General features: G+C 36.9%; 57 protein-coding genes and 1 riboswitch (2 of these 58 only partly in view). Of the genes, 8 read left to right on the plus strand and 49 right to left on the minus strand.

The genetic code is table 11. The annotated features are described in order from the left end of the window. Both JG537_RS06365 and JG537_RS06370 read right to left on the minus strand, forming a co-directional pair. On the minus strand, positions 1-563 hold the 5' portion of the coding sequence (locus tag JG537_RS06365; protein WP_199544403.1) for a helix-hairpin-helix domain-containing protein. The gene continues 103 nt to the left of window position 1, outside the view; 563 of the gene's 666 nt are visible here — the first part of the coding sequence; its start codon is at positions 561-563; the stop codon falls past the left edge of the window. A gap of 96 nt (positions 564-659) precedes the next feature. Then, complete coding sequence (locus JG537_RS06370) at positions 660-1,406, minus strand: lysophospholipid acyltransferase family protein (protein WP_074559556.1); 747 nt, start codon at positions 1,404-1,406, stop codon at positions 660-662. A gap of 116 nt (positions 1,407-1,522) precedes the next feature. Between JG537_RS06370 and JG537_RS06375 the strand changes: the two genes are divergently transcribed. Then, positions 1,523-2,284 carry a tRNA1(Val) (adenine(37)-N6)-methyltransferase gene (locus JG537_RS06375; protein ID WP_199544405.1) on the plus strand — a complete coding sequence of 254 codons (762 nt, stop codon included), beginning with the start codon at positions 1,523-1,525 and terminating at the stop codon, positions 2,282-2,284. After that, positions 2,259-2,546 carry a GIY-YIG nuclease family protein gene (locus tag JG537_RS06380; protein WP_199544407.1) on the plus strand — a complete coding sequence of 96 codons (288 nt, stop codon included), beginning with the start codon at positions 2,259-2,261 and terminating at the stop codon, positions 2,544-2,546. The genes JG537_RS06375 and JG537_RS06380 overlap by 26 nt, the downstream gene beginning before the upstream one ends. An 82-nt stretch (positions 2,547-2,628) precedes the next feature. On the opposite strand, the gene cshA is transcribed toward JG537_RS06380, so the two are convergent. The 5 genes from cshA to JG537_RS06405 form a co-directional block, all read right to left on the minus strand. Continuing rightward, a complete protein-coding gene (gene cshA, locus JG537_RS06385; protein ID WP_199544409.1) occupies positions 2,629-4,203 on the minus strand; it encodes a degradosome RNA helicase CshA in 1,575 nt (524 codons plus the stop codon). A gap of 350 nt (positions 4,204-4,553) precedes the next feature. Next, entirely contained in the window at positions 4,554-6,098 is a 1,545-nt protein-coding gene (locus JG537_RS06390) for a peptide chain release factor 3 (protein ID WP_199544411.1), read from the minus strand. 152 nt (positions 6,099-6,250) lie between these two features. Further along, positions 6,251-7,399 (minus strand): polymerase, encoded by a 1,149-nt coding sequence (locus tag JG537_RS09765; protein ID WP_246454333.1) that lies wholly within the window; start codon positions 7,397-7,399, stop codon positions 6,251-6,253. Positions 7,400-7,409: 10 nt separating this feature from the next. Continuing rightward, a complete protein-coding gene (locus JG537_RS06400; RefSeq protein WP_199544413.1) occupies positions 7,410-8,774 on the minus strand; it encodes a UDP-N-acetylmuramoyl-tripeptide--D-alanyl-D-alanine ligase in 1,365 nt (454 codons plus the stop codon). 67 nt (positions 8,775-8,841) lie between these two features. Next, complete coding sequence (locus JG537_RS06405) at positions 8,842-9,789, minus strand: bile acid:sodium symporter family protein (protein ID WP_199544415.1); 948 nt, start codon at positions 9,787-9,789, stop codon at positions 8,842-8,844. A 179-nt stretch (positions 9,790-9,968) separates the two neighbouring features. Beyond that, a riboswitch (THF riboswitch) is annotated at positions 9,969-10,059 on the plus strand. Between the two features lie 43 nt (positions 10,060-10,102). Between JG537_RS06405 and JG537_RS06410 the strand changes: the two genes are divergently transcribed. Continuing rightward, positions 10,103-10,660, plus strand: coding sequence for a folate family ECF transporter S component (locus tag JG537_RS06410; protein ID WP_132869376.1), 558 nt, complete (start codon positions 10,103-10,105; stop codon positions 10,658-10,660). Positions 10,661-10,737: 77 nt separating this feature from the next. Here JG537_RS06410 and JG537_RS06415 read toward each other — a convergent pair whose 3' ends face one another. From JG537_RS06415 to JG537_RS06455, 9 genes are all read right to left on the minus strand, one after another. Next, positions 10,738-11,784: a D-alanine--D-alanine ligase gene (locus JG537_RS06415; RefSeq protein WP_132869375.1), complete on the minus strand. Its 1,047-nt coding sequence runs from the start codon at positions 11,782-11,784 to the stop codon at positions 10,738-10,740. A 222-nt stretch (positions 11,785-12,006) separates the two neighbouring features. Next, positions 12,007-12,372, minus strand: a complete 366-nt coding sequence (locus JG537_RS06420) for a nuclear transport factor 2 family protein (protein ID WP_199544416.1) — start codon at positions 12,370-12,372, stop codon at positions 12,007-12,009. Between the two features lie 104 nt (positions 12,373-12,476). Continuing rightward, positions 12,477-13,073 (minus strand): recombination mediator RecR, encoded by a 597-nt coding sequence (gene recR / locus JG537_RS06425; protein WP_132869374.1) that lies wholly within the window; start codon positions 13,071-13,073, stop codon positions 12,477-12,479. Between the two features lie 60 nt (positions 13,074-13,133). After that, a complete protein-coding gene (pbp2b, locus tag JG537_RS06430) occupies positions 13,134-15,215 on the minus strand; it encodes a penicillin-binding protein PBP2B (RefSeq protein WP_199544419.1) in 2,082 nt (693 codons plus the stop codon). A 173-nt stretch (positions 15,216-15,388) separates the two neighbouring features. After that, positions 15,389-15,937 (minus strand): hypothetical protein, encoded by a 549-nt coding sequence (locus tag JG537_RS06435; protein ID WP_132869991.1) that lies wholly within the window; start codon positions 15,935-15,937, stop codon positions 15,389-15,391. A 183-nt stretch (positions 15,938-16,120) separates the two neighbouring features. Then, on the minus strand, positions 16,121-16,642 hold the full coding sequence (locus tag JG537_RS06440) for a transcription repressor NadR (RefSeq protein ID WP_132869992.1): 522 nt from the start codon (positions 16,640-16,642) through the stop codon (positions 16,121-16,123). A gap of 199 nt (positions 16,643-16,841) precedes the next feature. Beyond that, on the minus strand, positions 16,842-17,534 hold the full coding sequence (locus JG537_RS06445) for a phosphoglycerate mutase (protein WP_020916409.1): 693 nt from the start codon (positions 17,532-17,534) through the stop codon (positions 16,842-16,844). A 378-nt stretch (positions 17,535-17,912) separates the two neighbouring features. Beyond that, complete coding sequence (locus JG537_RS06450) at positions 17,913-19,796, minus strand: heavy metal translocating P-type ATPase (protein ID WP_199544421.1); 1,884 nt, start codon at positions 19,794-19,796, stop codon at positions 17,913-17,915. 2 nt (positions 19,797-19,798) lie between these two features. Then, positions 19,799-20,113, minus strand: coding sequence for an ArsR/SmtB family transcription factor (locus JG537_RS06455; RefSeq protein ID WP_199544557.1), 315 nt, complete (start codon positions 20,111-20,113; stop codon positions 19,799-19,801). A gap of 320 nt (positions 20,114-20,433) precedes the next feature. Between JG537_RS06455 and JG537_RS06460 the strand changes: the two genes are divergently transcribed. Next, positions 20,434-21,369 (plus strand): dihydroorotate oxidase, encoded by a 936-nt coding sequence (locus JG537_RS06460; protein ID WP_132869879.1) that lies wholly within the window; start codon positions 20,434-20,436, stop codon positions 21,367-21,369. Positions 21,370-21,532: 163 nt separating this feature from the next. On the opposite strand, the gene JG537_RS06465 is transcribed toward JG537_RS06460, so the two are convergent. From JG537_RS06465 to argF, 23 genes are all read right to left on the minus strand, one after another. Then, entirely contained in the window at positions 21,533-23,017 is a 1,485-nt protein-coding gene (locus JG537_RS06465) for a peptide MFS transporter (RefSeq protein ID WP_199544423.1), read from the minus strand. Between the two features lie 327 nt (positions 23,018-23,344). Next, positions 23,345-23,542: a hypothetical protein gene (locus tag JG537_RS06470; RefSeq protein ID WP_132869124.1), complete on the minus strand. Its 198-nt coding sequence runs from the start codon at positions 23,540-23,542 to the stop codon at positions 23,345-23,347. A gap of 253 nt (positions 23,543-23,795) precedes the next feature. Further along, positions 23,796-24,071, minus strand: coding sequence for an HU family DNA-binding protein (locus tag JG537_RS06475; protein WP_009853724.1), 276 nt, complete (start codon positions 24,069-24,071; stop codon positions 23,796-23,798). A gap of 94 nt (positions 24,072-24,165) precedes the next feature. Next, positions 24,166-24,768 carry a YpmS family protein gene (locus JG537_RS06480; RefSeq protein ID WP_132869125.1) on the minus strand — a complete coding sequence of 201 codons (603 nt, stop codon included), beginning with the start codon at positions 24,766-24,768 and terminating at the stop codon, positions 24,166-24,168. Further along, positions 24,737-25,585, minus strand: a complete 849-nt coding sequence (locus JG537_RS06485; protein ID WP_132869126.1) for an SGNH/GDSL hydrolase family protein — start codon at positions 25,583-25,585, stop codon at positions 24,737-24,739. The genes JG537_RS06480 and JG537_RS06485 overlap by 32 nt, the downstream gene beginning before the upstream one ends. Continuing rightward, on the minus strand, positions 25,578-26,414 hold the full coding sequence (locus tag JG537_RS06490) for a DegV family protein (protein WP_132869127.1): 837 nt from the start codon (positions 26,412-26,414) through the stop codon (positions 25,578-25,580). The genes JG537_RS06485 and JG537_RS06490 overlap by 8 nt, the downstream gene beginning before the upstream one ends. A 135-nt stretch (positions 26,415-26,549) precedes the next feature. Beyond that, entirely contained in the window at positions 26,550-28,208 is a 1,659-nt protein-coding gene (gene recN / locus JG537_RS06495) for a DNA repair protein RecN (protein ID WP_132869128.1), read from the minus strand. A 13-nt stretch (positions 28,209-28,221) separates the two neighbouring features. Continuing rightward, positions 28,222-28,692, minus strand: a complete 471-nt coding sequence (locus JG537_RS06500; protein ID WP_132869129.1) for an arginine repressor — start codon at positions 28,690-28,692, stop codon at positions 28,222-28,224. Beyond that, the gene (locus tag JG537_RS06505) at positions 28,679-29,503 is read right to left on the minus strand and encodes a TlyA family RNA methyltransferase (RefSeq protein WP_132869130.1); all 825 of its coding nucleotides are present in this window, start codon (positions 29,501-29,503) and stop codon (positions 28,679-28,681) included. The genes JG537_RS06500 and JG537_RS06505 overlap by 14 nt, the downstream gene beginning before the upstream one ends. Then, positions 29,496-30,365 (minus strand): polyprenyl synthetase family protein, encoded by an 870-nt coding sequence (locus JG537_RS06510; protein ID WP_132869131.1) that lies wholly within the window; start codon positions 30,363-30,365, stop codon positions 29,496-29,498. The genes JG537_RS06505 and JG537_RS06510 overlap by 8 nt, the downstream gene beginning before the upstream one ends. Continuing rightward, positions 30,365-30,580: an exodeoxyribonuclease VII small subunit gene (locus JG537_RS06515; RefSeq protein WP_132869132.1), complete on the minus strand. Its 216-nt coding sequence runs from the start codon at positions 30,578-30,580 to the stop codon at positions 30,365-30,367. Before JG537_RS06515 ends, JG537_RS06510 begins: the two co-directional genes overlap by 1 nt. Next, positions 30,570-31,898 (minus strand): exodeoxyribonuclease VII large subunit, encoded by a 1,329-nt coding sequence (gene xseA, locus JG537_RS06520; RefSeq protein WP_132869133.1) that lies wholly within the window; start codon positions 31,896-31,898, stop codon positions 30,570-30,572. The genes JG537_RS06515 and xseA overlap by 11 nt, the downstream gene beginning before the upstream one ends. Before the next feature lie 208 nt (positions 31,899-32,106). After that, on the minus strand, positions 32,107-32,679 hold the full coding sequence (locus JG537_RS06525; RefSeq protein ID WP_132869134.1) for a L,D-transpeptidase: 573 nt from the start codon (positions 32,677-32,679) through the stop codon (positions 32,107-32,109). Positions 32,680-32,742: 63 nt separating this feature from the next. Continuing rightward, on the minus strand, positions 32,743-34,281 hold the full coding sequence (locus tag JG537_RS06530; RefSeq protein WP_199544425.1) for a GBS Bsp-like repeat-containing protein: 1,539 nt from the start codon (positions 34,279-34,281) through the stop codon (positions 32,743-32,745). 313 nt (positions 34,282-34,594) lie between these two features. Further along, complete coding sequence (locus JG537_RS06535; protein ID WP_132869642.1) at positions 34,595-35,428, minus strand: NAD(P)H-hydrate dehydratase; 834 nt, start codon at positions 35,426-35,428, stop codon at positions 34,595-34,597. After that, the gene (locus JG537_RS06540) at positions 35,425-36,279 is read right to left on the minus strand and encodes a bifunctional methylenetetrahydrofolate dehydrogenase/methenyltetrahydrofolate cyclohydrolase (RefSeq protein WP_074964852.1); all 855 of its coding nucleotides are present in this window, start codon (positions 36,277-36,279) and stop codon (positions 35,425-35,427) included. Before JG537_RS06540 ends, JG537_RS06535 begins: the two co-directional genes overlap by 4 nt. A gap of 140 nt (positions 36,280-36,419) precedes the next feature. Beyond that, complete coding sequence (locus tag JG537_RS06545; protein ID WP_074563280.1) at positions 36,420-36,566, minus strand: FeoB-associated Cys-rich membrane protein; 147 nt, start codon at positions 36,564-36,566, stop codon at positions 36,420-36,422. Positions 36,567-36,571: 5 nt separating this feature from the next. Further along, positions 36,572-38,710: a ferrous iron transport protein B gene (gene feoB, locus JG537_RS06550; protein WP_132869643.1), complete on the minus strand. Its 2,139-nt coding sequence runs from the start codon at positions 38,708-38,710 to the stop codon at positions 36,572-36,574. Beyond that, the gene (locus JG537_RS06555) at positions 38,707-39,183 is read right to left on the minus strand and encodes a FeoA family protein (RefSeq protein WP_132869644.1); all 477 of its coding nucleotides are present in this window, start codon (positions 39,181-39,183) and stop codon (positions 38,707-38,709) included. The genes feoB and JG537_RS06555 overlap by 4 nt, the downstream gene beginning before the upstream one ends. A 363-nt stretch (positions 39,184-39,546) precedes the next feature. Continuing rightward, entirely contained in the window at positions 39,547-40,281 is a 735-nt protein-coding gene (locus tag JG537_RS06560) for an amino acid ABC transporter ATP-binding protein (RefSeq protein ID WP_132870000.1), read from the minus strand. After that, positions 40,281-40,967, minus strand: a complete 687-nt coding sequence (locus JG537_RS06565; RefSeq protein WP_132869999.1) for an amino acid ABC transporter permease — start codon at positions 40,965-40,967, stop codon at positions 40,281-40,283. The genes JG537_RS06560 and JG537_RS06565 overlap by 1 nt, the downstream gene beginning before the upstream one ends. A 238-nt stretch (positions 40,968-41,205) precedes the next feature. Next, positions 41,206-41,436, minus strand: a complete 231-nt coding sequence (locus JG537_RS06570) for a DUF1797 family protein (protein ID WP_004230761.1) — start codon at positions 41,434-41,436, stop codon at positions 41,206-41,208. Positions 41,437-41,553: 117 nt separating this feature from the next. After that, entirely contained in the window at positions 41,554-42,534 is a 981-nt protein-coding gene (gene argF, locus JG537_RS06575) for an ornithine carbamoyltransferase (protein WP_199544427.1), read from the minus strand. 203 nt (positions 42,535-42,737) lie between these two features. On the opposite strand from argF, the gene JG537_RS06580 reads away from it, so the two are divergent. The 4 genes from JG537_RS06580 (at position 42,738) to JG537_RS06595 (ending at position 46,582) form a co-directional block, all read left to right on the plus strand. Continuing rightward, entirely contained in the window at positions 42,738-43,145 is a 408-nt protein-coding gene (locus JG537_RS06580) for a hypothetical protein (protein WP_246454335.1), read from the plus strand. A 126-nt stretch (positions 43,146-43,271) separates the two neighbouring features. Continuing rightward, a complete protein-coding gene (locus tag JG537_RS06585) occupies positions 43,272-45,563 on the plus strand; it encodes an ATP-dependent Clp protease ATP-binding subunit (protein WP_199544429.1) in 2,292 nt (763 codons plus the stop codon). Positions 45,564-45,761: 198 nt separating this feature from the next. Next, a complete protein-coding gene (locus tag JG537_RS06590) occupies positions 45,762-46,208 on the plus strand; it encodes an NUDIX hydrolase (RefSeq protein WP_199544432.1) in 447 nt (148 codons plus the stop codon). A gap of 71 nt (positions 46,209-46,279) precedes the next feature. Next, positions 46,280-46,582, plus strand: coding sequence for a DUF1827 family protein (locus JG537_RS06595; RefSeq protein ID WP_132869679.1), 303 nt, complete (start codon positions 46,280-46,282; stop codon positions 46,580-46,582). An 87-nt stretch (positions 46,583-46,669) separates the two neighbouring features. On the opposite strand, the gene ileS is transcribed toward JG537_RS06595, so the two are convergent. The 10 genes from ileS to JG537_RS06645 form a co-directional block, all read right to left on the minus strand. Continuing rightward, positions 46,670-49,468, minus strand: coding sequence for an isoleucine--tRNA ligase (ileS, locus tag JG537_RS06600; protein ID WP_199544434.1), 2,799 nt, complete (start codon positions 49,466-49,468; stop codon positions 46,670-46,672). Between the two features lie 324 nt (positions 49,469-49,792). Then, positions 49,793-50,548, minus strand: coding sequence for a DivIVA domain-containing protein (locus tag JG537_RS06605; RefSeq protein WP_199544435.1), 756 nt, complete (start codon positions 50,546-50,548; stop codon positions 49,793-49,795). A gap of 10 nt (positions 50,549-50,558) precedes the next feature. Next, the gene (locus tag JG537_RS06610; protein ID WP_199544438.1) at positions 50,559-51,344 is read right to left on the minus strand and encodes a YlmH family RNA-binding protein; all 786 of its coding nucleotides are present in this window, start codon (positions 51,342-51,344) and stop codon (positions 50,559-50,561) included. Further along, a complete protein-coding gene (locus JG537_RS06615) occupies positions 51,341-51,598 on the minus strand; it encodes a YggT family protein (RefSeq protein WP_132869290.1) in 258 nt (85 codons plus the stop codon). Before JG537_RS06615 ends, JG537_RS06610 begins: the two co-directional genes overlap by 4 nt. A 3-nt stretch (positions 51,599-51,601) precedes the next feature. Then, a complete protein-coding gene (locus tag JG537_RS06620) occupies positions 51,602-52,210 on the minus strand; it encodes a cell division protein SepF (protein ID WP_132869289.1) in 609 nt (202 codons plus the stop codon). A 12-nt stretch (positions 52,211-52,222) separates the two neighbouring features. Beyond that, positions 52,223-52,897 (minus strand): YggS family pyridoxal phosphate-dependent enzyme, encoded by a 675-nt coding sequence (locus tag JG537_RS06625; protein WP_199544440.1) that lies wholly within the window; start codon positions 52,895-52,897, stop codon positions 52,223-52,225. Then, positions 52,897-54,222, minus strand: a complete 1,326-nt coding sequence (ftsZ, locus tag JG537_RS06630; protein ID WP_132869287.1) for a cell division protein FtsZ — start codon at positions 54,220-54,222, stop codon at positions 52,897-52,899. Before ftsZ ends, JG537_RS06625 begins: the two co-directional genes overlap by 1 nt. A gap of 20 nt (positions 54,223-54,242) precedes the next feature. After that, positions 54,243-55,610 (minus strand): cell division protein FtsA, encoded by a 1,368-nt coding sequence (gene ftsA / locus JG537_RS06635; protein WP_199544442.1) that lies wholly within the window; start codon positions 55,608-55,610, stop codon positions 54,243-54,245. Positions 55,611-55,745: 135 nt separating this feature from the next. Continuing rightward, positions 55,746-56,951 (minus strand): cell division protein FtsQ/DivIB, encoded by a 1,206-nt coding sequence (locus JG537_RS06640; RefSeq protein WP_199544444.1) that lies wholly within the window; start codon positions 56,949-56,951, stop codon positions 55,746-55,748. Further along, positions 56,952-57,671, minus strand: partial view of a UDP-N-acetylglucosamine--N-acetylmuramyl-(pentapeptide) pyrophosphoryl-undecaprenol N-acetylglucosamine transferase gene (locus JG537_RS06645; protein WP_199544446.1) — the 3' portion only. 357 nt of this gene lie beyond the right edge of the window; the window shows 720 of its 1,077 coding nt (coding positions 358-1,077); its start codon lies beyond the right edge, outside the window; it ends in the stop codon at positions 56,952-56,954.

Below are 57,671 nucleotides of genomic sequence, written 5' to 3' on the forward strand. Positions count from 1 at the left end.
CGGTAATCGATAATATCTTGGGCACGTTTGGCACCAATTCCTGAAATAGTTTGAAGCTGTTCTAACGTTGCTGTATTAAGATTAACCTGATCTGATCTCGTATCATGATCTGTACCATTATTTGCTTGTGAAGGAGTCGTTACTTGTGCAACATTTTCACCAACTTTTGCAACATAGACAACCGCTTCATCAACTAATTTTTCAGCCAGATTTACTGATTTTTTATCCGCATCTTCTGTGAAACCACCTGCTTTTTTGACTAAATCGGTTACACGGCTACCGTTTGAAAGCTCATAAACACCTTCATTTTTTACCGCACCTTTAATGTCGACAAAAATCCTTCCAGATGCCACTTGTGAACTAGCAGCGTTTTCCTTTGAAAAACTTGCTGTAGTACTTGCTGAAAAAGTCGTGCTTAAAGCAGGCAATTCACTCTGTGCTTCTGCTTTAGGTCTTGTCACATTTGACCAAACAAAAAAGCCTAGCAACATGACAAACACTGTTCCTAAAACCGTAGCTAGTGTTTTATTTTCTAAAAGTCTTTCTTTTAGCTCTTCAATCATTTTACTTCCTCGCTTTTAGTATTTAAAAAGAGCTCATACGAGCCTCATATCTATTTATTCGAAAAAAAGCCCGGCTAAATGCCGAGCTTTTGATTATTATTTCATTTTACGGTGCTTATCTGGATCCCAAACAAAGCTTGCAATGTAACTAAAGAGTAATGTCAAAAGTACAACAACAATGGCTACTAAGCCAAGCGGAACACGATAAATATAAGTTAATGGATTTGGTTTTTTATCGATATGATAAGTCGCGTTTTCAGCATCCAAACGATCAAATTCAGTTTGAATACGGTTGGCAACTTCTTCAATACCTTCGTCATTCATACGTTTGATATCAGAAATATCAATCGGATTACCAAAGTTCATATCAACACGTTCACCAGTCAAAAGACCTTTTAATTGCATTGGTCCTGCATAAACCACTGGCATGATTTTAACTTTAGCCATTTTTGCAATGACGGCTACCCCACCTTTAACGTCTGTTGAATGACGACTACCACTTGGAAACATAACAAGTGAGCGATTGCTTTTCTTCAACATATTAATTGGGTATTTGATAGCTTTTTGACCAGGATTTTCACGGTCAATTGGAAAGGCACCACACATGCGAATCCACCAACCAAAAATACGGTTTGTAAACAATTCCTTCTTAGCCATGAAAATGAATTGTTTTGGTCGAGCTGCGAAAGCCATATAAACAGGATCCCACCACGTACGGTGCGGTGCAACCAAAATATAGTTTTCATCTTTACTCAAAATTTTGTCTTCATTGTGATAATGGGCATTACCGTTGATAATCCAAAGTAGGAAAACCACTAACCCGCGTAAATAAGTATAAAACACAGATTTACTCCTTTTTTTCTCATTACCTTACATTGTACCATGCTTAAGCGGTTTTAGAAAGTAAAAAATCAACGGCTTGCTAGTGAGAATAAGTAAAATTTGCTATAATAAATGTCATGACTAAATCAATTTTAAAAGAAGGCGAGCGTATTGATCAGCTCTTTTCGACAGACGTAAAAATTATTCAAAACAGAGATGTTTTTAGCTATTCTATCGACAGTGTCCTCTTGTCACGTTTCCCAAAAATTCCATCTCGTGGCTTGATTGTTGACCTTTGTTCTGGAAATGGTGCCGTAGGTCTTTTTGCAAGCACTCGTACCAAAGCACCAATTTTAGAAATTGAAATTCAAGAGCGACTTGCTGATATGGCAGAGCGTTCTATCCAGCTCAACCAGCTTAAAGACCAAGTCCAGATGATTAACGATGATTTAAAAAATCTGCTTAATCATGTCCCTCGAACTAGTGTTGACCTCATCCTTTGTAACCCGCCTTATTTCAAGGTTTCAGAGACTTCTAAGAAAAATGTGTCTGAACATTACCTTCTGGCTCGACATGAAATTACAACTAACCTTGAAGAAATCTGTGACATTGCACGACACGCTCTTAAATCAAATGGTCGTATCGCCATGGTTCACCGACCAGACCGTTTCTTAGATATCATTGATACCATGAGAAAATACAATCTTGCCCCAAAACGCATCCAATTTGTTTATCCAAAAATGGGAAAAGATGCCAATATGTTACTTATTGAAGCCATCAAAGATGGTTCAACTGACGGTCTAAAAATCCTTCCACCACTCTTTGTTCACAAAGAAAATGGCGAGTATACCGACGATATTTTTGAAATCTATTATGGAAAAAACGGAAAGAAAGACTAAAAAAGCTTATATGTATGTGGTTGAATGTTCTGACGGAACGCTTTATACAGGCTACACCACAGATATCCAGCACCGCATCAAAACTCATAATGCTGGTAAGGGAGCTAAATACACAAGAAGTCGCCTTCCAGTTAAACTCATCTATCAAGAAACCTTTGATAGCAAAGAAGCTGCCATGTCTGCAGAAAGTTATTTTAAACAAAAAACACGAAAGCAAAAATTAGAGTACATTGCCACACATACTGAATCTGACCAATCATAAAAGCACTTCAATCGAAGTGTTTTTAATTATAGTAAAAATCATAACAAAAGAAAGCCACTCTTGTGACTTTCCTTGTAAATACTTATCTTTCACCTTTATTTCGGATAACAAATCCAGGTTTCTTTTCACTTGATGTGCGGTGTGGGCGTTTGTTATCTTTATTTTGGAAATCACGTTTGTTTTTAGATGATGTGCGTTTGAAATCGCGGAATCCATTATCACGGTCATCACGTTTGCGATCACGACCGCCACGACGGTTATCACGTCCACGTCCATTGCCACGTCCACCTTTACGGTTATTGAATCCACCACCTGATGGTTTGAATGGTAATGGTTTTTCACGCGCAATTTCAACTTTTGGAAGAGTTTCAGGATCTTTAACAGTCAAGCTCAAGATGTATAAAGCCAACTCTTCTGGTGTGAATTCTGCAGCCAATTTAACCGCATCCCCTTTGAATTTATCAAAGTTATTACGGATAGTTTCATCCGCAAAATCACGTTCAATTTTCTTAAGGGCAACTTTTTTCTTCGCTTTAAATGCTTCATCAGCTGTAGCAGGTTTCAAACCTTTCATACGTTTCTTAGTCAATTTTTCAATGATTGACAAGTAACCCATTTCGTTTGGTGCAACAAAAGTAATCGATTGACCATGTTTACCTGCACGTCCAGTACGTCCAATACGGTGTACGTAGCTTTCTGGATCTTGTGGAATATCATAGTTATAAACGTGTGTCACCCCTGAAATATCAAGACCACGCGCTGCAACGTCAGTCGCAACCAAAATATCGATATTATCATTTTTGAAATCGCGTAGGACACGAAGACGTTTACCTTGATCAAGGTCACCGTGAATACCTTCTGCACGATAGCCACGCAATTTCAAACCACGTGTCAATTCATCCACACGACGTTTTGTACGTCCAAAAACAATTGACAATTCAGGTTGATCAACGTCCATAAGACGCGTCATTGTATCAAATTTATCTTGTTCTTTAACACGAATATAGTATTGATCGACAAGATCAGTAGTCAATTCTTTAGCAGCTACTTTTACGTGTTCAGGATTTTGCATAAATTTAACACCAATACGTTTGATAGCTTCAGGCATAGTAGCTGAGAAAAGAAGCGTTTGACGTGCTTCAGGTACACGACTGATAATAGCTTCGATATCTTCTAAGAATCCCATGTTAAGCATTTCATCTGCTTCATCAAGAATCAATGTTTCAACGTGTTCAAGTTTTAAAGCTTTACGTTTAATCAAATCAAGCAAACGACCTGGTGTCCCAACAACAATATGAGCACCTGAACGAATAGCTTTGATTTGTTTTTCAATGCTTGAACCGCCGTAAACTGAACGGACTTTAACACCTTTTTCACGACCAAAACGGAATAATTCTTCTTGACCTTGAACCGCTAATTCACGTGTTGGAGCGATAACCAAGGCTTGAACAAGATTACGACTTGTATCAATTTTATCCAAGGTTGGTAAACCAAAGGCAGCTGTTTTCCCTGTACCAGTTTGCGCTTGTCCGATAACATCCTTACCTTCCAATGCCAAAGGAATTGTTAATTCTTGGATTGGAGATGGCTCAACAAAGCCTGCTTTTTCAACAGCAGCAAGGATTGCTTCCGATAAGTTAAGTTCTGTAAATTTCAAATTTTTCTCTTTTCTAAAAGGCAGTGCGAAGCTGCCTTATTAAACTTTAGTTTCGTTGTTTAACAACTTAACTAGTGTAACACATTCTAAGTCAAAAAGATAGGAAACAGTTTCATTTATTATCATTAACACGTTTTCATAGTGTCAATTATTTGAATATTCTTTAAAAAAACTATTTGACTTTTTTTGAAGGATTTTTAAGTTTTCTTTAAGGCATAATAGCTATAATAGCAACATCCTAAAACTTTTCTTTTTCATAATCTCAAAAAAACAGCTCTGATTCGTCAGAGCTGTTTTTTTACACCCGTAACAATTATAAAAGGTCTGAGCAATGCTCAGACCTTTTATAATTACATTTTTTCTTCCAAATCAACATCTGGATATTTATCCGCAAACCAACGAAGTGCAAAGTCGTTTTCGAAAAGGAAAACGGGTTGGTCGAAACGGTCTTTAGCCAAGATATTACGGCTTGAAGACATGCGTTCATCAAGATCTTCTGGTTTAATCCAACGAACAGTCTTTTTACCCATTGGCGTCATGACAACTTCAGCGTTGTATTCATTTTCCATACGGTGTTTGAAAACTTCAAACTGCAATTGACCTACCGCACCAAGCATGTATTCGCCTGTTTGGTAGTTTTTGTACAATTGGATAGCCCCTTCTTGTACCAATTGTTCAATACCTTTATGAAATGATTTTTGTTTCATGACGTTTTTAGCGGCAACTTTCATGAACAATTCTGGCGTAAAGGTTGGCAGTGGTTCGAATTCAAATTTATTTTTACCAACTGTCAAAGTATCACCAACTTGGTATGTACCTGTATCGTAAACCCCGATAATATCACCAGCAACGGCGTTTTCAACATTTTCACGTGATTCAGCCATGAATTGTGTCACATTTGACAATTTCACTGATTTTTTCGTACGAGCCAAATTCACGCTCATACCACGTTCAAATTCACCTGAAACGATACGTACGAAAGCAATACGGTCACGGTGACGTGGGTCCATATTAGCCTGGATTTTAAAGACAAATCCTGAGAAGTCTTTGCCGTAAGGATCGATTTCATTACCTTCTGTTGTTTTGTGCCCATGAGGCTCTGGTGCGAATTGTAAGAAAGTATCTAGGAAAGTTTGCACACCAAAGTTTGTAAGGGCTGAACCGAAGAACACTGGTGTCAAATCACCAGACAAGATAGTTTCTTCTGAGAATTCATTTCCTGCTTCTTCTAGCAACTCAACATCTTCCAAAACTTGTTGGTAAAATGGGTTGTTAGCAAATAACTTGTCACCATCTTCAAGTGCTGCAAAACGTTCATCACCTTTGTAAAGTTCCAAACGTTTGTTGTACAAGTCGTAAAGCCCTTCAAATGATTTCCCCATACCAATTGGCCAGTTCATTGGGTAACTTGCAATACCAAGCACTTCTTCCAATTCTTCCAAAAGATCAAGCGGTTCACGACCATCACGGTCCAATTTATTGATGAAAGTGAAGACAGGAATATTACGGTGTTTTACAACTTCAAAGAGTTTTTTCGTTTGTGCTTCGATACCTTTGGCTGAATCGACAACCATGACTGCAGCGTCAACGGCCATAAGGGTACGATAAGTATCTTCAGAGAAGTCTTCGTGCCCCGGTGTATCAAGGATATTAACACGTTTACCAGCGTAATCAAATTGCATCACTGATGATGTAACAGAGATACCACGTTGTTTTTCGATATCCATCCAGTCAGATTTAGCAAAGTTCCCTGTTTTTTTACCTTTTACAGTACCGGCTTCACGAATTTCTCCACCAAAATAAAGTAATTGCTCTGTAATTGTCGTTTTACCAGCATCCGGGTGACTGATGATGGCAAAGGTACGACGTTTTTTAATGTCATCTTGAATTGTCATTTTATTTCCTTATTATAATTAAATTTCTTTGATAACGACTTTGTCCGTTTTTTTTATGAATGGCTACATTAAGCCACTCCTTTTGTGACGATACAAAAATAGAGTCATGGGACTCCATAACTCTATTATTATAACGAAAATTAGACGCTATTTCAATATTTCTCCTCTAGCTTATCACCAGAAACCGCAAAATAATTTAACAATAAGATACTACAGATTTCAATACTTGCTCCATAGTGTTCCATAGTATTAATAAAGAACGTCAATAAGAATAGTAAACTATGGAAAAGTGTGAATTTTTTTCCTTTTAACTGAATCATCAAAAGTAACGGATACATGCAAAAAAGAATAATACCTTGACGTAAAAGCGAATCAACGTAGAAACTATCATCGTACATCATACTTCCATTGATTTCTGTAAAAATTGGAATGTTTCTTGGCAACCAGTTCAAGCCAAATTGTTCAAGATAAGCATGACCAATACTAGTACGTCCAGTAAATAAATGATTTAATGTTACAAAGACAGGATTATCTGGAGTATAATATCTCGGCAAAGCAAGCCCAAGTCCAAACATTCCGATTACAATTGGCATGATAAGATATCCAGAAACTTTAACCTTTGATAGGATTGGTTTTAAGAAATAACACAAGATAATACCAAGTGCAATGAAAAATGATGTCCTTGAATCCGTCACCGAAAAGACAAGCAAAGCTGCTAACAACATGATTATCCCACCATCAAAGCGATAAGGCTTTCTAAGCAGTGAAAAATCATAAATTAGAGTAATGAAAAACATTCCAAGTGAATTTGGGTGCATAAATCCATATGAGTGTCGAATCAAATCCTTGCTTGAGCGATACATTGTCATATCAGAAATAATATGGCTATTATAAGCAAACAGTACTAAGATTGCTACAAGTATCTTAAAATAAAATAGTGCTGCCACTAAATTATCATCTTCCCTATCAACACTAACCGATAACAAAAAGAAGACAATCATACTTAAATCATCTATTGAGGTATCCAGATAGCCTATTGTCGGTAAAAGTAGCATAAAAGCTAGCGCAAAAATTCCAGCTAAGACTTTTTCGATTGATAAGCCTGTCCTACGCAAATTCCACAAATAGATAGCCCAACCACCTGTAATAGCTAAACTCGGTAAGAAAAGCGAGATAGCTGGTGGCAATGGATAACGTTTCAAAAACCAAGCTAGAAAAAGGACACAAAATTCTAAAAAATACAGTGCTCGATAAATGAGAAGCGAGTCTCCAGTTTCAGTCCTAAATACTTTCTTTACCATCTCCACCTCACTAGTTTTCCAATGCTTCTACAACTTTAGCGAGATGCATTGAATTACTTCCCTTCAGCAAGATTTGGTCAGCTGGTTGCAAGACTTTTTGAATCGTATCAAGCATGTCATCAAATTGATCTTCATCAGCTGTTTTCTTAAAGTAATAAACTTTACCGAGTGGGAACATTTGACTAGCAAGCTGTGCCAATTCTGCAATGTCTTCTCCGTAGAAAATAAGTGTGTCTAAAGTTTCAGGTGACAAGCTCATAATCATACGTTTGTGGAGTTCAACAGACTGTTCACCTAGTTCTTTCATATCAGCAAGAACAGCAATTTTCTTACCACCTTCATTGGCAGGAATTTTAGAAAATGTCTCCAAAATCAAACGCATGGCTGTTGGATTAGCGTTATATACATCTGATAGAATGTCAGCACCGTTAGCTGCTTTTTTCCATTCTGTGCGATTACGTGTTAACTCAATATTTTCTAGAGCTTCAACGATATCATCATCAGAAATTGCTAATAACTTACCGACATAAGCTGCTACCATAGCATTTGTAGCATTGTATTTTCCTGGTACAGGAAGGGTAATTGGACGATTAATAACATTTGTCGTAAACGTCAAAGAGTTTTTGCTTTCTTGTAAATCCTGGACAGAGATTTCTGCACCATCACCAAAACGAATAACCATTTGGCTTTCTGGCAAGTATGGATCAACAATTGGATCAGCCGGTGCAATCAAAATACCATCCGAATCCATTCCATCAACAATCTGAAGTTTACCTTCCGCGATTTTTTCGCGACTTCCGAAGAATTCTAAATGAGCTTCACCAATCAAAGTTACAACACCGATATGTGGTTTAGCAAGTTTTGACAAGAGATGAATATCTCCCATATGATCTTGTCCCATTTCAAGAACAATCTTTTCAGTGTCATCTGGCATATGAAGTGCTGTGTAAGGCAAACCAATTTCATTGTTATAGTTGCCTTGAGTTTTATATGTCTTGTATTCTGTTGATAAAACAGCAGCAATCATATCTTTCGTTGTTGTCTTACCATTTGAACCAGTGACTGCGATAACATCAACGCGTTGTTTTTCAAGATAGTAGCTAGCAAGAGCTTGAAAAGCTTCTAAGCAATCATCAACTAAAATATAAGGGTGACCTTCTACTTCGCGTTCTGAAAAAGTTGCAACTGCACCATTTTCAAAAGCTGTTTCAATAAAATCGTGCCCATCACGCGCCCCTTTTAAAGGCAAAAACAAATCGCCTTTTTCAATCTTACGACTGTCAAATTCAATTTGTCTCAGAGGAACGTCATCAAAATCCGAAATAGTGTTCTTTGCGCCAACCACCTTGGCGACTTCGTGTAAGTTAAGTTTCATTTTTTATTATCTCCATTATAAAAAGAGCCTTTTGGCTCTTCCTATTATATCACAAAATAAAGTGCTCTCAAGCATTTTCCTTACGGACCTTAGAATGATTCTTCCACCATGAAGACAAAATTGATCCAGAAATATTATGCCAAATTGAAAAAATCGTTGAGGGAATAGCTGCTTGTGGAACAAAATACTTCATTGCTAAAGTTGCCCCTAAGCTTGAGTCCTGCATTCCTACCTCAAATGTAATAGCTTTTTGTTGAGGTTCTTCCAAATGAAGAAGCTTTGAAAAGACAAAACCAAGCCCATAACCACAAAGATTGTGTAACATAACAACAGGAATAACTAAAGCTGTTGCTGTTGTAAAAATATTAGCATGATTTGCTGAGACAACCGCACCAATAATCAAAAGAATCGCTAGTTGTGAGATTAAAGGCATCAACTGAATAATGGCATTGATTTTTTTACCTAAAAGTGTATGAACCAACACCCCTAAAATGATTGGCACTACAACAATTCTTAAAGTTGAAAGAAAAAGACTTGCTGCTGGTACAGCAATAAATTGCCCTGCTAAAATCGATAACAATAAAGGAAGCATAATTGGCGCAAGAAGTGTTGAAAGGATTTCAATAGAAACATCCAAAGCAACATCTCCTCCAGCCAAAAAAGCCATCACACTAGAAGACGTTCCACTTGGACAAGATCCAACTAAAATGACCCCCGCTGCTGTTGCTCCTGTTAAATGAAAAATATGACATAAAAGCCAAGCTAAACTTGGCATAATAATATAATGTGCCACTGTACCTAGAATGACAGGAATTGGACGTTTAGAAATACGGATAAAATCTTCAGTCTGAAGTGTCAGCCCCATCCCAAAAAGAATAATTCCCAACAAATATGATGTATTAGGGATAACCCAGGTACTAGTCTGAGGTAAGAGATAATTAAAGAAAGCCCAAATAATAACAACCAAGGTAAACCATTTACTAAGTTGTTTTGAAAAATCAGTTAGTTTTTCCATCATTTTCTCCTTAACTAAAAAGCTTTTTATCAGCAAAGCCTTTGATTTTTACAGCTTCATTATACGACTAATTTCAGAATTTTCAATCTTTTTACGTAATCATTTTCATTTATTTTCCAGGTCATATTCAAAAGAATCTTTTTTGTGATACAATAAACCTGTAAGGAGATAAAACCTTACACAGAGTAGATGATTCGCGTTAAGTGTGTGTGAATGGGATGTCGTCACACAACGAAGCAATTTGCGCGGTGAATCGTTGCATCCGCTGTTATTTTTTAACAGCTCCAGTTTTATGTTTTAAAAAGGAGCAAACATGAAAAACATTTTTCAAACACCCAAACTCACCCCTAAGCGCTTAGTTAGTCTTGCTATGTTAATTGCGCTTGCTTTCATTGTCGGGAAATTCTCAATTCCCATCATTCCACAACAATTAGTGGTTAGTTTAACCTTTATTGTCAATACTATTATTGGAATGATTGCTTGTCCTATCTGGGGAGCTATCAGCCTTGCTATTCTTGATGTTGTCGATAACTTATCAAGTGGTGCTGGTAACTTTATCATTTGGTGGACTATCATGGAAGCTGTTCAGGGCTTTTTCTATGGTCTTTTCTTCTACGGAAAAGAAATCAGCTGGTCAAGTAAACACGATTGGCTTCACGTCACATTTGCCACACTCGTAACTATGCTGATTGGAACCTTTATCTTCACACCACTGCTTGTTCAAATATACTTTGGTGTGCCATTCTGGGCACAGTATCTTGCAGGACGTTGGCTCAAAATTTTTGAAATTCCACTACGTATTATCATTACTATGCTTGTCGTACCAAAACTACAGAAAATTCCAGAATTGCGCAAGCTTGCAAATCTATAAACAAAAAATCTCAGAGAGTTATCCCATCTCTGAGGTTATTTTTGTACAGTAAAAAAGCACCTAACGGTGCTTCTTTTTTAGATCAAGTGGCTTTCGCGTTTTTCAAACATTTCTTTAGCCAACTCAACTAATTTTTCAATCAAATCAGAATAAGCAAGTCCCATGTTTTCCCATAGAAGTGGATACATTGACCATTGTGTGAAACCAGGCATTGTATTCAATTCGTTAAGGTAAACATTACCTTCTTCAGTCAAGAAGAAATCGCAGCGTGACAATCCGCATCCGCCGATAGCACGAAAAGCTGTTGTTGCATAACCACGCATTTCTTCCATAATGTCGCTATCGATATGTGCTGGAATATCCATAGTAATTTTATTATCGATGTATTTAGCATCGTAATCATAGAAAGCAACGTCTTTAACAACTTCACCAGGCAATGTTGTTTTCACATCAGCATTTCCTAAAATACCAACTTCGATTTCACGCGCATTGACACCAGTTTCAATAAGAATACGGCTATCATATTTAAGGGCAAAATCAATAGCAGTGCGAAGAGCTGCTTCGTCTTCAGCTTTTGAAATACCTACTGAAGAACCCATGTTAGCTGGTTTAACAAAGACTGGATAAGTCAATTTTTCATTTACTTCAGCAACCGCTTTTTCAAGATCAGCCCCTTCAACATAAGTCACGTAAGCAACAAGTGGTACACCTGCAGACTCAAGAACGTGTTTTGTTGAAATTTTATCCATGGCAACACTTGATGACAAGATGTTAGTTCCAACGTAAGGCATTTTAAGAATTTCAAGGAAGCCTTGGATTGAACCGTCTTCTCCCATTGGTCCATGAAGAACAGGGAAAACAACTGCTCCTTCTTCATAAATATCACTTGGTTTAATTTTTTGACTTTCAACAACTGTGTCGTTAGTCATCAATTTTTCATCATCAGCTGGTTTACTTGAAAATTCTTGTGTTTTGATAAAATCACCAGATTTTGTGATGAAGTAAGTTTTCACAAAGAATTTGTCATAATTAATCGCACGCATGACACTTTCAGCTGATAATACAGATACTTCACGCTCCGCAGAACGTCCACCATAAAGTAAAACAAGCGTTTCTTTTGCCATAAACTTTAATTACCTGAACAGAAAAAAGGTACCAAGTCTTAATACACTTAATAACATTTTTCATCGAACCAAGAAGCTTTACAAAACAAGCCAAATCTTAGTTCAAGTTCAATTCCTTTTCTATTACAATTTCCTAATTATCATACCACAAAAGAAGCCGTCTTTCAAACTCCTACAGCCATAAGATGGAAGATAATATAACAAAGAAAAGAAAGAAATTTTTTAGTCATCATAAGGAAAATAGTGTTCAGTTTTTGATTGAAACTCTGAAAGTTTGATAATCTTTTTATCTTCATCAAAATCTGCTATGGTTACACCATCAAAATTATCTATACCTCCTTCATAACAACATTTAAAATACCACTCAACTACTATTGATTTATCATTTTCAATAATACGTTTTATTGTCCACTCCAAAACTTTTCCTTTATTATTCCAATTTTCAAACCAAGTTATAATCTGTGATAACCCATGATACTCTGGTCCATAACTTTCAGAATACACCGCTTGTTCTGCAAAAACATCTTTAAGTACCTCAGCATCATTATCTAGCCAAGACTGAAAATATGCCATTATAATCTCTTTCATAAAGTACGCTCCAATTGTATTGATTGTTTTACTTTATTGTATAACGACTATCCAATAAGTTCAATGACAAGCAAAAAGCAGCCTTCCGCTGCTTTTCTTACATTCTACAATTCTGTTCGGTTTTCAATAGCACGAAGTAGGGTAACTTCGTCAGCATATTCGATATCAGAACCAACGGCAAGCCCACGCGCTAAGCGTGTCACTTTGATTCCAGCTGGTTTTAGAACACGTGAGATGTACATTGATGTCGCTTCACCATCTGCTGTTGCATTGGTTGCAATAATCACTTCGTTGACTTCACTATCCATTAAACGTGTAATCAATGATTTCAAATTAATATCATCTGGTCCGACACCATTCATTGGTGAAATCAAACCATGTAAAACATGATACAAACCATGATATTCTTGAATTTTTTCCATGGCTGAAACATCTTTGGAATCTTCGACAACTAAAATAACAGAACGATCGCGAGTCTGATCTGTACAAATGCTGCACGGATCTTCATCTGTTAAATTACCACAAACAGAACAATATGTTAATTCACGTTTAGCAGCCAATAAATTCTTGGCAAATTCATTTACCTCTTCGTCTGACATTCCAATAGTATAGAAAGCTAAACGGGTAGCTGTTTTAATCCCAATTCCTGGTAATTTTGTAAAACTATCAATTAACTTTGCAATTGGTGTTGGGTAGAGCATAGCCTCTCCTTTCCTCTGATAAAGCCGCGAGTCGACTTTTTGCCGACTCGAACTTTGTTATTATTTATTAGCGTAAGTTGACATATACAAGTTAATAATGTCACGTGCAATTAATTGGTTAGGGTGATTATCGTCACTTGTTAAGTGCGGAATAATAACCGCAACTGCAATTTTTGAATCATTATTTTTTGAGTAATCATAAGCAAGAACACTCAAATTGACAGTTGTCACAGCATTGCCATTGTCATCAGGGGCATATGTTTCGGCAGTCCCTGTCTTACCGGCAATCGTAACATTTCCTCTCATATGAGTACCAGTTGCATAACCACTTGTACTATTAACTACTTGGTAGAAACCTTGTTGAAGCAGAGCCATATCGCTACTTGAAATGTTCACCTTGTTCAAAACATTTGTCTCAATTGTCTTAGATAAAGTTCCAAGCCCTGTCGTTCCATCATTATCGTAAATACTATCAACGATATGCGGTGCTACACGATTACCACCATTTGCCACAGTAGCTGCGTATTGAGCCAGTTGCATTGGTGTATAAGAATCGTACTGACCGAACGCTTCTGTTAAGACATTACCTGGACTATAATCATCTGATAGGTAACCAGTAGTTGTTTCTGGAAGATCGATGCCAGTGCTTGTACCCATACCATATTCAGCATAGGTTGCACGAAGTTGTTCCATAGCTTCTTTTGTACCACTTGTTGCAAGTGCCATACCTGAATAATATTCTTGGCCCATCATCTTAAGAGCAACTTGAACCATATAGGTATTTGAAGAGTACTCAAGGGCTTGAACAGCTGTGATGTTTGTCGCACCATTTCCTGTGAACCATGATTTAATAGATGGTGAACCAGCAAGGTTAATTGATTGGTCAGCAATCACTTGGTTACCAGAAATAGCGTTATTTTCCCATCCAGAACTAATAGTCGCCGCTTTGACAACTGACCCTGGAACAAAGTTATCGTTAATCGTACCAAGAGCATCTAGCGTCGTTGTTGATGAACCAGTGTCATGCGACAAACCAGCCATCGCTAAAATAGCTCCTGTTTGAGGATTCAATGCAACAGCATAGGCACCTTCTGAATAAGTAGCAAAGCCTGCTGCAATAGATGCTCCATAATACTGATTTAAGATATTTTCAACACCAGTTTGAAAATCTGAATTAACGGTCAACTTCAAGTTCTTACCAGCTTTACCTTCGCTAGTAACGTTATCTGAAATGACATTACCATTTTTATCAGTTGTGATTTCACGAACAGTATGTGTACCTTGTAAATCATCTTCGTAGGCTTTTTCAAGATAAGATGTTCCAACTCGGTCATTCATTGAATAACCTTTAGCAAGATACTCTTCTGCTTCTTCAGCTGGTAAACCAGATTGTTTTGATGATACCGTACCGATAAGGGTTGAAAGCGAACCTGTTGATGTTTGACGATCCCAGTCAGTAGCAATAGAAATCCCTGATAATTTTGAACGATTTGCAGTGATGTATGCAATTTGTTCATCTGTTAAATCACCAGTTGTTAAATTAACCGTACTAAAAGTTGAGGCAGCATTCATTTGACTAAAAATATAAACCAACTTCAACTCATCTTCAGAATAATTAATCTCATCATCTGTTACTGCTTTAACAGCGTTAGCATAAACTTTAGATTCGGTTAAATTATTCCCATAATTATCATATTTTTGATTATCAGGAAGACTCTTAACAACTTTAGCATAAGTGTCTGAATCAGCCAAATAATAATCTTTTTTCTGACGTGTTGTCACATTAGTTTCTGTAAAATCAACCAGTGTTGATAGGGTTCTTGCTAAGTTCTTCATTTCCTCAGCAGTGATTGTATTACTACGTGTAAAGGCAACAACCTGCTTAACATTATTAGAGACTAATAAATTTCCTGCAGCATCAAAAATTTGCCCACGGGGACTTGATGACGTCACTTTATAGGTCGTTGATGAATTTAACTTATCATCATAAAAAGATTTATTTAAAATTTGCATCTGCGCTAATCTTAAAATAATAATTGAAAATAAGACAACGATAACCGCAAAAATCAAGTAAATTCGTTTTGTGATACTGGTTGTTTTTTTGGCAATTTTAATCTTGCTCAATCTCTTCTTAACTGACATTCTTTCCTCACAATTAAAAGCTTCGTTTTATATTTTATCACAATTTACTTAAAAGAGAGTGACACAAAATGTAAAACTTTCACTTTTTTACATAGTATTTTTTCAAGAAAATTTGCAAGAAAAATTGAGTCATTTTAAGCAAAAAAAAGGAGGAAGTTTATTCCTCCACCATATTATTTTGCGTCAACTGAAAAATCAACGCCAACTTTATCACGCAAGAATTTCCAAAGGAAATAAGCAATGTAAAAATCAATGCATCCATGAACAAGAGAGCCTAAGCCAATCAAGCCTACCAAAGACCAAATATAGGCTGTTCCTGTGTGAGCTCCTGCCGTTAAAACAAGAACAACGATAAACTCTGCTAAACCATGCAAGATATTTAAGAAAACAGCTAATCCAAATGTCAAAGCTGGTTTTTCAAGCAAAGCTGGACGTTTTTTAATCATCACAGCACCTACAACCGCAAAGAGTAAATGCGATACTGCGCGCAATACAATAACAATTGGAAAACCTGCTAACAAGAAACCTAGACTTGTTCCCAAAGCAACTAAAACAGCTACTTGCGGTGAGATAAACATAGCCATAAAGACCGGCACGTGACTAGCCAAGGTAAACGAAGCTGGACCGATGACAACCTTAACTGGCATAACCATTGGAATTAAAATCCCAAAGGCAACTAAAATAGCTGTAAATGCAAGAGACTTAGTTTGATGACGTCTCATATGACAACTCCTTTTATATTTGTATATGATAATACCTGAATGATCCCCAATTATCACTCAGGAATTGACGATAGTTTTAATCAATTAACTAACAGGCAATACACACGTTTTTTTGAAAGTAGCTAACTAATCTTGCTTATTATAAAGAAAAAAAGAACAGGTGTCAAGACACCTGTAGCTATTTTAGTTTGATTTTAAAAGCAAACCTTTATCAGATAAGATAGACTTGATGTCCTCAAATTCATCTTTTGAATGACATGATAGAGTGTGAGTATGAATCCCATCAGTTAAAGATGAGAGAAGCGTTGCATTTGAATGCTCAACCTTATCCATAAAATTATCAATATCTTCTTTGCTTTTGATATTAAGCGGTGCTGTTAACATCCCATAAACTGGGTGTTCAACTTCCACATCAACCATAATGCCACCTTTAGAAACAACACAATCCAACTCTTCTTTCGTTCTATCCGGACCATGTTGACAAGCAATTTTTCCAATAAATTGATGCGAATAAAGTGCTTGTGACAAAACGTAACCTTTTGGTGTAGAAATAACATCATGATTAGCTGCTCTCAAAAGAGCTACATCTCCAACAATAATTTGACGACTTACACCAAGTTGGCTTGCTAAAGTACTAGCTGAAATGGGAACTTGTGTCTGACTCAAAATATCAATAATTTTTTGACGACGCTCTGCTGCTTTCATAAAAGCCCCCTTTACAAAATATATTACTTACTACTAATCATACCATAAAAACAAGAAAATATAGAAGAGTTATCCCTTAAATTTCCTAGTCACTCTAACTCCTAGCCAAAAAAGGTAACAAATTCAAAAAAAGCACCCTAGGAGTTAGCCTAGAATGCTTTTATATCAAGGGTTTTAAGCCTTATAATCTTATATCAGATTATTTACCCAAGAAGTATTCGTCAGTAACGTTCAATTTTTCGTCAAATTCGAATACAAGTGGTGGGAAGTTAGGGATTTCAACATCCATAATTTCGTCATCTGACAATTGTTTGATGTGTTTTACAAGAGCGCGGATTGAGTTACCGTGTGCACCTACAAAGACGTTTTTACCATCTTTAAGAGCTGGAGCAATTTTATCTTCCCAGAATGGAAGTGCGCGTTCCAAAGTAACTTTCAAGTTTTCTGCATCTGGAACAACTTTGTCATCAAGGTTAGCGTAACGACGGTCAGTGTGTGCTGAGTATTGATCGTCTTTAGCCATAGCTGGTGGCAATACATCGTATGAACGACGCCAGATGTGAACTTGTTCGTCACCCCATTTTTCAGCAGCTTCAGCTTTGTTTTGACCAGTCAAACCACCGTAGTGACGTTCGTTCAAGCGCCATGATTTTTCAACTGGAACCCAAAGTTGGTCAGAAGCTTCAAGAGCAAGGTTAGTTGTTTTGATAGCACGTTTAAGAACTGAAGTGAAAGCAACATCGAATTCGATTCCTGCTTCTTTGATCAATTTACCAGCTTCAGTAGCTTGTTTAGTACCTTCTTCTGTAAGGTCAACGTCAGCCCAACCAGTGAAAAGGTTAGCTTTGTTCCATTCAGATTGCCCGTGACGTGCAAACACTAATTTTACCATTAGATAAAGTCTCCTTTTAAGTAATACAAGGGCTATTAACACACAGCGAAAAATAGATAGTAATCTTACTAATTGACAAACAACCAGAGAAGTTAGACTATTTTTGGCTCAGCATTTTAGCCAACTTAATTTATTACGACCAGATAAAGTCGCTTACCCTTACTATTCTACCCAAAAAGCTCTAAAAAAGCTAGTATAATTGCTAATTTTCTGTAAAAGAGTCTGACATCCTTGAACAGTCACTAACAGAACTTTGAAAAGCAATAAAAAATGGCATGGCAACCATTTGAAACTCAAAATCGTGCCATACCACCCCACTCTCTAAAAGAAAATGGTAGCTTTCTATATGATTAAGGCTATTATAGTTCAAAAAAATTTCTATGTCAATTTCATTGTTCGCATAGCATTTAGTGTTGCAAGAACTGTTACACCAACATCAGCAAAGATGGCAAGCCACATATTAGCTAAACCAAGAGTGGCCAAAATCAAAACTAAAACTTTAACTCCGATTGAAAAGATAATATTTTCTCTAGCGATAGTAATTGTCTTGCGGGCAATTTTAATTGCTTGAGCAATTTTTGATAATTGGTCGTTCATGACAACAACATCTGCTGCTTCAATCGCAACATCACTACCAAGACCACCCATGGCAATACCAACATCAGCTCGAGCTAAAACCGGTGCATCGTTAATTCCATCCCCGACGAATCCAACTGTTAATCTAGGATTCTTTTGTGCTAGGTAGTTTTCTAACTCTGTAACTTTATCTCCTGGAAGAAGCTCTGCTTTATAATCTGTCATTGCTAGCTCATCAGCAATTTTTTGAGCTACTTCGTGACGGTCACCTGTTAGCATAACTAGTTGTTTAACACCAGCTTTTCGAAGTTCTTGCAAAGCTTGCTTAGTATCAGATTTGATGCAATCTGAAATCACAATATGTCCGGCATAATTTCCATCAATAGCTACATGAACAATAGTTCCAACTTTATGACATGGTTTCCAATCAGCTCCCAAACTTTCCATAAATTTAGTATTACCGACAGCAACATCATGCCCATTAACTTTTGCGCTGATACCATAGCCAGATTTTTCAGTCACATCAGTAATTGAACAATCATCTGCTTCTTTTTCGTAAGCTTCACGAAGAGATTGAGCAATTGGGTGGCTCGAAAAACGTTCCACATGACTTGCCAAATGCAGCAAATGTTCTTCTTTAACATCAGTAGAGTGAAGAGCAGTTACTTCAAAAACACCTTCTGTCAAAGTTCCTGTTTTATCAAAAAACAATGTTTCTAGAGAAGCCAAACTTTCAAGATAATTTGACCCTTTAATCAAAACACCCGCTTTCGAACTTGCTCCTAAACCTCCAAAGAAGCTAAGCGGAATCGAAATCACTAATGCACAAGGGCATGAAATAACAAGGAAAGTAAGCGCACGACTCAGCCATTCTGGGAAATTAGCAAGAAAATCTCCAGATACCAGCGGTGGTATAAAGGCTAAAATCAAAGCTGCAATTACTACTGTTGGTGTGTAGACTTCTGCGAATTTTGTCATGAAACGTTCGCTCTTAGATTTGTTTGCCGTTGAATTTTCCAGTAAATCCAAAATTTTACTTAAGGTTGAATTTTCAACAGAATGCAGGACCTTAACACGAATTACTCCTGTCATGTTAATCATCCCTGACAAAACTTGATCTCCTACCTGAACACTTTGAGGCAAACTTTCACCTGTCAAAGCTGCTGTATCCACTGAAGATTCTCCAGAAATCAAAACCCCATCAACAGCAACCTTTTCACCAGGTTTAATGACAATCACTTGCCCTTCTTTCAAATTTTTAGGATCAACATCAATAGTTTGACCCTCTTCTTCTAAATGAACAAGGTCTGGTCGCAAATCTAGCAATTCTGAAATGGATTTTTCACTATTACCTTCTGCAATGTGTTCAAAAAATTCACCTACTTGATAGAAAATCATCACAAACACAGCCTCGGCAAACTCAGCTTCACCAGTCATAAAACTAAGGGCAAATGCCCCAAGTGTCGCTAATGACATCAGAAAATGTTCGCTAAAGACTTTTCCCTGACTTATTTTTAGCAAGGCTTTTTTCAAAACATCATAACCAGCCATTAAAAATGGAATAGCGTATAACAAAGCTTGAACTACCAAACCAATGTGATTTAGCTTAACCACAGCAAAAACAATAATAAACGTCAGCGTTGCTAACAAAATTCTAAAAAGCTTCTTTTTATGTTTACCTGACACGTTTAATCCTCCTGATAATGCTCTACAACAGACTCCAAAACTTGGCTAATATGCTTATCAGCAAGAGCATAAATCTGATTTTTTCCTTCACGTCGAACAGAAACAATTTTTAAGTTCTTTAACATCGTCAACTGATGTGAAACAGCTGACGGTGTCATCTCTAAAATTGCCGCCAATTCACTAGACTTTAATTCGCCCTTACTTAAACAGCAAATGATTTGTAAACGTGTTGTGTTTCCAAGAGCTTTAAAAAAGCTAGTAACATCATTTAACAAATCTCCCTTTAGCAATTTTTGTGATTCATTAATCTCAATCATCTTAATTATCTCCAATATCTTTTGTAAAACATTTGAACAATTACTCAAACGTTCTACTGTAATCACTGTATCACTTTCACGCATACATTTCAAGAATTAGCTAATACATTCGGTTTTTAGGTCAATTTTTCATATTTTGCTGTCAAAATATAGAAAAGTATTCAAAAAAAGCATAGAAATAGCACTAAAAACTTTCTGTTTATCTCATGAAATAAAAAAACGTTCGGAAAACACTTGATTTCACCTTAGCATAATAGTAAAATGTAACTAGCAATATCAGAAAATTCATTATTGCGTGATAATATATTTTGGAGGACTTTATGGTTTCAACCGCAACTAAAATTGGAACTTTCGATTTTGATAACTGCTTAATGAACGCTGCTGGCGTTTACTGCATGACACGAGAAGAATTAGCTGAGATTGAAGATTCTGCTGCAGGTTCATTTGTTACAAAAACAGGAACATTAACTGCACGCGATGGTAACCCTGAACCACGCTATGCTGATACAGCACTTGGTTCAATTAATTCTATGGGACTCCCTAACAACGGTTTCCAATACTATCTTGACTACGTTACTGAACTCCAAAATACACCCAATAGCAAGAATCACTTTTTGTCACTTGTAGGTATGTCTGAAGAAGAAACACACACTATCTTAAAAACTGTTCAAGCTTCTGACTACCAAGGACTTGTTGAGCTAAACCTTTCTTGTCCAAATGTTCCGGGGAAACCACAAATTGCCTACGACTTTGAAACAACTGAAAGAATTTTAAAAGATATCTTTACTTACTTTACAAAACCTCTCGGAGTTAAATTACCTCCATATTTTGACATTGCACACTTTGACCGTGCGGCAGCTATCTTTAATCAATTTCCTCTAACTTTCGTCAACTGTATTAACTCTGTCGGTAATGGTTTGGTTGTTGATGATGAAACTGTTGTGATTAAACCTAAAAATGGTTTTGGTGGTATTGGTGGTGATTATGTCAAACCAACCGCACTTGCTAATGTTCACGCATTTTATAAACGCCTAAATCCATCTATCCAAATTATTGGAACAGGTGGTGTTAAGACTGGTCGTGATGCCTTTGAACATATTTTATGCGGAGCAAGTATGGTACAGCTAGGAACAGTTCTTCACCAAGAAGGTCCTGCTGCTTTTGCACGCATTACTGATGAACTAAAAGCCATCATGGAAGAAAAAGGCTATGAAAAACTTGAAGACTTCCGTGGCAAATTAAAATACATGGACTAAACTAAAAAACGTTTGAGGCGTTTCTCAAACGTTTTTGGCTATTAGTTCTCACATCAAATTCTAAAAAGAGCGAGAACAATCGTCCCCACTCTTTTTAGGATTTGCCACCTCCTACAGTTGACATAAAAACTCTTTGATTATCAGGAAAAGAGCCTCTAAAATATTAATTATTACGCATTAAATTCAAAATTGGTTTTTTAATCAGCAACAATAGAACACCGATACCAAGACAAACAAGTCCCAAGATACCGAAGAATGCTACTTCTGTTTCCTTAGTGAAATATGGTGTAATCAAAGCATTTACTGCTTGTGAAGTTGAATCTGCCAAGAACCAAAGAGCAACCATTTGTGATTGGAAAGCAAGTGGTGCAAGTCTAGTTGAAACTGATAGACCTACTGGAGAAACTAACAATTCACCAGCCATTTGGACTGCAAACATAACTACCAACCACATGAAGCTTACACGGTTGTTTGTTCCGTATAGCATACCTGGAAGAGCCATAATCATGTAAGACACACCAGTTAATAACAATCCTAATCCAAATTTTGTAACTGCTGATGGTTGACGATCACCCATTTTGTTCCAAATCCAAACAAAAAGTGGTGTCAATACAACGATGAACAGTGGATTAAGCAATTGATACCAAGATGGATCAATATAAAAATTAATACCAAAGATAGTTGGATGTAGGTTTGAACGAGTTTCACCCCAAACAGCAATAACTGTCGCACTTTGTTCTTCAACTAACCAGAAAACGATAGAAGACAAGAACAATGGTAGGTATGCCAACAATTGTTTGCGTTCTGTGCTTGATACTTTATTTGAAGCAAACATCAAGATAAAGTAAATAAATGGGATGAAGATGCCAGCCATAGATAGAATATTGATAAAGTTATCAACGAATTTAGCTGGGTTAGCTTGGTAAAGTAAAGTTCCAGCAACTGCTAAAACAACAAAACCAATAACAGATTTAATTAATAAACCTTTTTTCTCTTCTGTCGTTAGTGGATTAGAAGGTTTGTTTCCAATTTCTGGGAATTGTTTCATTCGTCCATACCAATAAACAAATAAAGCAAATACCATACCAATAGCGGCAAGAGAGAAACCTAGGTGATAGTTGATACTTTGTCCAACTGTTCCTACTACAATAGGAGCAAGCAGTGAACCAATATTAATACCGATAACAAAGATATTGAAACCTGTGTCGCGACGAGGATCATCCGGTTCATACAAATGACCAACCATATTTGAAATATTTGGTTTTAACATCCCTGTTCCCAAGATAATCAAGAAAAGTGAGATGAAAAGAGACGTCAAGCCAAACGGAAGAGCTAAAACAATGTGCCCAAGGGTAATAAGGATACCACCCACAAGAATCGTTTGTGAAGCACCTAAAACACGGTCCGCAAACCATCCACCAATAATACCTGAAAGGTATACAAGAGCTCCATAGATACTTACAATAGCCATTGCTTGTGGCTTAGGAAGTCCTAAACCAGCATTAGCTGAAGTAACAGATGCGTACAAGTAGTAAATTAAAATCGCACGCATTCCATAGTACGAGAATCGTTCCCAAAGTTCTGTTTGGAATAAAGTAAACAAAGCCTTAGGCTGTCCAAAAAATGTTTGTTCTTTATTTTTTTCCATACCATCCATTATATAGATTTTTTTTAATTTGGGCAATAGAAATTTTATTTAAAATATTAAGTAAATTCATAAAAATCAAGCTTTTATGGGAGATTAAGCGCTTTTTTCAAAATGTTAAAAAATATCAAAAAACGCAAAATATCTGACATTATTGGCTCTAATATCGTTATTTTTTACTTCAATCAACTATCCACCATAAAAAAAGCAGTCAATAAACTTGAACCGTTTTCTTGTTTCTAAGTTCGTGAAAAAAACGTCCATTGGACGTTAACTCGCTCTCTTGTTTCTTGGCTCATGAAAAAAACGTCCACTGGACGTTTTTTTTCATCACCAATTATCCCAAAAGTCACTGTCATCTTCATCTGGGCTTGTTTCGTCATCTTCTGCTTCTTGCTCTTGCTTCAGAATTTCTCCATTTTCATCTACTTTAGGTTTCATAGCAAGTCCTACCATGATTAATATAGCTGCTTTAAAAAGAGAAAAAACGCCTAAGAAACTAACAACTAACAAAAGTGATCTATCCATGATTATAACTCTTTCCTTGTATTCTTATCATCATTAAAACCACTAATGATTTCACGATGTCTCTATGCTGATTATAGCATAAAAGACTTGAACTGCCCTTATAACAAGTGTAAATGCATAGAAACCACTGAAAGGTAATTCTATTCATTGTGCCAAAGCAACTATTTCTTTTCCCCAAAAATGCCCCAAAACATTCAAAAAAGCCTATCGAACAAGCTACAACGCTTGATATGATAGGCTTTTTAAATATTAATTATTTTACAGCGTCTTTAAGTGCTTTACCAGCTTTGAATGCAGGTACTTTTGAAGCTGCAATTTCAATTTCTTCACCAGTTTGTGGGTTACGACCTTTACGAGCTGCGCGTTCGCGAACTTCAAAGTTACCAAAACCGATTAATTGAACTTTTTCGCCTTCAGAAAGGAAGCTTTCGATTGCTGAGAATACTGCATCTACAGCTGCTGCTGAATCTTTTTTAGTAAGCTCAGTTGCTTCTGCAACTTTAGCGATTAAATCTTGTTTGTTAGCCATTTAACAAATCCTCCAATTAATTTCTAAGCGTTAACACTTTAACAAAGTCTATGATACCCAAAAATAGGCTTAAGGTCAAGTATTAAACATTTAATTAGCTGTTTTTCTTGTAAATATCGAAGTTAAATTGATCCCCAACTAAATCAATTGTTGTCGCTTTCAAAAAGATGTCAGCATCGTTTTTCAAGTTCTGAATATTGATATTAATAACAGATTCTTTCGGTAAAACTTCAACAAAATTTGGTAGGTCAACACTTGATTTTAAGTATTTCAAAACTTCTGATTCTGGCAATGTGAGTGTTCCAACTGAAAATGAGGTAATTTTTAACTGAATTGCGCCTGATTCTAGGCGACTTGGTTGGAAATAAATATAAAGTGGCACTTCATAACCCAAAAAAGTATATGTTCCCTCAAACATAATGGCTGATGAAGTTGCGTAAACACTGTAAGATGAATTTTTAGTCTGATAATCTTTCAAATAAGCCGCCACCGTATCATTTAACTGTTCACGAGTTGTTGAAACCGTCCCTACTTTGACACTCTCTACTTTCTTTGACGTAATACTTTGTGCCGCAGGTTCTCTGACTTGAATCAAGCGACTAGCAATCACTCCCACAAAAGCAATATTAACTGCTAAAATGAGAAGAAAGCCCCACTTCCACCAATTAGTCTTTGTTCCATTCTTTTTTAGTTTCATTGATTTTCTCCATTGTTACATCTGACATAATTTGATAGCCAATATTATTTGGGTGGAAATGATCTCCACTGAATAAAGCATCATTGATAACCGTTGTTTGATCACCAGATGTCGACACAATTCCTTCTTGACCATCAATTCCTTTGTAAATCTGATCGTTGATTGGAACGAAGTAAACATTATCATAGTCTTCCGTCACACTTTCAGTAGCATCATTCCAATCGTTGATAATATCTTGCATTTCCGTCATTTCAGGGAAATTCAAATAAAAGGGATTATAAATTCCCAAAATATAAATCGGCAAGTCTTCATTTTCCGTACGAGCAAGTTCGATAATTTGGCGCAAACGCTCTTGATAAGATTTGGCAGGCTTCTTAAAAGTAGAAACTGATAGTTTCGTCAAATGCTTACGAATCACCGCCATAACATCGTTACCACCGACAGTCAAAGTCATCATATCCGCTTTTTCTAGGGATTTTTGAATGTCTTGCTTATCCTTCATTCGTGTCAAAATCTGTTGGCTGGTATTTCCTGAGACCCCGTAGTTATCGTAAGAAACTTGATAGTTATAAGTATCTGTTAAACTTTGGGATAAAATTGGAACAAATCCACCTTGATTAGTAGTATCCCCGACTCCTTCTGTCAAAGAGTCCCCAATAGCCACATAACGAAATTGTTTGGCTTCTTGAGCCAAGAAATCTTTTTTCGTCAACTCCGAATCTGACTTTGGAATTAAAACATTAAAAATGACAATAAACAGAAGAAGGCTTGCCAAAAAGAAAGCAAACCCAGTTAAAAAATTCTTTTTTTTATTCATAGCGTACCATAACCGCAAAAGCGTCTTCTCCAGTGTGCGTTTGAATGATTGAACCAGTTTCTAAAACAGCAATTGGTGCACCCAAAACTTGCAGTTTTTCTTTGAAACCATTAGCCATATCTGCTGTTCCGCAGTATGAAATACCGATTTCAGCTACTTTCTTGTTAGAAGCATGCTCAATAAAGCTATCTAGCCATTTGTTAAATGTTTTAACACCACGGCCTTTGATAACTGTGTTTAATTCGCAATCAACCATTTCCATAACAACTCGAATGTTAAGGAGTGAACTAAGAAGACCCGTTACACGCCCAATACGTCCACCTTTTACCAAATTTTCAAGCGTTGACACGCCAATAAAAAGTTCTGATTTTTGACGAACTTCTTCAACTTTTGCAAGAACTTCTTCTAAGCTTGCACCTTCTTGGGCTAATTTGGCAGCTTGAACAACTTGGAATTTTTGGCATTGGTCAGTAAATGTTGAATCGATAACAGTGACATCTGCCCCAGCTAGATTAGCCCCTTGACGAGCTGCTTCAACTGTTCCTGAAAGAGTATGTGTAATGTGAATAGAAACGATGTGTTCGGCACCATTTTTCATCAGATTTTCATAAACTTCTGCAAAGACGCCAACTGGTGGTTGGCTTGTTTTAGGCAATTCCTTACTATTGCGCATCATGTTAAGGAATTTTCCTTCTTCTTTCATGTCGTTGTCAGAATAAACAACACCATCAATCATTACTGACAATGGCACAACTGTAATGTCATATTTTTCAACTAATTCTGGTTCAATCGTTAAAGATGAATCTGTAACAATTTTAATTTTACTCATTTTTTATCCTATCATACTTTCAAAACTTTATATCAAAATTTATCCTAACATTCATTATACCAAATTTTTAGCAGTTAGGGGACATTTTATAAAAGGCTATCTTATCGACAAAAAAAGAAGCACCTAGGCTTCTTTTTATTTCTTCAATAATTCACGCGCTTGTTCGCGAGCCATTTCGGTAATATCACTACCGGCAAGCATTTTAGCGATTTCTTCCACTCGTTCTTCTTCGGTCAATAGACGAACCGTTGAAACAGTCGTATTTTCATCGCTACGTTTTTCGATGAAGAATTGATAATCAGCAATAGCAATCACTTGTGGCAAATGTGAGATTGCCAAAACTTGGCCATGACTACCAATTTTATAGATTTTTTGAGCAATAGCTTGCGCTACACGTCCTGATACTCCTGTATCAACCTCGTCAAAGACAATACTTGTCTTATCTTCTTTACGTGAAAAGGCCGATTTAATCGCAAGCATCAAGCGAGAAATTTCACCACCAGAAGCTACTTTTACCAAAGGTTTGAAACCTTCACCAGGATTGGTAGAGATATAAAATTCAATAGCTTCATTACCGTCACGGTTGAATTTTCCTTTAGTGAATTGAACCTGAAAATCTGCTTTTTCCATGTATAGATCAGCTAATTCCTGCTTAATTTCTGCTTCCAAATTCTTCGCAAGTGCATGACGTTCTTGGCTGAGATTTTCAGCAGCAACAATCAATTCTTTTTCCAGGCGTTTGAGCTCTTTTTCCATATCATCAGACGACTCATCATTTCCAGTTAAAAGATTGTACTCTTTAGTGATATTCTCGTAATAATCCAAAACATCATCAACACTGCCACCGTATTTTCGAGTAATGCTGTAAATCACTTCTAAGCGGGCTTCAATCTGTTGCAAACTACCAGCATCAAAATCAAGCTCATCAATAACATCACCTAAGTGCTTAGTCACTTCTTCTAAAATATAATAAGCTTCAGAAACATTTGATGACATATCTTTGTAATCCGCATCGAATTCTTCCAAGGTCATCAAGTCGTTCATAGCTGAACGAATGTTTGACAAACTTGAAAACTCTTCATCATCAAGCATGACATAAGCATTGGTTAATGTGTCTGCGATATGTTTGTGATTTAACAACTTATCACGTTTTTGGTTTAGAGCTTGGTCTTCACCTGATTTTAGGGCAGCTGCTTCAATCTCTGCAATTTGAAATTCCAGCATTTCAATACGCGCTTTGTGCTCTTGTTCATTTTTTTGTTTTGTTAAAACACGTTTACGTAAGCTACGGTAACTTTCAAAAAGTTCTTGATATTGCTTTTTAACCGTAGCAAAATGACCGTCTCCAAACTCATCAAGCATGCGAATATGCATATTTGGCTTCATTAGTTCCTCTTGGTCATGTTGGCCATGGATATCAACCAAATATTGCCCAACAGCTCGAAGAGTTGTCAAATTAACCATCTGACCATTAATGCGACCAATTGAACGACCATTTTGCAAAATTTCACGGCGAATAATAAGTTCTTCTGTCACCTCAATGCCGTTTTCTTCCAAAATTTGCGTTAATGCAGGATTTTCACCAACCGAAAAAAGACCTTCAATTTCAGCTTTATTAGCCCCGTGTCGAATGACATCAAGACTCGCACGTGCCCCAAGCATGAGGTTCATGGCATCAATAATAATAGACTTCCCTGCACCAGTTTCACCTGTCAAAACTGTCATGCCATTTTCAAAAGTTAAGGAAATCTCCTCAATAATGGCAAAATTTTTAATGGAAATTTCTAAAAGCATAGAACGACCTTTCTTATTTGTGGTCTGTCATCCATTTACGAACTTCTTGGCGAATGGCTGCAGCACCCTCAGCTGTTTTTGTAACTACTAACAAACTATCATCATCAGCAATCACACTAAAAAGACTGTCCTTGAAATCTTCCAACAAGAAACGTTTAATCAAGCGGCTATTTCCTGGAATAACATCAAGGTTAATCATATTTTCAAGACCTACTGTTTCCTCTGAGACGGCAAGAACAGTGCTTTTAATTGGGACAGATACTTGCCCAACTTTTTTTGTTTTATCTTTTGAGAGGCCATAAATATAAGGACCATCAACCGATGGGACTTTGATGATACCAATTTCATTCATATCACGTGAAATGGTAGCTTGAGTCAAAGTTAATCCTTCAGCTTCAAGTAATTCTAGCAAATCATGCTGTGTCTCAACAGCATTTTCAGCAACAATCTTTTTAATTAATTCTAAACGTTCACTCTTTTTCATCTTTAAATTCCTTATGCGCTTTTTCTACAATTTCTGGAATCACAGTTACCACCAAATTTTGAGCATCAGCTGATTTTTCTAGATGAGCCAAAAATTCAATATTTCCATGACCACCTTGGATAGGTGAAAAATCAAGTCCCTTAACTGTAAATCCGTAATCGACAGCAAAACTTGTCACTGTTTCCAAAACTTTTTGGTGAACAGCTTTGTCACGAATAATACCATTTTTACCAATTTGATCACGCCCAGCTTCAAATTGTGGTTTAATAAGCGCCACGACCTGACCATTATCAGCCAAAATATTGTGAAGTGCTGGCAAAATCAAATTTAATGAAATAAAGCTAACGTCTATACTAGCAAAAGTTGGTTGGCCTTCTGTAAAATCAGCCAATTCTGCATAGCGGAAATTGTATTGTTCCATACTACGAACGCGTTCGTCTTGACGAAGTTTCCATACCAATTGGTTGGTACCAACATCAACTGCATAAACTAATTTCGCACCATTTTGCAACATCACATCGGTAAAACCACCTGTTGAAGCTCCGATATCAATTGTTGTTTGGCCGTCAACAGAAATACCAAAAACTTGCAAAGCCTTTTCAAGTTTTAACCCACCACGGCTAACGTATTTAAGCTTTTCACCTTTTAATTTCAATTCTGTTGCATCATCAATTTTTTCACCTGGTTTATCATAACGTTCGCCGTTAATAACATTAACAACCAAACCAGCCATTACTCCACGTTTTGCCTGCTCACGTGTCTCAAAAAGCCCTTGTTTATAGGCTAGTACATCAACTCTTTCCTTAGGCATTTAGTCGTAACCTTTCTATCATTTCTGTGATTTTTTCTGCATGCAATCCATGAGTTTTTGAGAGGTTTTTGAAAATCACTAGCGCTTGATTAAGGGATTGATCCAAAATATCATAAGATTTTTCCAAACCAAGCAAACTTGGGTAAGTCGCTTTGTCAGCTAGTAAATCTTTTTTCGGTGTTTTTCCAATTTCTTCAAAACTTGCTGTCACATCTAAGATATCATCACGAACCTGGAAAGCAAGACCAATCAAGCTACCAGCTTTACGCAAATTAGCAAGTTCTTCATCTGCAACACCAGCAACAATTCCTGCTGCCACAACAGGGAAAGTCAACAATTTTCCTGTTTTATTAGCATGAATCAATTGTAATTCTGAAAGGCTAAGCTTACGCTCTTCACCTTTCATATCAAGCATTTGACCACCAACCATGCCATAAGTACCTGAAGCATGCGACAATTCTGCAATCAATCGAACTTTGACATCAGCTGGTAGCGCAGCATTTGCCACCAAATCAAATGGGTCTAAAAAGAGACTATCTCCTGCTAAAATCGCTGTCGCTTCATCAAATTTTTTGTGATTTGTTAAACGTCCACGACGATAATCATCATCATCCATAGCTGGTAAGTCATCATGAATCAAACTACCTGTGTGAATCATTTCAAGGGCAGCAGCCACATCATAATGAGCATCTGTCAACGACAACCCAAATCCTTCTAGTAATTCTAGAAAAATCAATGGACGGATACGTTTTCCACCAGCATCAACAGAGTATAAAATTGACTCAATCAAATCTGGCGAAACCAGCTCTTTTTGTTCATAATAACGGTGAATGGCTTGACTAATTTTACTTATTTTATCCATTAGACATCCATTTCTGTTTCTGTCCCATCAGCTTGCATCACTTTAACAAGTGTTTTTTCAGCTGAATCTAGTGTTTTTTGCAATTCTTTTGAGAGAAGCATTCCTTTTTGGAATTCAGCAATAGCATCTTCCAAAGCAACGTCACCATTTTCAAGTTTTGTCACAATCGCTTCTAAATCTTGTAAATTTTCTTCAAATGTTTTTTTACTTGGCATCTTTTACCTCCACTTCAAGTTGACCGTCTTTTAATTGAACGCTTAATTGGTCGCCTTGCTTAACGTCCCTTACGCTTGAAATCACTTTTCCATCTTTTTGCACCATAGCATAACCTCTAGCGATAATTCGGCTAGTATCCAAAGATAACAGAGCATCCTGAGCCTTTTCAAACCGAGCTAATTTGCTATCATATTGGCTAGTCATATTTGATAACAAGAGACGTTTTAAGCTCTGCAATTTATCCTGATAATGTTTAATCTGACTGTCAAAATCCATAGCAATCAAACGCTGATGCAACAACTCTTGACGCTGTTTAGCTTGATTAAATTGATTTTGCATGGTATTTGTCAAAGACATGGTCAAACGATCTAACTTTTGAACATAACCATCATACAAACGTTCAGGTTGTCTAAAAATGACCGAATTAGCTAATTTATCAAGTCGTTCTTGATTTTGTTTGATGCGACGAAGACTAGCTTGATACATACGATTATCGCGTTCAGTAATCCACGAAATAATATCAGCTTTAGTCACCGGAGTAGCAAGCTCAGCTGCTGCTGTTGGTGTTGCTGCCCTACGGTCAGCCACGTAATCTGCCAAAGTCGTATCCGTCTCATGACCAACACTAGAAATAACTGGCAAGCGAGATTCAAAAATCGCTTGTACAACAATTTCTTCGTTAAAAGCCCATAAGTCTTCGATAGAACCACCACCACGACCAATAATCAAAAGGTCCAAGTCATCACGGTCATTTGCCTTTGCAATATTAGCAGCAACTTCCTGACTAGCTCCTTCCCCCTGAACTTTCGTTGGAAAAAGAAGAATTTCGACTCCTGGAAAACGACGAGACACTGTCGTAATAATATCTCGAATAACAGCTCCACTAGGACTAGTTACCACGCCGATTTTTTTAACAAATTGAGGTAAGGGGTGTTTATGACGATCATCAAAATAACCAGCCTCTGCCAATTTTTTCTTTAATTGTTCAAATTGAATCGCTAAAGCACCAATACCATCTGGCTCTGCTTTTTCAATAATAATAGAATATGATCCACTTGGTTCATAAAGTTGGACACGTCCCACAACATTGATTTTCATACCTTCTTCAAGCTCAAAACCAAGTTTTTTAAAAGTCCCTGCCCACATAGTCGCCTGAATAACCGCATTTTCATCTTTCAATGAAAAATATTGGTGTGTCGGACGACGTCGGAAATTGGAAACCTGACCTGTCAAATAAACGCGTTCCAAATAAGGATCACGATCAAACTTCAATTTAAGGTATTTTGTCAAAATCGAAACACTTAAATAATCTGACATAACAGGCTCCTTTCCTTATTTTTTCTAGCTTTATACAATTTTTGCATATCACTATTATTATATCAAATATCTTAAAAAAAAACTGTCCAGTGGACAGTTTTTTCATGAGCTTGAAAATTAGAAAGCGAGTCATGTCCAGTGGACAGTTTTTTCACGAGCCTGAAAATTAGAAAGCGAGTTATGTCTAATAGACATTTTTTCATTTTGATTAGTGGATACTAACAATGGTACCTTCGGGCATCTTCTCAAAAAGCCATTTGGCATCTTCTTTGGACAACCTCACATTGCCATCTGTACATGCTGTTCCAATTTTTTTAGTTTCTCCTTTCAAAACCTTGCCTTTCCAATCTGTCGGAAAACTTTGAAACTGAAAAGCTCCATGATCCTTAAACGATACCCAGTAACATCGTCCACGATTTAAGCTGTCATCATAAGTAAATTCCTCACGTTCAGCTTCGATAGCAAATTTTCCAGTTGGTGTTGGCGTCTCTTTAGCACCTGTAGATACCTTAGTTTTAAAAATGACTTTATTACCAGAATAAACAATCATTTTTTGTTGTGATATAGAGACCAAAATACTCAACTGGTCGTATTTTGACAAATCTGGATAAACCTTATCAACCTTAGGTTTCTTAATAGCTTTCCCCAAAGTACTCTCATCAATTCTCACCTCAGCTGATTGATGAGTCACTAACAGTTGTCGACAAAGACCATAAGCAACCACTAAATTAGCAAGAGTCAAAAGTAAAACCAAAACTCTTTTTGACAACTTCTTTCGCATTTTCCCTTTTCCCTAACATTTACTCCACCACATTTTACATTTTGGTGGAAGTAACCTCTCCTTTTAATCAATTAAAACATAACGTCTTGCGCCACTATAACTAACATAGGAAATCCATTGATGACCATCAGCGTATAGAGTCTTATCATAATGAACTTGATAACCAGCATCCAATTTAAATTCAGTCGGTGCTGACACACGCGGTTGACTCTTAACTTCTTTTGAACTAGTTAAGACATAAGTACCACTTTGTGGCATAGCTGGCGTTTGAGGTGTTTGAAGAGTTGCCTTTGTGCCTCCTACACCTTTTAAAGAACCATCAGCCTGTTCATAGTAGAGGTGAATATTATATTCACCATAATTATTTTTATGGTCGCTGACATTAACCCTTGTTTTATAACTACCATCAGCTTGTTTTGCTGCTGTATACCAAATAATATCATCTTGACCACCTTGCGTTGACCAAACAGGTACTTTAACAGCTTTCAGCTGACCTGGATTTGACACATTAGTTACCAAAACATCAAATCCTGCAGCAGATTGATTCACAATTTGTAAATCACCTGATAAAGTTCCTTCAGGAACAGTCGTTTTTGTTCCCAAAACTGCTTGTAAATGACCATCTGATTCTACATAATAGAGATGAATGTTGTAATCTCCGCGTTCATAATTGTGATCTGACAATTTCACATTGACTTTATAAGTATCGTCGTTTTGTTTGATGCCATCATACCAGATGATATCATCTTGATCATTTTTGACAGTCCAGATTGGTACTTTGACTGCTGCAATGCCTTTAGAATCAGAAACATTTGTCACAAGGACTTCAAATCCTTGGCTTGTCACATTTTGAAAATTAATTGAACCAGATAATTTTTGAACAACTTCAGGCGTTAATTTAGCAATAGCCGCATAACGACGTTGACCTGAATAAGAATTGTAAGAAATCCATTGATAACCATCTTGTGTTAAAACTTGGTCATAAAAGACACGATCACCAGCATTAGCATAAAAAGCAACTGGCGCAGAAGCTTTGGCTTCGTTTTTAACCTCTGTCTTTTGCGTATAAGTATAGTAACCTTGACTTGGTAAATTCTTTTGAGTTTTAACTGTTACTTTTGATTCTTTAACAAATGATTTTTGATTTTCCTGAGTTTCTTTTGCTAAAGCAGTCGCATCAATCGTAACAGTTTCCGTCGGTTCTGTTGACTCTGGAGTAGCCTCATTTGTAGCAGCGCTTTCCTCATTTTGTTTTTCTTCGGAAGCTTTCTGATCAGTCACTTGTTCATCATTAGCTGCTACTTGATTTTGAGTATCACCTAAACTGCTCTCTTTAGTATCATTTTCCTGACTTAGCTTTGAAGTATCTTCTCCTATTTTTTCTTCTTGGCTATCACTTGTCACAACTTGATGTTCATCGGATGCATTATCTGAATTTGCCACTTGTACCTGTGAAATAGCGTCCGCTTGTACAGAATCATCAGCAGCTACGCCTTGTCCTCCCATAAACAAAACACTGGCAATCAAAACAGATGCCACACCGACACTGTATTTACGAATTGAAAAACGTTGCTTCGTTTGATTAAATAAACCTTTTTTCATAATATCTTTCCCCTTTGATTTAAAAACATTTCCCAAAAACTTGCTTATAACCGATAATTGTTACAAATAAATTACATCAATATTTCTAAAAGAAACTTTTGATTCACTTTTGAAAACCACCAGTTTTTAGCGTTTTATCAATCATTTCGTAACTATTATCATCCTAGAATCGGCCAATTCTGCTCATATTATAGAGTAGTTTTTTACATAAGTCAACGCAAAACTGTAATATTTGTAATATTTTTGAAATATTTTATTTTTTAGACTTTCACATACAAAAAACGCACTGTCTTTCAACGATGCGTTTTACGAGTTATTCTGATAATTGTTTCATGACTTTTGGTAGAGCTGCACTGATGGTAGTCGGCAAAACAACATAAGCTTCTTTACTAAGCTGATCAGCAATATAAGAATGCAAATAAGTCGCAACTGCTACACTATCAAAATAGTTTTTTCTAAATTGTGCTACAAAACCAGCAATCATACCACAAAGTGTATCTCCCATACCACCAGTTGCTTGATATGGGCCTCCTACTGTAAACTCAGCAAGCAGTTGGTCTTGAAAAATTTGCGTGCGATGACTTTTTGCAACCAGGATTGTTTCCTTTGGAAAGTTTTCAAGAGCTTTGCGAGTATTGTCCACTGTTTGTTCTGAAATAGCTAACCCTGATAATCTTTCCCATTCTTTCTGATGTGGTGTTAAAACTAAATGGTCTGTGTTAAAAGAAAGTGGCATAGTTTTAGCAAGCAAATTTAAAGCAGAACCGTCAATAATCAGACTCTGATGCTCTGACACCTTCTCAAGTACTTGCTTAAACACTCTGCTAGCTTTGCTATTTTCGCTTAAACCAGGACCAACCAAAACCACATCTGCTTTTATCAAATTTTCCTCAAAAAGCTCTTTATCTTCACAATCAAAAGCCATAGTTTCTGGAAGATGAGCGTGCAAAGCTGTAATATTGTCACGCTCTGTAGCTACTGTAACAAGACCAGCTCCGCTCTTGACACAGGCCAAAGCTGACATAATAATAGCACCGCCATAAGGGTAAAATCCACCAATCAAAAGTACACGTCCATACGTTCCCTTATGAGAATTAGCCTGACGTTTGGTAACAACTTGACGCGCTAACTGTTCATCAATAATCATGCTTTCACACTTCTAAGAGCTGATTGATAGGTTTGCTCCATAAGCATCGTAATTGTCATCGGTCCAACACCTCCAGGGACTGGAGTGATGAGACTAGCTACAGGTTCTACTTCATCGAATTTAACGTCACCAATTAACTTGCCATTTTCATCACGGTTCATGCCGACATCGATAACCACAGCACCTTCTTTGACAAATTCCTTAGTCACAAAATGTCCTTGCCCAATAGCCACAATCAAAACATCTGCTTGTTTGGTTACACGCGCTAAATCACGTGTTCGTGAGTGTGCTAAGGTTACTGTTGCATTTTTATCAAGCAACAACTGAGCCATTGGTTTTCCAACGATATTTGAGCGTCCGATGATAACTGCAGTTTTACCTTCTAAATCGACTTCATAAGCGCGCAACAACTCCATAATACCAGCTGGTGTACATGGCACCATCACAGGTCGACCATTCCAAAGATGACCAGTATTGATTGGATGGAAACCATCCACATCTTTTTTAGGATCAATTGCCAGAATCACACGTTTATCGTTGATATGAGCAGGAAGCGGCAATTGCACCAAAATACCGTGGAAACGATCATCGTTATTATATTGCTCAATAACTTGAATCAATTCTTCTTCACTTGTTGATTCAGACAAACGAACTGTTTCGCTCAAAAATCCAGCTTTCTTTGCCGAACGCTCCTTATTTCGTACATAAACTTGGCTAGCCGGATCATCACCAACCAAAATAACCACCAAACCAGGCACAATACCAGCTTCAGCTTTTAATTTTTCAACCTTCTCAACTAGTTCATTTTGCATTTTAGCAGCTAAAGCTTTTCCATCTATAAGTGTTGCCATGAAATTCTCCTGAAGATATATTTCTTTTATTATACCAGAAAGCGACTTCATAATAAAATATTTTTTAATGAATTATCAGAATATTCTATAAAAAATACAATAAAAAGAAATACCTGCTCAGCCGAGCAAGTATTCTTCTGTTATTTCATTTTCACACTTTTATGTTGGCTATCTTTTACAGGACAAGAACAATTGCAATCACCACAAGAGCCTTTACCCTTGATGAAACTACGTAAGCCCATAAAGACAGCAAATGCAATTAGCAATGCAATAATAATAGTCGCCATAAAAATTATTCTCCAACTTTTTCTAGATTATCTAATGTAATCACTTCTTCTTTTTCTTGTGCTGGTTTTCTAACGATAAAGTAAATAATCGCAATGAACAATGCCAAAGCAACAATTGTCCAGAAGTTCACACCTTTTCCATAGAAAAGAACAAGACCAAATTGATAGATAATCAAACTAACAACATAAGCAAGACCTGTTTGGAAACCAATAGCTCCAAGTGTCCACTTAGTATCACCCATTTCACGTTTGATTGCTCCCATTGCAGCAAAACATGGTGCGCAAAGGAGGTTGAAAATCAAGAATGAGAAGGCTGCAAGTGATGTATAATCCAATTGCAAAGCATGGTACAAACCATGAGTTGTACTATCATTATACAAAATACCAAAAGTACCGACAACAGCTTCTTTAGCAGCAAGACCTGTTGCTGCAGCAACTGTAGCCTTCCAGTTACCAAATCCAAGTGGTTCAAAGAGCCAAGAAATCAATTTACCAAGTGAAGCCAAGATAGAATGATCAGTATCAACCGCTTGGAAAGTGAAATTATATGTAGACATGAACCAAATAATAACTGTCAAACTAAAGATAACTGTACCTGCGCGTTTAACAAAGCTGAGAGCTTTTCCAAAAGCATAACGAAGAACACTCATCATTTTTGGCATGTGATAAGCTGGTAATTCCATGATAAATGGACTCACATAACTACCAAGTAATTTCGTTTTCTTAAGCGCAATCCCTGAAAGGATAATTGTAATAACACCAATAAAGTAAGTAGATGGTGCAACGATTGGATTATCAGGGAAGAAAGCACCTGCAATCAAAGCGATAATCGCTAATTTAGCAGAACATGGCATGAATGTTGCTGTCATGATAGTGATGCGGCGGTCACGTTCATTTTCAATGGTACGACTTGCCATAACAGCTGGTACACCACAACCTGTTGCAATCAACATTGGAATAAATGATTTACCTGACAAACCAAAACGTCTGAAGACACGGTCCATAACAAATGCAATACGACTCATGTATCCAATATCTTCCAAAATACCTAGACAGATAAAGAGAACAAAGATTTGAGGCAAAAAACCAAGAACTGTTCCGACACCAGCTACAATACCATCGATGATAAGTGATTCAAGCCATCCTGAAACATGAAGAGCATCAAGACCAGATTGAACCCACCCAGGAACTAACTCTCCAAAGAGAACGTCGTTAACCCAGTCAGTTCCCATTGTACCAACAGTTTGAATTGATAGGTAGTAAACCAAGAACATTACAACAGCAAAAATTGGTAAGGCCAAGATACGATTTGTTACAATTCGGTCAATTTTATCAGAAACTGTCATTTTGAAATTGCTATCTTGGTTTTGAGCCATTTTAGCAACTCTTTCAATAAATGCGTAACGTTCATTGATAACGATAGATTCAGAATCCTCTGTAAAGATTTCTTCTGTAATCTTAATCACTTGGTTAATTTCACCTTTTTGGAAATCAGACAAAGTAATTTCTTCTTGTACCAAAGTGTCACGTTCAAATAATTTAATGGCATAAAAACGTGCTGAACGTTCTGGAACAACATCTCCCAGAATATCAATAATTTGTTTGATAGCAGCTTCAAACTGATTGCTGTAAGTTGGGAACTGAATAAGATCAGTACTAGCTTTTGTCGTATTAGCTGCTTTTTTGATAGCTTTATCAACACCAGTATTTTTAATCGCACTTGTTGAAATAACTGGCACACCCAATTGATAAGAAAGTTTATCAATGTTAATTGTTTTTCCTTGAGCTTTCAAAGTATCACTCATATTAAGAGCAACAGTTACAGGAATTCCTGTTTCAATCAATTGAGTAGTCAAGTAAAGATTACGTTCCAAGTTTGTCGCATCAACAACGTTAAGAATGCTGTCAGCATCATTACTCAATAAATAATCACGCGCAACTTTTTCTTCAGGCGTGTAAGGTGACATTGAATAAATCCCTGGTAAATCTTGGACTTTCCAATCAGCGTGTTTTTTGACTGTTCCGCTTTTACGCTCAACCGTAACACCAGGCCAGTTACCAACACGTTGACTTGTTCCTGTCAATAAGTTAAATAGACTTGTTTTACCACTATTCGGATTACCGATTAAGGCTATCTCTGTCATTTTTCCTCCTCGCTATCTACTTTAACGACACTAATCATTTGCGCTTCAGACTTACGAAGTGTCAATTCGTAACCGCGTAAACTAATTTCAATTGGGTCTCCTAAAGGAGCAACTTTACGCAAGTAAACTTTTGTGTGACGTGTCAAGCCCATATCCATAAGGCGACGTTTAACTTCATTCATTGCATAAATACCGTCAACGTAAGCATACTCACCAACTTTTAGTTCTGAAAGAGGAAGTGATAAAAGAGCACCTTCTTCTTCTGTGACATCAATTTGACTTAAAATCGATTGATCAAAAGCCAAACGGCTTGATTTAAGCATAACAATCGCACTAGTTGGCGTTTTAGAAATCACTTTAAGTGAGGCACCAACCTTTAGCCCCAAATCTGACAAGTGTCTAACACTCTCATCAGGTAAATTAATACTGACAATAGTGTAAGGAATACCAACTTTCGCATTCTGCAAAATCAAATTTCTTGACCTCCCCAATTTTTTTTGATAAAATATTTAATCTTCCGTCCGAATCATTATATCATAAAGATGAAAGAAAAGAACCATAAAAATTAAATTTTTCTTTATTTATACACTAATTAGAATCATTCTAAATAAATATAGTTATTATTTATAATCGTTATAATATAGCTGTTTTCACAACCTTTTCAACAACTTTCTAACTCTTAAAAATAACTAAAGCATAAAAATTAAGTGTGCTTAATGTATAAAAATAGCCATAAAACTTTTATTTTTCTATCATTTTTAAGAGGGGTTAATTTTATATTCTTTATAATCAAAAAACCTCAGCTGAGTTTTTAGACTCAACTGAGGTATTTTTTACTATAAAACTTTACTCAAGAAATCTTTTGTACGAGCTTCTTTGGTTTGTTCAAAAACTTCTTCTGGCGTCCCTTGTTCAACAATGACACCTCCGTCCATGAAGATAACACGGTCAGCTACTTCACGTGCAAATCCCATTTCATGGGTAACAATCGCCATTGTCATCCCAGATTTCGCCAAATCTTGCATAACACCAAGCACTTCACCAACCATTTCTGGGTCAAGCGCTGATGTAGGTTCGTCAAAGAGCAAGACATCTGGATCCATAGCAAGTCCACGCGCAATCGCAATACGTTGTTGTTGACCACCTGACAAACTAGCTGGATAAGCATTTGCTTTGTCGCGAAGCCCAACTTTATCTAGCAAATCATAGGCTTTTGCTTCTGCTTCTGCCTTAGCTATACCTTTTGTCTTAATTGGTGACAAAGTAATATTTTCAAGAACTGTCATATTTGGGAAAAGATTAAATTGTTGGAAAACCATTCCCATTTTTTCACGCATTTTGAAAATGTCGTTCTTCTTATCTGTAATATCAACACCTTCAAAGGTAATCACACCTTTCGTAGGTGTTTCAAGCAAATTCATTGTACGAAGGAAAGTTGATTTTCCTGATCCAGAAGGTCCGATGATAACAACAACTTCACCAGCTTTAATATCAAGATCAATTCCTTTTAATACTTCATTTTTACCGAAATACTTATGAAGTCCCTTAATTGAAATAAGTGTTTCTGACATTAGTTGTTACCTCCATTTCCCATACGTTTTTCAAGTCGTTTTACTAAAAATGACATTACAGTGGTTACCATGAGGTAATAGAAAGCAGCAAACAACAATGGCGTGATTGGTAGATAAGTAGCTGTTACGACTGATTGTGCACCATTCCACAATTCCATAACACCGATTGTTTGAAGAAGTGAACTATCTTTAATAATCGTGATAAACTCGTTACCAAGGGCAGGTAAGATATTTTTAAGTGCTTGTGGCAAGATAACGTAACGCATAGCATTTACAGGACGAATTCCTAGTGAATAAGCTGCTTCAAGTTGACCTTTTGGCACAGCTTCGATACCCGCACGAACAATTTCAGAAATATATGCACCACTGTTTAGTGAAATAATAATGATACCTGGAAGTAAACGTGAGAAGTCAAGATCCAAAACACCAAAACCAACAATTGGTGCATTACTAAAATGCATCCAAGCAAAGGCAATCATGATTTGAACAACCATCGGAGTCCCACGAAAGACCCAAACATAAAAACTTGCAATCCAATTTAAAATTTTAATATTTGTACGTTTAACTAAAGCAACCAAGATACCAATGATTGTCCCAAAAAAGACAACACATGCTGAAATCATAATGGTTACAAGGACACCATAGTTAAAATAAGCCCAATACTTTGGTAAAAATGAAAAATCCATTTGTGTCTCCTATAAGCAATAATCAATTAATTATAACATATGTTGAATAAAAATACCAACCATTCAAGAAGCTGTAAACTAGCGTAAAAGATTGATACAACAACATCTATGATACTTCGCTTAAAAGCAAATAAAAATAAAAAGCCTAGGAATACCTAGACTCTTATCAATTCAAAATAGCAATATAAGAAAGCACAGAAACCACACTTCAAATACTGTGTCTGAATTTTTCTTTATCTTAGTAAAGAAGGTCGTAAATTTCCATTGCGATCAAATCAATGCTGTCAAATGAGTAAGACTCACGTGCTTCAACATCACGCAAAGTGAAAACTGGACCATTTTCAGGGTCATTGCTGAAAGACACTTCTGCCACAACGACACCATCACGTTCAAAATTACGTTTAAGATTGCTACCATCAGTCGTCATTAATTCAAGACGGTTGATAATTCTCACCAAATGTGATTCCATGACTATTCTCCTCTTCGTTTATTGTCTTTACTATTTTAACATAATTTCTACTAAACAAACAACAATGGAGTGCATTTTCTCACATTTATAACAATTTCTCGTCAAAAAAGAACGCCTTTAAATTTCATTAAGAGAATTATACATGATAGCCTTGATAGAATGCATACGGTTTTCTGCTTCTTGGAAGATAACTGTGCTGTATTTTTGGAAGACTTCATCAGTAATTTCAAGTTCAGCTAAACCATATTTTTCATAGATTTCTTGACCAATTTCAGTATTCAAATCATGGAAAGCTGGTAAGCAATGCATGACAATAACATCTGGATTTCCTGTCTTTTCAACTAAATCAGCATTAATTTGATAAGGTAACAAAAGATCAATACGTTCTTTAAAATCAACTTTTTCACCCATTGACACCCAAACATCTGTATACAGCATATCAACACCTTTAACAGCATCAAGGTCATCCGTAATGGTCAACTCAGCTCCATTATTGTGTTGTTCAGCAATTTCGATGATTTCTTTTTCAGGTTGCAAACTACTTGGAGCGATGATTTTAACATTAACGCCAAGAATAGCTGAAGTTACTAGCAAAGAGTTTGCCATGTTATTACGTCCATCACCCACATATGCAATGGTAAGCCCTTCAAGTTTTCCAAAAATTTCTTTCAAAGTCATAAAATCAGCAATCATCTGAGTTGGATGCCAAGTATCAGTCAATCCGTTCCACACAGGCACACCAGAGAATTCTGCCAAAGCTTCCACATCTTCTTGTTTAAAACCACGATATTCAATACCATCAAACATTGAACCTAGAACTTTTGCTGTATCAATGACTGATTCTTTTTTACCAAGTTGAATTTCGCTGCTACCAAGATAGGTTACATTCATTCCCAAATCTTGTCCAGCAACTGTAAAAGCAGAGCGTGTTCTTGTACTTGTCTTTTCAAAAATAAGTGCGATATTGAGACCTTCTAAATATTTATGAGTTATTTTTTTCTTTTTTAAATCTTTAAATTTCAATCCTAAATCAATTAGATTAACAAGCTCATCCTTAGTAAAATCAATCTCTTTCAAAAACGAATTATTAAAAACCATACGCTAATCCATCCTTTTCTCCTTGAATAATATACTTAATTTTAGCATAATTATACACTTTGTCAAGCCTATTTTGAATAAAAATAAATTTTATTTCTTATTGTGTCATTTATAATTGAAACGAAGAATTGGACGAATACCGTGAATAAGAGATTAACCGAATTGGAAATAAATTATTTATTTCTTTACTTCTCTTTGAATTTTTGGCAACGTTCTTAGCAATCTTATTCAGCGATAAAGGAACCGTACCTCTTCTGATTTACCTCTACTGCAATGCCTTTATCATTATCTTTGTCACGCCAATTCTTATCATGACAATGCTGACCAATAGAGACTTACAGGGACCTCTTGAAGTCCCTAGAGATAAGCTTGAGAAAGAGCGTCAAAAAGCTAAGAAAAAAGGCTGGCTTAGTGGAGTTATTTTTGCCATTTTTATGCTTGTTTTTAACATGTTTAGCAAATGGCAAGAAGGTGAAAATCCTTTTGAAATCTTGTTCAATCCTCTCTTCTTAAGTATCTTCATTTTTTCTGGTTTTATCTTTGGAGCTATTATGGGGTCTATGGCTGCTAGTCAAATTGACCCTGAAAAAAAATTAGCACTCTTTTTATAAGAGTGCTAATTTTTTAATGCTTTTTACTTGATTTCCTAATAGCTAGTGCTATAATGGAAGTATGAAATCTGACTATCTTTGACCTTTAGTCTTTTAGTCAGACATTACGAAAGGAGGGTATTTTATATGCTCTGTCAAAATTGTCATTTAAATGAATCTACCATTCACCTGTATACAAATGTCAATGGGCAGCAAAGACAAATTGATTTGTGCCAAAACTGCTATCAAATCATGAAAACTGACCCAAATAATGCAATCTTAGGAGGATTAGGAGGTAATCCTCAATCTTCTTCTAACCAAACCAACCAATCAACGAATCCTTTTGATGATTTCTTTAACAATCTCAGTGGCTTCCCAGCATTTGGTAGTCAAGGATTTCAAAATACTCCTCCAACACAAGCTGGTGGAGGCAATGGAAATAATGGACGAGGAGGAAATGGAAACAATAATTTCCGTCCTAATGGTCCAGCTCAACAACAAGAACCTAAAGGTTTACTAGAAGAATTCGGAATCAACGTCACTGATATTGCCCGTCGTGGTGATATTGACCCTGTCATCGGACGCGACTCTGAGATTGTACGTGTTATCGAAATTCTTAACCGCCGTACAAAGAACAATCCTGTCCTTATTGGTGAACCTGGTGTCGGTAAAACTGCCGTTGTTGAAGGTTTGGCCCAAAAAATCGTTGACGGAAATGTTCCACAAAAACTTCAAAATAAACAAGTTATCCGTCTCGATGTTATCAGTCTTGTTCAAGGTACTGGTATTCGAGGACAATTCGAAGAACGTATGCAAAAACTCATGGAAGAAATCCGTGAACGTAAAGATGTTATCCTCTTCATCGATGAAATCCATGAAATCGTTGGTGCTGGTAACGCCGGAGATGGCAACATGGATGCCGGTAACATTTTGAAACCAGCTCTTGCTCGTGGAGAACTTCAATTAGTCGGTGCTACTACTCTTAACGAATACCGTATCATCGAAAAAGATGCTGCACTTGAACGCCGTATGCAACCCGTTAAAGTTGACGAACCAAGCGTTGAAGAAACAATCACTATTCTTCGCGGTATCCAAAAGAAATATGAAGATTACCATCATGTCAAATACAGCGACGATGCTATCGAAGCTGCAGCTAATCTGTCAAATCGCTACATCCAAGACCGCTTCCTTCCAGATAAAGCCATTGACTTGCTAGATGAAGCAGGTTCTAAAATGAACTTAACATTGAACTTTGTTGATCCAAAAGAAATTGACAAACGTTTGGTTCAAGCCGAAAACCTAAAAACTCAAGCTACTCGTGAAGAAGATTATGAACGCGCAGCTTATTTCCGAGATCAAATTGCTAAATACAAGGAAATGCAAAAACAAACCATCAACGAAGATGACATTCCAGTAATTACTGAAAAAACCATTGAAGCTATCGTTGAAGAAAAAACAAATATTCCTGTTGGTGATTTGAAAGAAAAAGAACAATCACAATTAATTCACCTTGCTGATGACTTGAAAGAACACGTTATTGGTCAAGATGAAGCTGTCGATAAGATTGCTAAAGCTATCCGTCGTAACCGTGTTGGTCTTGGTACACCAAATCGACCAATTGGTTCATTCCTCTTTGTCGGACCAACTGGTGTTGGTAAAACAGAATTGTCTAAACAGCTAGCTATTGAACTTTTTGGTTCAGCAGATAGCATGATTCGCTTTGACATGTCTGAATACATGGAAAAACACGCTGTCGCTAAACTTGTTGGTGCCCCTCCAGGATATGTTGGTTACGAAGAAGCTGGTCAGTTGACTGAAAAAGTTCGTCGTAATCCATACTCACTCATTCTTCTTGACGAAGTTGAAAAAGCACATCCTGACGTTATGCACATGTTCTTGCAAGTTCTTGATGATGGTCGCTTGACTGACGGTCAAGGACGTACCGTAAGCTTTAAAGATACTATTATCATCATGACATCTAATGCTGGTACTGGTAAAACAGAAGCTTCAGTTGGTTTCGGTGCTGCACGCGAAGGACGTACTAATTCTGTTCTTGGACAACTTGGTGACTTCTTCAGTCCTGAATTCATGAACCGTTTTGATGGTATTATTGAATTTAAGGCATTAAGCAAAGATAACCTCCTTCATATCGTTAACCTTATGCTTGACGATGTCAATAACCGTTTAGCAACTAACGATATTCATCTTGAAGTAACTAATAAAGTTAAAGAAAAACTTGTCGACCTTGGTTACGATCCTAAGATGGGAGCTCGTCCATTACGTCGTACTATCCAAGATTATATCGAAGATGCTATTACCGACTTCTACCTTGAACACCCAACTGAAAAAGATTTGAAGGCAGTGATGACAAGTAACGGTAAAATTGTCATTAAATCAGCTAAAAAAGTTGAAAAAGAAGAAACTGTCTCAGCAGAATAATAAATTTAGCCTAGAAAATCAAATTTTCTAGGCTTTTTTATATCAACCAATTATCAAAATCAAAATATTCCGACAATTTTCTAGCAAAAGACAACTTTTTTTAGTATAATAACAACAATAGCCACTCTTACAAATCTACTTTAGAGATTAATCATTCCATCTCCACTCATTCGGACACTTGTTTTATAGGAGAATATTATGTCAAATCCAACTTTTGGTGAAAAACTTGATAATGTTGAATACAAGGCACGCTATGGAGTGTATGCTATCATTCCAAATGCGACTAAAGACCAAATCATTTTAGTTCAAGCCCCTAACGGCTCTTGGTTCCTACCAGGTGGAGAAATCGAGGCAGGTGAGGATCATTTTTCAGCTTTAAAACGAGAATTAATTGAAGAACTAGGCTTCTCTGCTGAACTAGGTTATTATTACGGACAAGCTGATGAGTACTTCTACTCACGCCACCGTGATACTTATTTTTATAATCCAGCTTACATTTATGAAGTAACTCATTTTGAAAAACTTGGTGACCCACTTGAAGATTTTAACAATTTAGCTTGGTTTTCAATCGATGATGCTATTGTAAAATTAAAACGAGGCAGCCATAAATGGGGCGTTGATGCTTGGAAAAAAAATCATCATTAAAATTTCATATTCTAAGTTTTTCACCTAAAATAGTGTTATAATAATGGTAGAAAGTTCATAGGAGGAAATTTATGAGGTTAATCAACACAACAAGTAGTCATTCCGAGCTAGTCCGTAACCAGCTTCGTAACACGGACGCTAAACTCGTTGAGACCTACTCTGCAGGAAATACCGATGTTGTTTTCACACAAGCACCAAGTCACTACGAGCTGTTGATTTCAAACAAGTATCGTGCTATTAAAGACAGTGAAATTGAAGCCATTCGAGAATTTTTCCTCAAACGCAAAATTGACAAGTCAACCGTTCAATTAGATCAATTAAAAACACTACATACTGCTAATCTAATTGAAATTTCCTTCCCAACAGCTCTTTAATCAGGTTCTCGTAACCTGATTTTTTATTTTCTTCGCATACAAAAACGAACTCAATATGAGTTCGTTTTTGTAATGCAAATTATGATCTTATTTTGCTTTAACTTCAAAACCTTCTACAACTGCTTCTGGGAAGTTTGCTTCAACGATTTCAGCACAGTGGTCACAAATTGTAACACCATATGAACGTTCTTTAGCTGTTGGATCAACGCGACGACAACGATCACAAACTTGTCCTTCAGCATGCGCTACTGTAAAGGCTACACCATCAAAGGCTACGGCATCAGCTGGTGCTGCTTCATCAGTAACAGTCAATTGTGATACAATCAACAATTGAGCAATGTCACTGTCAAGCGCTGTTAGAAGAGTTTTCACTTCTTCACTAGCATAAATTGTCAAGTGAGCTTCTAATGATTTACCGATAACTTTAGCGTTACGAGCTTCTTCCAATGCTTTTTGAGCTTGGTTACGAAGTGTCATGAAGGCATCCCATTCTTCAAGAATATTGTCTTGACCTTCAAAGACTTCAGCATCTGGTAATTCAGACAATTGAACAAATTCTTCTGGTTCAAATTCAAGATATGACCAGATTTCTTCAGCTGTGTGAGGAAGAATTGGTGTCAACAATTTAGTGATTTTAACCAAGATATCGTAGAAGACTGTTTGCATTTGACGACGAGCAAGGTTATCTGCTGCTTCAATGTAGACAACATCTTTGGCAAAATCAAGATAGAAGGCTGACAAATCAACTGTGATGAAGTTAACAACTGCTTTGTAGATAGCCATGAAATCATAGTCTTCATAAGCTTTACGAATTGTTGCTACCAATTGGTTGAATTTAACAGTCATGTATTTATCAACTGAGCGCAAATCTTCGTAGGCAACAGCATCTTTATTTGGATTGAAATCTGTTGTGTTAGCAATCAAGAAACGAAGTGTGTTACGGATTTTACGGTAAGTTTCTGAAACTTGACCAAGAATTTCCATAGAAACACGAACGTCAGCGTCAGTATCCACTGAAGCTACCCACAAACGAAGGATTTCAGCACCGTATTGTTTAGCAACGTCGTTTGGTGAAATGATGTTACCTTTTGATTTAGACATTTTTTCACCTTTACCATCAAGAACGAATCCTTGAGAAAGCACTGCTTTGTAAGGAGCATGTCCATTGACAGCAACTGAAGTGATCAATGATGAGTTAAACCAACCACGGTATTGGTCAGAACCTTCAAGGTAAAGATCTGCTGGATATTCCAAACCTTCACGAGCATTCATAACACCGTTCCATGAAGAACCTGAATCGAACCATACGTCCATGATATCAGTTTCTTTAGTGAATTCACCATTTGGTGAACCTGGGTGAGTGAATCCTTCTGGAAGAAGATCTTTAGCATCACGTTCCCACCATACGATTGAACCAAATTCTTCGAACAAGTCAGCAACGTGGTCAGTAACTTCTTTAGTCATGATTGCTGTACCATCTTCAGCGTAGAAGATTGGAAGTGGAACACCCCATGCACGTTGACGTGAGATAACCCAGTCACCACGGTCACGAATCATGTTGTAAAGACGAGTACGACCCCATTCTGGATAGAAGGTTGTACGATCAATTTCATCAAGGATATCTTGACGGAATTTAGAAACAGATGCAAACCATTGTGGAACTGCACGCCAGATGATAGGTTTTTTTGTACGCCAGTCAAATGGGTATGAGTGAGTGATAACTTCGCTAGCAAGCAAAAGATTACCAAGTTTTTCTTTAACAGTTGGAACTACTTTATCATAGAATTGACCTTGGAATTCAGGGCCAGCATTTTCCATCATGATACCGCGTTCATCAACAGTAACGGCAACTTCAAGATTGTATTTAACACCTACGTTATAGTCATCTTCACCAAAACCAGGAGCAGTGTGGACAACACCAGTACCTGAATCAAGTGTAACGTGATCACCCAAGATAACAAGTTCATCTACTTCTGTATCCCATGGGTGTTCTGTAACGATGTATTCAAGTTCAGTACCTTTATGTTTTGCTACTACTTCAAATGATTCCCAACCGAATTTTTCAGCAAGACTATCCAAAAGTGCTTCAGCAACCACAAATTTACGATCATCGTTAGCAGGTTTAACAACAACATAATCCATATCAGGACCAACAGTCAAACCACGTGAAGCTGTTACTGTAAATGGAGTTGTTGTCCAAACAACGATGTATGTATCAGTATCAAGAACACCTTTACCATCTTTAACTTTGTTAGCATAATAAAGTGATGTTGAATCAATATCGTGATATTCAATTTCTGCTTCGGCAAGGGCAGATTCAGATGACCATGACCAGTAGACAGGTTTTGCACCACGGTAGATGTATCCTTTATCAGCCATTGCACCAAATACGCGGATTTGTGCAGCTTCATATGCAGGAATAAGTGTTACATATGGATTTTCCCAATCCGCAGACACACCAAGACGTTTGAAGTCTTCACGTTGTTTATCTACTTGGCTAAGAGCGTATTCACGACACATTTCAAGGTATTCAGTCAAAGGAATTTCTTTGCGTTTTACACCTTTTTTAGCCAATACTTGTTCAATTGGAAGTCCATGTGTATCCCAACCAGGAACATAAGGAGCACGGAAACCAGACATTGATTTTGAACGCACAATAATGTCTTTAGAAATTTTGTTCATGGCGTGACCAACGTGGATGTTACCATTAGCATATGGAGGTCCATCGTGGAGGTTAAATGAAGGTTTTCCTTCGTTTAGTTGTTGACGTTTAGCATAGATGTCTGCTTCTTCCCATTCCTTTTGCCATTTAGGCTCTTTATTTGGGAGTCCAGCACGCATTGGAAAAGCAGTTTTTCCAAGATTAAGCGTTTCTTTTAATTTCATGACTACTCCTTATAGTAAATAATATTCAACTGCCTATGATGAATCATCGACAGAAAAATGACAATTTTTAAATGGTAAAACAAAACGAGCTCTCGCCTCAATAAGGACGAAAGCTCGTGGTACCACCTTAGTTTAGAAATTTAGCTACACTAAATAATAGGGTAGAAATCTAAATTTCCCTCTGTAACTCGTAAGGTGAGTTTATCCCTTTTATCCTACTTTATTCAGATAAAATCTTAGAAAAGGATAATTGATATCCCAGTGATTGCAGACCTCGCACCATCGTCCGCTCGCTGTAAATATAGCATATCAATCGCGTTTTTCTTATTCTTCAATATTTAGTTTAAATGTTTGTGTTTCGTTAAGGTTGATGTCGTCATCATCAATAACAGGAAGTTTTTGTGTTTCTTCAAGGTGTTTATTTCCTGCTTCAACACGGCGTTGCAATTCTTCCATTTCTTCTGGAGTGAATTGACGTGTAGCATCCATTGACAATTCGTCATCAGTTTCAGGCATTTCTTCTTCCAAAACTTTTTCAACAACTTCACGGAAAGCTGCATCAGAATTTTGGAGGTAAACAGCAGTTGGTTGCAACAACTCTGCCCATTCTGGTGAATTTGTCAAACCAAGTTGGCCTTCGATAGCAGCAACCAAACGTTGATGGAAGACACGTGTTTGACGTTTCAAATCTTCAGTTTCAACCGCAACACGTTTAGCTTCATCAGTTGCATCACGCAAAATTTGGTTTGCTTTTGATTTTGCTTCATCAATAAGATGTTGCGCATCGTAATTTGCTTTGCTAACAAGATTAGCAGCTTCATCATTAGCTGAAGTTTTTACTTTTTCAGCAGTTTCTTGAGCAAGAATAACAGATTGGCTCAAAGATTCTTTCATTTCATCGAAGTAAGCAAGCTTATCTTCCAAATCTTTAATTCTGTTTTCTTGTTCATGGTTACGACGAACCAAATCTTCGTAATCATCTACAACGATATCAAGAAATTCATTAACTTCTTCTTCGTCATATCCACGAAATTTTAATTTAAATGTTTTATCTTTAATATCAAGTGCTGTAAGTGCCATTGATTTCTCCTTATTTGTGTATCATCTTATCTACGGTCAATTTATATTTCCCATTCTTGGTAAGCCCATTCTCACTTAGAATTGAAAAACGACCAAATCCTCTAACACTAATCAAATCTCCAACTTGAAGCATTTCTGAAGTTCTATCAAGTGTTTGATAATTAAGTTTTACCTTCTCAGCATTAATAAGCTGAATCGCTTGACTTCGCGAAAGCTTCAAAACTGTTGCTAGAACTTTATCCAAACGCATACTTGAAACCATGATATCAAGTTGATGTGATTCTTTTTCACCAGTAATCAAATGATCAAGTGAAACTTCTTTTAGGCTCACGCTCGCTTTAGCAATCTTAGTCACATTAGCTCTAAAATAATCAACCATACTTTTAGTGACTAAGAGCTGTGCGTAGCCAGTTTCAACTAAAATATCTCCAATAATCGTACGCTTAACTCCAAGCTTATTAAGTAAAGTTCCCATTATTTGAGCATGAGTCAATTGATTAAATTTTGAATTGTAATTCACTTCTAGCAGTGCTAATTCAAAATCTTCCAAATTCAACTCATAGTATTCAGGGGCAACTAGTATACGTGCGTACTCTGCAGGATAATAATCACTGGACACAAAGTATCGCAAACCTCGATTTCCAAAAACACTTTTAGCAATGTCAACTTGTCGAGGATTTAGAAAATCTGTTAATGAATAAGCGTATGTCTCTTCCACCCTCTGAGCAACATCATCCATTTTTTCAATGAACTCATACTCATCAGGTCTAAAATGTTGATAAATTCCTTTTTTCATCGAACTAATAACATAATGAGAATACGACTTAGTAGATTCAAGGCAATAACTGCAGCCCAAATCGTAAAGTCTAATCCCATAAATTGAAGATTTAAACGTTGGAAAGGTTTAATGACTGGTTCAACGACTTGAACCAGTAGACGACCCAAACCAGTGTTATAGGCGCCTGGGAACCACGATAGAAGCGCATACGCAATTAGCAGATAAGAGTAAAATTGAATGGTTTTTAATAGTACAATTAATACAAAAATCATATATTAGCGTCTCTTCATGTCAAAGTCGAATCCGACATCTTGTCCTGCATTTGGGATTGGAAGTTCCTCGAGATTGACGATGACATTTGATGGAGTCAACAAATACATTGAACTACCAACTTTTTGAAGACTTCCATAAAGAACTTTACTTGCACCATCAATAAAATCAAGACAACGACGTGCTTGTGCATCAAGCATATATTGGAAATCAATCAAAATACATTCATTAACAATCAATAAATCAACGATTTCTTGAGCATCCTCGTATTTACGTGGGTATTTCAAAGCAATAGTCGTTGTCGTTTGATTGTTACGAACTTGCAATTGTTCTTCACGACGTTGATTCAATGAATGAACGTGTTGATTTTCATCAACTGCTCGTCTTTGTTGAGGTTGTACGCGTTGGCGAACAGCTCCACCAGCCTGAACTTGTTGAGCACGTGCAGACGAATATTGCTGCTCTACTCTTCTAGGGGCTTGCTGTGGCTTTGCCTCAACTTGTTGTTGAATTCGAGGTTGCTGAACCTCTTCCTCAACAGTTTCTTCAACATCACTTACCTCATCAGTATCGAAATAAGAGATTAGTTTGTCAAATTTATCTTTAAAAGCCATGTTTTTCTCCCGTTATTTAAAGAATGATGAACCAATTCTGACAAAAGTTGCCCCATTGCGAATAGCAATTGGGAAATCACCACTCATCCCCATACTTAATTCTGTAAAAGGCATATGAGGTAATTGTCGTGCATGCAATTCTTGTCTAAGCTGATCGGCTTTTCCAAAAATGTCATCAATTTCACCTTCAGAGGCATTCTTAGGCGCCATCGTCATCAATCCTACAATTTCCACTTTATCAAAGTCAGAGATTTTGGCTAAAGCTTCATCAATTTCTGAAACTTTAAAGCCATGTTTGCTCTCTTCTTCGGAAATATTAATCTGTAGGAAGCATTTAATGGGATGCTCTGCTCTTTTCTGGATTTCAGCAGCTAATTTAACAGAATCTAAAGCGTGAAAGTAATCAACATAATTAATTACATTTTTTACTTTACGACGCTGAAGTGTACCAATCAGGTGCCATGTTAAATTTCTATCTTTTAACGCTTCATACTTATCCAGAAACATATCGACCCTATTTTCACCAATATGTTCAATACCTGTGTCAATAAGACGAGCAGCAACACCACTACCAACATACTTCGTCACAGCAATAATTTTGACACTTTCTTGTGAACGATTGGCTGCTTTTGTTGCTTGCGCAACCTGTTCAAAAACAAGGTCTTTATTTTTTTGAAAATCGGTCATTAACGATTTTTAAAGAATGGTGGTGTTTCAAGTTCATCATCAGCATCTTCGTTTGCTGTAAATGTTGACATAGTTAATTTACTATCTAACTCACCTTCAGTTGGACGTGCGATGTTATCGCGACGAAGATCCCAATTTCCAAATGAATTATCTTTTTGTTGTGATTGGTTAGCTGTTGGTTGTTGTGAAGCTGGCATTGCGTGGTTTTCGCTCATATCGTAGTCAAAGTTTGAACGACGTTCAAATGTTGTTTGACTAGGTTGTTGAGCACGTTCTGAAGCATATTGTGCGCCTGCTGCTTGTTGTGCATTGTTTTTAGCAAATGAACGAGTTGGTTGTGTACGGAAACCAGCTGCTTGTTCAGCACGATCTTGATGAACACCAGTAGCAACTACAGTTACGCGGATTTCATCTTTCATTGTGTCATCAATAGATGTACCAAGCCAAATGTTAACGCCTTTACCAGCTGCTTGACTGATGATTTCTGAAGCTTCTTCTGCTTCAGTAAGAGTCATATCAAGACCACCAGTTACGTTAACGATAACATCTTCAGCACCATCGATTGTTGTTTCAAGAAGTGGAGAGAAGATTGCTTTACGAGCTGCTTCAGTAATACGTTCTTCACCAGAACCAATACCGATACCCATAAGAGCATTACCTTTATTAGCCATAACTGTTTTAACATCGGCAAAGTCAAGGTTGATAAGACCTGGATTTGTAATCAAATCAGTGATACCTTGAACACCTTGACGAAGAACGTTATCAGCTTCGCTAAGAGCTTCAAGAAGTGGAGTTTTCTTATCAACGATTTCAAGAAGGTTGTTGTTTGAGATGATAAGTAATGTATCAACTTGTTCACGAAGTTCTTGAATACCTTCTGCTGCAAAGTTCCCACGTTTGTTACCTTCAAAACCGAATGGACGTGTTACAACTGCAACTGTAAGAGCTCCTAGACTTTTTGCGATACGTGCGATAACTGGTGCAGCACCTGTACCAGATCCACCACCCATACCAGCAGTGATGAAGACCATATCAGCACCTGTAAGAGCTTCTGTCAATACTTCTTCGCTTTCTTCGGCAGCTTTACGACCAACCTCAGGTTGTCCTCCAGCACCGAGTCCACGAGTTAATTTAGGGCCTAACTGAATAACAGTTTCAGCTTTTGAAGAGCTCAATGCTTGGATATCAGTGTTTGCTGCGATAAATTCAACACCAGCAACACCTTCATCAATCATACGGTTGATGGCGTTACCTCCGCCACCACCGACACCAATAACTTTAATAACTGCACCTTGTACTGATGCTGTGTCAAATGAAAATGCCATTTTTATTCCTCACTTATTGTTTAGTCAAACATACTTCCGAAAATACCACGAACACGTTCACTAAGTTTTGATTTTGGTTCTTCGTGTCTTTGTACAGGTTGAACTGGAGCTGGTTGTGGTACCATGTTTTCGTTAACTGGCACAGCTGGTTCATTATTGTACGCAACTCGTGGTTGTACTTGTAGCTGTGGTTCGAAATCAACTGGCTTACGACGAAGCAATTCTTCACCAGATACCGCACGTTGAGCAATAACATCAACTTCACTCATTGTACCAACGTATTCAACTAAGCTAATAACGTTAGCAAACATTGGGTTACGGATACCAACTTGATTTGGAACATGGAGTTTGACAGTTGTTCCAAAGATTTCTTGAGCAACTTCAACCACACCTGGCATAATTGCTCCACCACCAACAAGAATAATTCCTCCAGGTAGGTCAAGTAGACGTCCACGTTCTAAATCTTGTTTAACACGATCTAGAATGTGACGAACGCGTGCAGAAATGATTTCTGACAAGTAGCGTTCACTAACTGAAATTGGTGATTCACTACCAACAACATCAACTTGAACAGTTTCTGAAAGGCTTGCTTCTTCTAAGTTTGCTTGACCAAAGTTAAATTTAAGGGCTTCAGCAATTTCCATAGAAGTTTTCAAGACTTTTGAAATGTCTTTAGTGACATATTCGCCACCTTCCGGGTAGATGTTTGTGTATTGTAATTCTTGTGCTCGCATAGAGGCAACAGTTGTTTGACCACCACCCATATCAATCACAGTAGCACCAAATTCACGTTCACCTTCGTTAAGCACTGATTTTGCTAAAGCAAGTGGTGAAATAATAACATTTTCAACACTGATACCAGCACGTTCTACTGTTTTACGAAGGTTATGAAGAATTGTTGTTGGTCCAGTATAAATCAAACCACGCATTTCCAAGCGAATCCCCATCATACCACGTGGATCACGAATACCTTGGAAACCATCAACGATAAATTCTTCTGGAATCAAAGAGATAACTTCACGTTCTGGAGTGATACTCTTTGTTAATGCTGATTTAACGACGCTATCAACGTCTTCATCTTTAATTTCCTTTGATTCACTAGGAACCGGAATCATACCTTGAGTCGGTTCGATTTGAAGCAAGTTTGCAGGAAGACCAACATTAATCTTATCGATTGTCATTCCGGCTTTTTCTTCTGCTTGTTCAACCGCTGTTTTGATTGCTTCTGCAGCTGCTTCAATATCTATAATAATACCGTCTTTTACTCCCGTACTGGGAACGTTACTCACACCAATCACGTTCATTTCGCCAGAAACAAATTCTGCTACTAGAACTTTAATCGAGCTTGTTCCTATATCCAATCCTGTAAAAAAGCCATTTCTAGCCATTCACTCGACCTCACTATCTTTCCAATCATTTACTATTCTAAAATCTGCATAAAATCAGAATTATTCAGAAAATATTATATCATAAAAAAACGTAAAATGTTATCATTTTACGTTTTTTGTTATAGAAACTTAATTTTATTGTTGAGCGGCTTGTTCAGCGGCTGGATCGTTATCTGTCTGTTCTTCGTTAATCGCTTCAGATGCTTGATTCTCACCGTTTTCAGGCTCAGTAGATTCAGTTACCGTGGCATCCTCACTTGATTCCATTTGAGAGTTCTGCTCTTCATCAGTTTTGTCATCTGATTCCGGTTTATTCTCGTTTTTAGCTTTTTCTTTGTCTGCCGCAACAGATGCTTCGATAGACTCAGAAGTTGCATAAATTCCAACTTCCATATCGACGATACTATTTTCAGGCAAGCCATCCTTAATTTTTAGATAATAAGGCAATTTTTTAGCTAATTCAGACAAAGGAACACGGATAACATTTCCGTCATGCATCTCCAATTTTAGCAAATCTGATGTTGTCGCAGAATCAGCTGAACTAACAATTTGAATTTGATTAACCAAATCTTTGTCCAACTTTGAAAAAGCTTTGACTAGTTTTTGAATATCTTTTTCTGATGATAGATTAATCGTTAGGAAACTATCTGGTAATTCAGAAGCCCCTACAAGACCGATTCGTGTCCCGTTTTCAAGGATTGGTTGGTAACCATCGTCGGTCTGAGCATAGGCAATAATATTATACTCTTTGACATCTATGTTTAGCTTATTTGGAAAACGATAAGCAAAACTAGCACTTTTCACCATTTTATTTTTAGTGATGATATTCTTTTCATAAGCTGAATGGTGGAAAATCAATGAGAAGAGGTAATTAGATGGTTTGATTCCTGAGTCTTTAATAACTTCTTCTTGACTGATAGTAGACGCCCCTGTAACAGTAATGATTTTCTTTTTACTAAATGGCGTTACCAAAAAAATCGATACCAACAAAAGCACGGCTGAAGTGATGATAACTGGTAATGCATGGTGAATAGCTTTTTGAAGAGGTGTTCTTTCTTTTTTAGCATCAAGTTTTTGTAGTTTTTTAGCTTCCTTAACCTTTTTCTTATCTTCAGCACTTAATGCTTTATCTTCTGCTTTTTCAGCCTCAGCAGATTTTGCATCTTTTTTAGTTTTTGGTGTACGTTCTAAACGCAATTTTTCTTGGCGTTTTTTCTTTTCCGCTTTTTCAGCTTCCTTTTTCTTTAGAAACTCAATATTGCGTTTTTGCCATTCCGTCAAGGCCGATTTTTTTTCTGATTTATCTTTTTGACCTTTTTTAGGCTCTTTCTTTTTTGTCATTTAAATTCCTTTTGCAGTCTTAGAAATATCTTGCTTAAGCAGATTATAAAACTCTTCTTGTGACTTGATTTCAGTGGAATTTTTCATTTGTGTGTGATAGCTATTTTCTTGTTCAAAAAGTTGTGTTAACTCTTCTTCTAAATTTGAAAATGTTAGCTTGTCTTCAGAAAGTTGGCGAGCATAGCCTTTTTTCTCAAAATAAGCAGCATTTTCCAGCTGGTCTCCTCGACTAGCTTCTTTTCCAAGAGGCACAATCAAGTGTAATTTATTCATGGCAACCAACTCAAAAATAGTATTTGAACCACCGCGTGTCACAACAACATCTGCCATGTCCATCAAAGGCTGATAAAGGTCTGTGACATAATCAACTCGATAGAGATTTTGACTCAATCCGTTTAAACTTTTATCTCCTGAAATATTGATAACATTGTAATGTTCAACCAATTCAGGGGTATTTGTAATAAAGTCATTAAAAACACGTGCCCCCGCAGAACCACCGATGAAAAGAAGTGTTTTCAAGTCAGGGTTAAAGTGTTTTTTAATATCTTCAATTTTGCTTTCATCATAAGCAACTTTACTACCAACTTTTGTAATCGCACCAACATGTTTTGCTTTCACCAAGCCTTCAGCTTGTTCAAATGTTGTGTACATTGTCGTCGCAAATTTATAAGCGATTTTATTAGCAAGTCCCATTGATAAGTCAGATTCATGGACAAAAAC

The organism is Streptococcus vicugnae (assembly GCF_016461705.1).
GTDB lineage: Bacteria > Bacillota > Bacilli > Lactobacillales > Streptococcaceae > Streptococcus > Streptococcus vicugnae.

Excerpts from the sequence above, each read along its gene's own strand:
- JG537_RS06420 (WP_199544416.1), bottom strand. The coding sequence starts at position 12,372 with ATGAAAGAGATTATAATGGCATATTTTCAGTCTTGGCTAGATAATGAT.
- JG537_RS06445 (WP_020916409.1), bottom strand. The coding sequence starts at position 17,534 with ATGGTAAAATTAGTGTTTGCACGTCACGGGCAATCTGAATGGAACAAA.
- JG537_RS06640 (WP_199544444.1), bottom strand. The coding sequence starts at position 56,951 with ATGACAAAAAAGAAAGAGCCTAAAAAAGGTCAAAAAGATAAATCAGAA.
- JG537_RS06545 (WP_074563280.1), bottom strand. The coding sequence starts at position 36,566 with ATGGCGACTATTATTATTGCATTGCTAATTGCATTTGCTGTCTTTATG.
- JG537_RS06440 (WP_132869992.1), bottom strand. The coding sequence starts at position 16,642 with ATGAAAGCAGCAGAGCGTCGTCAAAAAATTATTGATATTTTGAGTCAG.
- JG537_RS06610 (WP_199544438.1), bottom strand. The coding sequence starts at position 51,344 with ATGAAAAAAGGAATTTATCAACATTTTAGACCTGATGAGTATGAGTTC.
- JG537_RS06565 (WP_132869999.1), bottom strand. The coding sequence starts at position 40,967 with ATGGATTTTTCATTTTTACCAAAGTATTGGGCTTATTTTAACTATGGT.
- JG537_RS06400 (WP_199544413.1), bottom strand. The coding sequence starts at position 8,774 with ATGAAACTTAACTTACACGAAGTCGCCAAGGTGGTTGGCGCAAAGAAC.
- JG537_RS06620 (WP_132869289.1), bottom strand. The coding sequence starts at position 52,210 with ATGGCTTTTAAAGATAAATTTGACAAACTAATCTCTTATTTCGATACT.
- JG537_RS06410 (WP_132869376.1), top strand. The coding sequence starts at position 10,103 with ATGAAAAACATTTTTCAAACACCCAAACTCACCCCTAAGCGCTTAGTT.
- JG537_RS06540 (WP_074964852.1), bottom strand. The coding sequence starts at position 36,279 with ATGGCAACACTTATAGATGGAAAAGCTTTAGCTGCTAAAATGCAAAAT.
- JG537_RS06455 (WP_199544557.1), bottom strand. The coding sequence starts at position 20,113 with ATGATTGAGATTAATGAATCACAAAAATTGCTAAAGGGAGATTTGTTA.
- JG537_RS06560 (WP_132870000.1), bottom strand. The coding sequence starts at position 40,281 with ATGTCAGAAACACTTATTTCAATTAAGGGACTTCATAAGTATTTCGGT.
- JG537_RS06585 (WP_199544429.1), top strand. The coding sequence starts at position 43,272 with ATGCTCTGTCAAAATTGTCATTTAAATGAATCTACCATTCACCTGTAT.
- JG537_RS06595 (WP_132869679.1), top strand. The coding sequence starts at position 46,280 with ATGAGGTTAATCAACACAACAAGTAGTCATTCCGAGCTAGTCCGTAAC.
- JG537_RS06390 (WP_199544411.1), bottom strand. The coding sequence starts at position 6,098 with ATGACAATTCAAGATGACATTAAAAAACGTCGTACCTTTGCCATCATC.
- JG537_RS06465 (WP_199544423.1), bottom strand. The coding sequence starts at position 23,017 with ATGGAAAAAAATAAAGAACAAACATTTTTTGGACAGCCTAAGGCTTTG.
- JG537_RS06510 (WP_132869131.1), bottom strand. The coding sequence starts at position 30,365 with ATGGATAAAATAAGTAAAATTAGTCAAGCCATTCACCGTTATTATGAA.
- JG537_RS06460 (WP_132869879.1), top strand. The coding sequence starts at position 20,434 with ATGGTTTCAACCGCAACTAAAATTGGAACTTTCGATTTTGATAACTGC.
- ftsA (WP_199544442.1), bottom strand. The coding sequence starts at position 55,610 with ATGGCTAGAAATGGCTTTTTTACAGGATTGGATATAGGAACAAGCTCG.
- pbp2b (WP_199544419.1), bottom strand. The coding sequence starts at position 15,215 with ATGTCAGTTAAGAAGAGATTGAGCAAGATTAAAATTGCCAAAAAAACA.
- JG537_RS06405 (WP_199544415.1), bottom strand. The coding sequence starts at position 9,789 with ATGGAAAAACTAACTGATTTTTCAAAACAACTTAGTAAATGGTTTACC.
- JG537_RS06500 (WP_132869129.1), bottom strand. The coding sequence starts at position 28,692 with ATGAAAAAGAGTGAACGTTTAGAATTAATTAAAAAGATTGTTGCTGAA.
- JG537_RS06605 (WP_199544435.1), bottom strand. The coding sequence starts at position 50,548 with ATGGCACTTACAGCACTTGATATTAAAGATAAAACATTTAAATTAAAA.
- JG537_RS06515 (WP_132869132.1), bottom strand. The coding sequence starts at position 30,580 with ATGCCAAGTAAAAAAACATTTGAAGAAAATTTACAAGATTTAGAAGCG.
- JG537_RS06525 (WP_132869134.1), bottom strand. The coding sequence starts at position 32,679 with ATGCGAAAGAAGTTGTCAAAAAGAGTTTTGGTTTTACTTTTGACTCTT.
- xseA (WP_132869133.1), bottom strand. The coding sequence starts at position 31,898 with ATGTCAGATTATTTAAGTGTTTCGATTTTGACAAAATACCTTAAATTG.
- ftsZ (WP_132869287.1), bottom strand. The coding sequence starts at position 54,222 with ATGGCATTTTCATTTGACACAGCATCAGTACAAGGTGCAGTTATTAAA.
- JG537_RS06470 (WP_132869124.1), bottom strand. The coding sequence starts at position 23,542 with ATGGATAGATCACTTTTGTTAGTTGTTAGTTTCTTAGGCGTTTTTTCT.
- JG537_RS06505 (WP_132869130.1), bottom strand. The coding sequence starts at position 29,503 with ATGCCTAAGGAAAGAGTTGATGTACTAGCCTATAAACAAGGGCTTTTT.
- JG537_RS06535 (WP_132869642.1), bottom strand. The coding sequence starts at position 35,428 with ATGATTATTGATGAACAGTTAGCGCGTCAAGTTGTTACCAAACGTCAG.
- JG537_RS06375 (WP_199544405.1), top strand. The coding sequence starts at position 1,523 with ATGACTAAATCAATTTTAAAAGAAGGCGAGCGTATTGATCAGCTCTTT.
- JG537_RS06625 (WP_199544440.1), bottom strand. The coding sequence starts at position 52,897 with ATGACCGATTTTCAAAAAAATAAAGACCTTGTTTTTGAACAGGTTGCG.
- argF (WP_199544427.1), bottom strand. The coding sequence starts at position 42,534 with ATGGTTTTTAATAATTCGTTTTTGAAAGAGATTGATTTTACTAAGGAT.
- JG537_RS06415 (WP_132869375.1), bottom strand. The coding sequence starts at position 11,784 with ATGGCAAAAGAAACGCTTGTTTTACTTTATGGTGGACGTTCTGCGGAG.
- JG537_RS06570 (WP_004230761.1), bottom strand. The coding sequence starts at position 41,436 with ATGGAATCACATTTGGTGAGAATTATCAACCGTCTTGAATTAATGACG.
- JG537_RS06475 (WP_009853724.1), bottom strand. The coding sequence starts at position 24,071 with ATGGCTAACAAACAAGATTTAATCGCTAAAGTTGCAGAAGCAACTGAG.
- JG537_RS06590 (WP_199544432.1), top strand. The coding sequence starts at position 45,762 with ATGTCAAATCCAACTTTTGGTGAAAAACTTGATAATGTTGAATACAAG.
- JG537_RS06615 (WP_132869290.1), bottom strand. The coding sequence starts at position 51,598 with ATGATTTTTGTATTAATTGTACTATTAAAAACCATTCAATTTTACTCT.
- JG537_RS06435 (WP_132869991.1), bottom strand. The coding sequence starts at position 15,937 with ATGAGACGTCATCAAACTAAGTCTCTTGCATTTACAGCTATTTTAGTT.
- JG537_RS06485 (WP_132869126.1), bottom strand. The coding sequence starts at position 25,585 with ATGAATAAAAAAAAGAATTTTTTAACTGGGTTTGCTTTCTTTTTGGCA.
- feoB (WP_132869643.1), bottom strand. The coding sequence starts at position 38,710 with ATGACAGAGATAGCCTTAATCGGTAATCCGAATAGTGGTAAAACAAGT.
- JG537_RS09765 (WP_246454333.1), bottom strand. The coding sequence starts at position 7,399 with ATGGTAAAGAAAGTATTTAGGACTGAAACTGGAGACTCGCTTCTCATT.
- JG537_RS06480 (WP_132869125.1), bottom strand. The coding sequence starts at position 24,768 with ATGAAACTAAAAAAGAATGGAACAAAGACTAATTGGTGGAAGTGGGGC.
- recN (WP_132869128.1), bottom strand. The coding sequence starts at position 28,208 with ATGCTTTTAGAAATTTCCATTAAAAATTTTGCCATTATTGAGGAGATT.
- recR (WP_132869374.1), bottom strand. The coding sequence starts at position 13,073 with ATGCTCTACCCAACACCAATTGCAAAGTTAATTGATAGTTTTACAAAA.
- JG537_RS06380 (WP_199544407.1), top strand. The coding sequence starts at position 2,259 with ATGGAAAAAACGGAAAGAAAGACTAAAAAAGCTTATATGTATGTGGTT.
- JG537_RS06530 (WP_199544425.1), bottom strand. The coding sequence starts at position 34,281 with ATGAAAAAAGGTTTATTTAATCAAACGAAGCAACGTTTTTCAATTCGT.
- JG537_RS06490 (WP_132869127.1), bottom strand. The coding sequence starts at position 26,414 with ATGAGTAAAATTAAAATTGTTACAGATTCATCTTTAACGATTGAACCA.
- ileS (WP_199544434.1), bottom strand. The coding sequence starts at position 49,468 with ATGAAATTAAAAGAAACGCTTAATCTTGGAAAAACTGCTTTTCCAATG.